Genomic DNA, 53,934 nt, shown 5'->3' with positions numbered 1-53,934 from the left:
ATCCTCTGCATCACACTCTTTTCCAAAATGAAAATTAGGTGGTGCTATGGGAGCGATGAAGGAACTGTCACTTGAGGCGGGCGCGTTTTTGTGCCGCTTCAATATTCCAATCCGGCTGGACGAAGATCGGCATCAATATGTCCCGGTCCTCGGCGTCTTCCGACGCATTCCCTTTGATCGGCTCGATCAATGGGTGATGCGGGCGGACGGTCGACCGCGCACCGATCGGGACCTGGCTGCCGAGGTGCTCCTCGAGTTGCGGCGACCACTCGGGACAACGGGCAAGACCGCTTCGCTGCGCTTGAGCTTGAGCGAGATCATCGAGTTCGACCGCGCCGCGGCGATCATCGTCGCCACCTTCCTTGCCGAGCTTCCGCGCGAAGCGGCATGCGGGGAAGACCTTGAACTGGCACGCGCGGCGTAGCGCGATCTTCTCGACGTAAAAAAGCCCTCGCGAGGAGGGCTTCTTTGCGACCAGGCTGACGCTGCGTATCAGCAGGCCTTGCCGTGGGCTGCGTGCGCGCCCTTGGCCTTGGCATCGGCTTCGGACATGTACGAGCCATGCTTGGTCTTGCCGAAGTACTTGTCGCTGGCGCAGTGATAGACCTTGCCGTTGACCCACACCTGGCCAGGTGCGGCACCTGCTGCAGGCGCTGCTGCTGCGGTGGTGGCGGCTGCCGGCTTTGCAGCAGGGGCAGGCGTTGCGGCCGGTGCGGCTGCAGGTGCCGGAGCGGCGGCAGGCGCGGTTTGAGCCGCTGGGGCAGGGGCCGCAGCAGGCGGCTTCTGCGCGAAGACCGAAGCGGTGAAGACGGTACCAGCGGCCAACAGGATCAGAGCTTTTTTCAAGGTTGCACCTCAAGGTTCGCACGGAAAGACGTGCATGTTGCAACCAACGCGTGGGTCTGATTTCAGTTGACTGTCCGGACACCATGTTGACGCGGCCGACCTGATGAGCGGTCATTTTTCACGCTTTGCATCGGCCTTCTTCTGTGGCCTAAATAGCTAGAAGGCGGTGAGTGCTCTGCGATGTCGGAGTACTTTTCTCTTCGACGCAACCTGCTGCACGCTGTCGGCCTTCAGCCTGTCGAAGTCGGCACGCAGCATTTGTCTCATCTGAAACAACTTGTATGACGCACGCAGCAACACGGGCAGTGTTCGGCGAGCCGGCAGCTCTCTACGCCGCCTTGACCCTTCGGGCGAAGGCTTCCAACCCATCGATGGTGATCTGCACATGCCGCTCGAAGCTGCTGTCCAGCGGCACCGTCGTGCCGTTGTCCCATCGCACGATGAAAGCCTTGTTGGCCAGCAACGGCAGGTGTCGCGTAAGCACTGGGTGATCGAGCGGGCGAATGGTGTGGACGCGCTCGCGCAGTTCCTCGGCCCAGGCCTGCGTGTTGTCGGAGGGCAGGGGTGAGAACTCCATCGTCACGAAGCCAAGCATCGCCGCGATCACGCAGTTGTAGGCCTCCAGCAGCGATTCGCCCTCGAAGCCGGCTTCGACCAGCGCCGCGAGCGTGCCCTCGACAAGCTCGGTGGGCAGGCTGCCGTTCGACACCAGCTGCGCACCCAGCAATTGCGCCACGTTCGGGTGGCGCCGCACCGTCGCCCGGCAACGGCGGAACAACTCGGCGATCCACGCCTGCCAGGCCAGCTTGCCCGGAGGCGGAGTGACCTCGGCCATCACCGTCGCCGCCACCTCGGCGAGCAAGGCTTCGCGCGTGCTGACATGCCAGTGCACCGTGGCCGGATAGACGTCGAGCCGCGCCGCGATCTCGCGCATGCTGAAGCCACCGAGGCCGAACTCGTCGATCTGTTCGAGCGCGACTTCGGCGATGCGTTGCTTCGTCAGCGCGGCACCGCCTGCGGGGCGGCCGGCTGTTCTGGGTTTGGGCTTGGCAGGCGTTTTCTTCATGGATGTCGGCATTGTGCCGCCAGTAAATTGCTTGTATAAATAATATTAATTGAGCATCGACCAATTAAGTGCAGCGATTGAATCCAGGCGCACCACCATCGAGAGGACATCTCCCATGACCGACACCGCGATCGACCAGGCCCTTGCCAAGGCACATCAGCACTTCACCGGCAGCAACCCGGCCAGCCTGCGCCAGTTCGAGGAACAGGCGCGCTACATGCCCGGCGCCAACAGTCGCTCGGTGCTGTTCTATGCGCCGTTCCCGCTCACCATCGCCAAGGGCGAGGGCTCCGCCCTATGGGATGCCGACGGGCATCGTTACGCCGACTTCATCGCCGAGTACACGGCCGGCGTCTATGGCCACTCCGCACCGGAGATCCGCGATGCCGTCTTCGAGGCGATGAATGCCGGCATCAACCTCACCGGACACAACCTGCTCGAAGGGCGGCTGGCCCGGACCATCTGCGAGCGGTTTCCGCAGATCGAGCAACTGCGCTTCACCAATTCGGGCACCGAGGCGAACCTGATGGCGCTCACGGCGGCGCTGCATTTCACGGGGCGCCGCAAGATCGTGGTGTTCTCTGGCGGCTACCACGGCGGCGTGCTGGGCTTTGGCACAAAGCCGTCGCCGACAACGGTGCCTTTCGACTTCCTGGTGCTGCCCTACAACGACGCGCGGGCCGCGCGCGCGCAGATCGATGCGCATGGCCCGGAGATCGCCGCGATCCTGGTCGAGCCGATGCAGGGTGCCAGCGGCTGTATTCCGGGGCGCCTCGACTTCCTGCAGACGCTGCGCGACGGGGCCGCGCGCGTCGGTGCGCTGCTGGTCTTCGACGAAGTCATGACCTCGCGCCTCGCGCCGCATGGCCTGGCCAACAAACTGGGCATCCGTTCCGACCTGACGACGCTGGGCAAATACATCGGGGGCGGTATGTCCTTCGGCGCGTTCGGCGGACGCCGTGACGTGATGGCGCTCTTCGACCCGCGCACCGGTCCGCTTGCCCACTCGGGCACCTTCAACAACAACGTGATGACGATGGCTGCCGGTTATGCGGGCCTGACGAAACTGTTCACGCCCGAGGCGGCCGGTGCACTGGCCGAGCGCGGCGACGCCATGCGTGCGCGCCTCAACGCGCTGTGTGAAAAGGAAGGCGTCGCACTGCAGTTCACTGGTCTGGGTTCATTGATGAACGCGCATTTCGTGGCGGGCGAGGTGCTGCGGTCCGAAGACCTCGCAGCGGTCGACGGGCGCCTGCGCCAGTTGCTGTTCTTTCACCTGCTCGGCCAGGGCATCTATGCCTCGCCGCGCGGGTTCGTCGTGTTGTCGTTGCCGGTGAGCGATGCCGACATCGACCGCTTCGTCGCCACCATCGGCAGCTTCATCGACGAATACCGGCCGTTGCTGGCGGCGGTCGGCTAACGCGGAACGCTCACGCCCAGCAGTTCGTGCAGGCGGGTGCTGGTGGTCGTGTACTGCAGCGGCACAGCCTTGCCCGGGAACACGATGGCCGTGGCGCCCCAGGCGGCCAGCGTGGCTTCGTGGAAGCCGCAGACGATGAGCTTTTTCTTGCCGGGGTAGGTGTTGATGTCGCCCACTGCGAACACGCCACGCTCGCGCGTCTCGTACTTCTCGGTATCGACCGGCACCTGCTTGCGCTCCAGTTCCAGGCCCCAATCGGCGATGGGGCCTAGGCGCGGCGAGATGCCGAGGCAGGCGACCAGCGCATCGAGCGGCAGGTCGACGGTCGTGGCGTCCGGCGTGGTGATCTGCAACTGCTTGCCGTCGAAGGCCGTCGGCTGCCCGACCTTGAAGGCCAGTTTGCCGGCAGTCACCAGAGCGCGCATCGATGCCACGGTGTCTTCATTGGCCTGGAAGCCGTCGCGCCGGTGAACCAGCGTGACCTGTGCGGCCGTGGCCGAGAGGGCGATGGCGGTTTCGAGCGCGATGTCGTCGCCGCCATTGACCACGACCGTCTGGCCGGCGAAGCGGTCCAGCGAATCGGGGTGATAGAAAAGCGACGTGCCCTCGAAGCGCTCGATGCCTCCCACGGCGATGCGCTTGGGCACGAAGGCGCCGACACCCGCCGCGATGAACACGGTTTTCGCGAGGAAGGCCGTGCCGGCCGACGTTGTCATCAGCAGCCGCCCGTCATCCTGGCGGGCCAGCGTGGCCACCTGTTCGCCGAAGTGAAACTGCGGCTTGAACGGCGCGACCTGCTGCAGCAGCGATTGCGCGAGTTCACGTCCGCTGGTCACCGGCGTGCCGGGAATGTCGTAGATCGGCTTGTGGCCATACAGCGCCACGCACTGGCCGCCCGCGGCGGGCAGTGCATCGACGATGTGGCAAGAGATTTCAAGCAGGCCCAGCTGGAAGGCCTGGAACAGCCCGACAGGGCCGGCACCGACGATCAGTGCGTCGGTTTCGACGGGCGCGGTGGGCTGGTTCAGCGCACCAGCTCCCCGACCTTGTCCGTCTTGTCCTTCCACTCTTCAGCGTCGGGCAGGGCGGGCTTGCGCTTGGTGATGCTCTTCCAGCCGTCGGCCACGGCCAGTTCGGCATTGATCTTGATGAAGGCGATCTGGTTGGCCGGGAGGTCTTCCTCGGCGTAGATCGCGTTGACCGGGCATTCGGGGATGCAGACCGCGCAGTCGATGCATTCGTCCGGGTCGATCACCAGCATGTTGGGACCTTCGCGGAAGCAATCCACGGGACAAACGTCCACACAGTCGGTGTATTTGCAACGGATGCAGGCTTCGGAGACGACGTGGGTCATTTGTCTTTTAACGTCAGTGTGTCGGGGGAAACCCGAGATTTTAGGCCTTTGCGGCGGCAGGCTGCACGAGCACGGCAGCGGCGGTCTTGTGGGAGGCCGTATCGACCAGCACCAGGGAGCCCAGCGCACGCGATTGCGTGAAGGGCAGCACCGCCAGCGGCTGCTGCAGCGCCAGCACCACGTCGCCGATGGAATTGGCTTCCAGCTGGGTGGCCGGTTCCGAATCGAGCGTGGTGATGTTCACCCGGTCGACGATGCGCGCCACCTTGGCCTTGACCCAGCGGTGGCCCTGCAGCGCCCAGTACACACGGCCCGCGACCAGCGGCTCGTCATCGAGCCAGGCCACGGTGGCGGTGATCTCGCGCACCGGCTCGAAAGCCTCGGGGGCCAGCAGCCAGTCGCCGCGCGACACGTCGACCTCGCGGTCGAGCACGATGCCGGCGCTGTGGCCCGCATGCACCGACTTCGGCTGGCGCGTGTGGCTCAGCACCTGGGCGACGGTGGCGGTCTGGTTGCTCGGCAGCACGGTCACGCGCTGGCCGGGCTCCACGTGGCCCGATGCCACGCGGCCCCAGAACACGCGGCGGCCCTGCGAGGTGTCGGCGGACGAGGAGAACTTTTCGACCCACTGCACCGGGAAGGCAAAGGGCACGGCCTCGTCCTGCGCGGTGACCGGCAGGTCTTCGAGCAGTTCGAGCAGGCTCGGGCCTTCGTAGCCGACCCAGTCGGCATGGCGCGTGGCCACGTTCCAGCCCTTGAGGGCCGAGATCGGCACGATGGCGGCGACCTTCACGCCGGCCGCTTCGGCAAAGGCATTCAGCGCGGTCGAGATGCGCTCGAAGGCCAGGCCGGCGTCGTCGATGGCGTCGAGCTTGTTGACCGCGAACACGATCGACTGAACGCGCAGCAGGTGGGCCAGCAGCGTGTGGCGGCGCGTCTGCGGCAGCAGCTCGCGCTTGACCACGGTGCCGTCTTCCACTTCTGCGGCCCAGGCCAGCTTGGTCGCATCGACCAGCACCACGGCGGCATCGGCGGCCGAGGCGGCGGTGACCATGTTGCGCGTGTACTGCTCATGGCCCGGCGCGTCGCCGATGATGAACTTGCGCTTGGCGGTCGAGAAGTAGCGGTAGGCCACGTCGATGGTGATGCCTTGCTCGCGCTCGGCCGAGAGGCCGTCGGTCAGCAGGGCCAGGTCGGTTTCGCCGCCGCGCTGCACGCCGGCGAGCTGGTCTTGCAACACGGTCTTGCTGTCCACCAGCAGGCGGCCGATCAGCGTGCTCTTGCCGTCGTCGACCGAGCCGCAGGTGATGAAGCGCAGGGCGGTGCCGGTGTCGCCGTGGATGTCGGTGATGACGGGGATTGCAGTCGTCGCGCTCATCAGAAGTAACCGTCTTTCTTTCGTTTTTCCATGGAGGCTTCGGACGTCATGTCGTCCATGCGGGTGGCGCCGCGTTCGCTGACGTCGACCGACAGCGTTTCCAGCACCACGTCGCCCGCGTCGGCCGCAAGGCTCTCGACCGGGCAGGTGGTCGTGATGTCGCCCACGGTGCGAAAGCGCACGTCGCGCACCTGCACGGTTTCGCCGTCGCGCGGCGGCGTGAGTTCGGTCACGGGCACCAGCAGGCCGCGGCGCTCGACCACTTCGCGCTTGTGCGTGTAGTAGATCGACGGCAGGCCGACGTGCTCGCGCTCGATGTACTGCCACACGTCGAGTTCGGTCCAGTTCGAGATCGGGAACACGCGGAAGTGCTCGCCCGGAGCCAGGCGCGTGTTGAACAGCGTCCACAGCTCGGGGCGCTGGTCCTTGGGTTGCCATTGGCCGAAGGAATCGCGGTGCGAAAAGATGCGCTCCTTGGCGCGCGCCTTTTCTTCGTCGCGGCGGGCGCCGCCGATCAGCGCATCGAAGCGGAACTCTTCAATGGCTTCGAGCAGCGTCACCGACTGGTGCGCGTTGCGCGATTCGCCCGGGTGCGCCAAGCGCACGGTGCCGCGCTTCATCGAGTCTTCGACATTGCGCACGATCAGCTCGGCGCCCAGTTCCTTCGCACGCTGGTCGCGGTAGGCCGTCACTTCAGGGAAGTTGTGGCCCGTGTCGATCATCAGCAGCGGATAGGGAATGCGGCCCACGCCGAAGGCCTTCTCCGCGCACTTGAGCAGCACCAGCGAATCCTTGCCGCCCGAGAACAGCAGGGTGGGGCGCTCGAAGGCGGCCGCCACCTCGCGCAGGATGAAGATGGTCTCTTCTTCCAGCGCATCGAGGTGCGTGTTGGACAGGTGTGCCGGTGACAGCAGCAGTTCGGTTTCGGTACGGGCGTTCATCGGATGAGGTGCTGAATGCGAAGGGTCGGTGAGGCGTGAGGCGAGGCGCTGGCTCTCAGTGCGAGAGATGCAATCCGCACTCGCGGTTGTCTTCGCCCTTGGTCGGGTCCACGTAGTCGAAGTTGTTGGGCAGGCCATGCGCCGTGCAGTACTCGTACAGGTCCTTGGACGACCAGTGCAGCAGCGGCGCGACCTTGATCAGCCCGTCGGGGTTGACGCTGACCGGGTCCATCTGCGCACGCACGGCCGTGTCGGTCGCCCGCAGCGCGGTGAACCAGACCTTGGGTGCCGTCTCGCGCAATGCGCGGGCAAAGGGCTCCAGCTTGACCTCTTCCGTGAACGCGGCGTGGCGCGGATCGTCGAGCGCCGGCGTCGCACCTTCCACCGCTTCGCGATGCGCACGCGAACGGCGTGGCAGGTAGATGTGCAGATCAAGACCCAGCAGCTTCGTCACTTCGTCGGCAAAGCGGTAGGTGGCTTCGGTGTTGTAGCCGTTGTCCATCCAGATCACCGGAACATCGCGCCTGGCACGCGTGACCATGTGCAGGATCACGGCCTCGAACGGGCGGAAGTTGGTGGTGATGATCGAAGGCTGGCCGAGGCCAATCGCCCAGTCCACCAGGCCCTCGGCATTGCGGCCGAGGTCGGTGTTGATGCGCGCGAAGTCGATGTCCGTGGCGATGCTCATGTCGGGTTCCGATGCGGTCTCAGTTGCCGGCGGCCACGAAGTGCGGCGCGGTCTTCACTGCATCGCCTTGGTAGAAGGCGGAGAAGCGGTCGAACTGGCGCTGCGCGTCGGAGGCGTCCACGCCTTCTTTCAGCACGGCGCTGGAGAAGCCGGTGCGTTCCATCTGCACCAGCTGGTCGATCAGCACGTCGCCCGTGGCGCGGATGTCACCGGTGAAGCCGAGCCGGCGGCGCAGCAGGAAGGCCTGGCTGTACGCACGGCCGTCGGTGAACTTCGGAAAGTTCAGGTCGATGCGCTCGATGTCTGCCAGGCACACCTCGATGGCGAGCGGGTCGGCATCGTTGGCCAGTTGCAGAACCTTCGGATCGCCGTCGTCGATGTGCTCTTCGGCTGAAAGAATGTTCAACGTCTTGTTCATGCTGCTTCCTCCACCTTGAATCGCGCACCGTTGGCCGCGGCCTTGAACGGGTCGTGGCCCACGCGGCGCAGGGTGTCGATGAAGGTCTCGCCGCCCTCGCGTGTGTCGCGGTATGCCGTGAGCACGGCTTCGATCACGCCCGGCACTTCGGCCGCCGAGAACGAGGGGCCGACCGCCTTGCCGGCTTGCGGCGTGCCGCTGAGTGCCGAACCGTCGGAGCCGCCCAGCGTGACCTGGTACCACTCCTTGCCGTCCTTGTCGACGCCCAGGATGCCGATGTGGCCGCTGTGGTGGTGGCCGCAGGAGTTGATGCAGCCGCTGATGTGCAGGTCGATCTCGCCGAGGTCGTCGAGTTCGTCGAGGTCTTGATAGCGCTCGGTGATCGCTTCGGCAATCGGGATCGAACGCGCATTGGCCAGCGCGCAGAAGTCGCCACCGGGGCAGGCGATCATGTCGGTCAGCAGGTGCACATTGGCGCTGGCGAAGCCGGCAGCGCGGGCGGCGAGCCACAGCGCGTGCAGGTCTTCGGCATGCACCCAGGGCAGCACCACGTTCTGGTCGTGCGTCACGCGGGCTTCACCGGCCGAGAAGCGGTCGGCCAACAGCGCGAGCGTGTCGAGCTGGTCGGCCGACGCATCGCCCGGCGCCTGCTTCAGGCGCTTGAACGACAGCGTGACGGCGCGCAGCGCGGGGTTCTTGTGCGGCGCGACGTTGCGGGCGAGCCAACGCGCGAACTGCACGTCGTCGGCGGCGTGGGTGCGCAGCTCGGCGTCGGTCTTCTCGGCGCTTTGCAGCACGCGGGTGGCCAGCGTCGGCGGCACGAAGGAGGCGGCCACGCGGTCGTACTCTTCCTGCGTGATGGTGTGCGGTGCGCCGTCGTGTTCGAGGATCTGCTTGTACTCGGCGTCCACGTCGTCGATGTAGCGCTGGCCTTCGGCCTTCACCAGGATCTTGATGCGCGCCTTGTAGATGTTGTCGCGGCGGCCATAGCGGTTGTAGACACGGATCACCGCTTCGAGGTAATTCATGATCTGCTGCCAGGGCAGGAACTCGCGCAGCACGGTGCCGATGATGGGGGTGCGGCCCATGCCGCCGCCCACCTGCACGCGGAAGCCGATTTCGCCGGCTTCGTTCTTCACCACGTGCAGGCCCACGTCGTGCCAGCCGGTGGCGGCGCGGTCTTCGGTGGCGCCGGTGATGGCGATCTTGAACTTGCGCGGCAGGAACGCGAACTCGGGGTGCAGCGTGCTCCACTGGCGCATGATTTCCGCGAAGGGGCGCGGGTCGGCGATTTCATCGATGGCGATGCCGGCGCGCTCGTCGCTCGTGATGTTGCGGATGCAATTGCCGCTGGTCTGGATGCCGTGCATGTCGACCGAGGCCAGCAGGTCCATCACGTCGGCCGATTTCGACAGCGGAATCCAGTTGAACTGGACGTTCTGGCGCGTCGAGAAATGGGCGTAGTGGGTCGGGAGCTTTTGGCTGCCGAGCAGGCCCTGCGTTTCGATGGCCTTCTTGTAGACCTCGGCTTCGGGTTCGTCGTACTCGCGGGCAATCTTGGCCAGCACGCGCAGCTGGCGGCTCGAAAGCTCGCCGTAGGGCACGGCCACGCGCAGCATCGGCGCGTAGCGCTGGACGTACCAGCCGTTCTGCAGCCGCAGCGGGCGGAACTCGTCCTCGTGCAGGCGGCCCTTTTGCCAGCGTTCGAGCTGGTCTCGGAACTGGGCAGCGCGTTGGTGAACGAACTGGCGATCGAATTCTGTGTATTGGTACATCGTGCGTGCTGTGTCTTGAGAAGTGCGGTGCCGAACGTGAAACGGGGCGCCCCAGCAAGAAGCCGAGATTCTGAAAGGGGGCCTTATGGAAACAAACTATTTTTTGGTTCGCGCCTTATCCGGATAAGCATATTCACCAGTCCCCATGCGGGTTTCCGGACGGTTGGATGCTTATTCCGGATAAGGCGCGGGCGCCTGGGAAGGCTTGCTCGGCCCGGGAATTCTAGGAACAGAACGAAGTTCCGGCTGGCGCGGGGCGGGCCGCGTCGGGCTTCGGCGGAGCCTGCCTAAAGTTTTCCGACGAACCGCCGATATCAAGCCATGGAGAGCGGCCAACGGGGCCGCTTTTTCTCCCCGGCTCGACGGCACTGCCCGTGTCTTGCCGCCGTCTTTCCGTCCCCCTTGCGTTCTGGAGTTCGATCATGTTCTTGAGCAATGTCTCGATTGGCAAGCGCCTTGCCATCGTGCTGGGCGCCATCCTGGCGCTCTTTCTTGCCACCAGCGTTGCCGCGGTGCTGAAGCTGCAGCAACTGAGCCTGGAGATCGACGCCATGATCCAGGACAACGTCAAGACCGAGCGCGCGGGCTCCGACTGGCTGCGCCACACCACGTCGGGCGTGCAGCGCGCGGCGGCCATCGCCAAGAGCGGCGACACCAGCCTGATCGAGTACTTCGCGCCCGCGACGGCCAAGTCGATCAAGGAAACCAACGAGCTGCAGAAGTTCATCGAGACCAAGCTGGTCAGGCCCGCCGAGCGCGAGCTGTTCGAGAAGGTCGGCAACCTGCGCAAGGCCTACCTGGCTTCGCGCGAAGAGGTGAGCAAGCTCAAGCAGATCGGCGACCTGGCCGGTGCCAGCCGTGCCTTCGAGGACCAGTTCCAGCCCACGTCGACCAGCTACCTTGCCGGCGTGCAGCAGGTCGTGGACATGCAGCGCGAGCAGCTCGACGCCGCCGCGGCCCGCGCCAAGGATCTGCAGGCGCAGACCCGCACGCTGCTGATCGTTTGCTCCGCCGTGAGCCTGGTGCTCGGCGCGCTGCTGGCGTGGCAGCTTGCACGCAGCATCACCCGCCCGCTGCGCAGCGCCGAAACCATTGCCCAGTCGATTGCCGACATGGACCTGACAGGCATGCCCCAGCCGGGCTACGCCAAGGACGAAACCGGCCGCCTGCTGCGCGCGCTCGACCTGATGCGCTCGGCCCTGCAGGGTTCACTGATGCAGGTGCATGGGGTCGTGATGAACGTCTCGACCGCCAGCACCCAGATCGCGATGGGCAACCAGGACCTGTCGTCCCGCACCGAAGCGCAGGCAAGCTCGCTGGAGCAGACCGCCGCATCCATCGAGGAGCTGACGTCGACCGTCAAGCAGAACGCCGACAACGCGCGCCAGGCCAACCAGCTGGCCACGTCCGCGTCCGAAGTGGCGGTGAAAGGCGGCAGCGTGGTGTCGCAAGTGGTCGACACCATGGGCTCGATCAATGCCTCGTCGAAGAAGATCGTCGACATCATCGGCGTGATCGACGGCATCGCCTTCCAGACCAACATCCTGGCGTTGAACGCGGCGGTCGAGGCGGCCCGTGCCGGCGACCAGGGGCGCGGCTTCGCGGTGGTGGCGTCCGAAGTGCGAAGCCTTGCGCAACGCTCGGCTGCCGCGGCCAAGGAAATCAAGACCCTGATCGGCAACTCCGTCGAGAAGGTCGAAGAGGGCAGCCGGCAGGTGGCCGACGCGGGCCGCACCATGGACGAGATCGTCGGCAGCGTGAAACGCGTGACCGACATCATGGGCGAGATCAGTGCAGCGAGCCAGGAGCAGACTTCGGGCATCGAGCAGATCAACCAGGCCATCACGCAGATGGACCAGGCGACCCAGCAGAACGCCGCGCTGGTCGAAGAAGCCTCGGCTGCCGCGCAGTCGCTTCAGGAGCAGGCCGGCAGCCTGTCGAAGATCGTCGGTGAGTTCAAGCTGGAACAGGGCGGCCAAGGCGGCCGGAGCGCAACCCCGGCCCTGGGCTACGCGGGCTGATCGGGCAGCTAGCGCCTCAGCGCAGCATCGTCGACATCGCCGAGCAGCAGTTCAGCATGCGTACGGCGGCTTCGACCGTGTCGGCCGTGAAGCGCAGGGTCACACCATCGACGCGCTCGAAGTTCGGCCACTGGCAGAACAGGTCGGCCAGCGCGGGCGACTGGCAGCGCAGCCGGACGGTCTGCGGTCCCTTGAAAACCAGCGGCTTGGCGTCGGCACGAGCAGCCAACGCCTCTTCAACCCCCGCGCGAATCGCATGGCGCGACTGCTCGGGCGACAGCGACACGCCACTGTTGTTTCCCGTGGCCCGCTTGGTCTGCACGAAGGTCGCGTGCGGAAACAGCGGCCGGTTCTCGGCGATGAACACGTCGTCGCCGCTGCCCATCACCACCGGGGCGCCGTACTCGCCGGCCAGTGCGCCATAGACACCGGCTTCGCCCAGCTCCTGCTCGCCGAACCAGATGCCGGCAAAGGCAAAGCCGTTGATCGTGTGCGCGAGGATGCCGCGCCCCTGCGCGCGCGAGTGGTAGCCCACCATGCAGACCGCGTCCACGCCTTCGTCCACGCCCGCCACCATGCTCAGGTAGCGCGGCTTGCCCTGCACCACGCGCGCACGCGCATCGAGCACGTCGGGCGGCATGTTGCGAAAACCGCCGTGCGAGTCGTTCACCAGCACGTCGGTGGCGCCTGCATCGAATGCACCGGCAATGGCCGCGTTGGCCTCGTGCGCCATCAGCAAGCGGGCACGTTCGTATTCCGGATTGCCCTGGCGCGTCTGCTCGGGGTGGTAGACGCCGGCAACGCCTTCGATGTCGGTGGAGATCAGGACTTTCATGGGGCGAAGGCTTTCCTCAGACGAGGGGTGAAAGGGAAGACGCCGGCAGCAACTCGCCGAGCGCGGCGCGGTGGTTGCCGTCGCGGCCCGTGACAGGCGTCGCGCGCCACAGCGCATGAAGAATAGCCTGCTCGGTGCTGTCGGCCGCGGCCTGGAACAGGCCATCGAGCAGCCCGTCATGCAGCATCGCCACGGCCGGCATCGGCCGCTCGACGCGGTCGGGCACGGTGTAGGCGGTCGAGAAGGCGAGCACGATGTCGCCGCTGCCATGGCCGAAGACCGAGCCCGTGCGGGCCAGCCCCGCGCCCGCGCGCAGCGCGAGACGGCGCAACTGGCGCGCATCGAGCGGCGCGTCGGTGGCGACGACGATGATGATCGAGCCCTTTTCGGGTTCGCCCGACACCGCGGCGTTGCGCGATGCCTGCAGCGCCGCCAGCCGCTCGCCGACCGCGTGGCCCGCCAGCAGCATCTGCGGCTGGCGCCCGTAGTTGGCCAGCACCAGCGCGCCGACCGTGTGCAGCCCACCGTCGCGCGACGACACGCGGCGCGAAGCGCTGCCGATGCCGCCCTTGAGCTGGAAGCTCGACATGCCGCGCCCCGCGCCCACCGAGCCTTGGGCGAAGTCGACGGCAGCGGCATCGAAGGCGCGCAGGTAGTCGGCCTCCGTCACCGCCATCCGCTGGATGTCGTTCAGAAAGCCGTCGTTGCACTCGAAGACCAGCGGGTTGACCGTGGGCAGCGCCCGCCCGGTCTCGGGGTTGGCCGCCGCGCACTGACGGATCTGCGCCGTGGCCACGGTGCCGACCGAGAAGGTGTTGGTCAGCGCGATCGGCGTCTCGAGCACGCCGAGCTCGGCAAGCTGCACCAGCCCCACGCTCTTGCCGAAGCCGTTGAGCACCACGGCAGCCGCCGGCACCTTGTCGCGGAAGGGGTCGCCCGCGTGCGGCCGGATGACCGTCACGCCGGTCTGCACTGCGCCATCGCTCAGCGTCTGGTGGCCGACCGTGACGCCCGCGACATCGGTGATGGTGTTGCGTTCGCCCTGGAGCAGGTGGCCGATGAAGGGCAGGGGAGAAGTCTGCGTGAGGGATGGCATGAAGAACGGAAAGACTACGTGCGGTCGATCTTCGGATCGAGCGCGTCGCGCAGGGCATCGCCCAGCAGGTTGAAGGCGAGCACGGTGAAGAAGATGGCCAGGCTGGGGAACAGCGCCACGTGCGGCGAGGTCACCATGTCGGCGCGCGCCTCGTTGAGCATCGCGCCCCACTCGGGCGTTGGCGGCTGCGCGCCCATGCCCAAGAAGGAAAGGCTGGCCGCCGTGATGATCGAGGTGCCCACGCGCATCGAGAAATACACCACGATCGACGAGATGGTGCCGGGCAGGATGTGCCGCACGATGATGGTCCAGTCCGAGGCGCCGATGCTGCGCTCGGCCTCGATGTAGGTCTGCTGCTTGAGCACCAGCGTGTTGCCGCGCACGAGGCGCGCAAAGGCCGGCACGCTGAACACCGACACCGCCACCACCACGTTGGTCATGCTGCTGCCCAGGATGGCGACCACGCCCAGCGCCAGCAGGATGCCGGGGAAGGCGAAGAGCACGTCCGAGATGCGCATCACGATGCGGTCCCACCAGCCTTCGTAGTAGCCCGCGAGCAGGCCGAAGGCGGTGCCCACGAAGCCGCCCACCAGCACCGACAGGAAGCCGGCCGCCAGCGAAATGCGCGTGCCCGCCAGGATGCGGCTGAAGATGTCGCGGCCCAGCGGATCGACGCCGAACCAGTGCGTGGCCGAAGGCCCGCTGTTGAGCATGTCGTAGTCGAAGAAGTTCTCGGGATCGAAGGGCACGATCCACGGCGAGAACACCGCGATGAACACCAGCAGCAGCACGAAGATGGCCGCCACGATGCCCACGGGCTGTTTCTTGAAGCGGCGCCAGCATTCGCCCCAGGGCGTGCGGACTTTGCCTGCGGTCAGCGCAACGGCAACGGGGGACAGGGGAACGATGGATTCGGCAGGCACGCCGGTAGCTTGCGTCATGGCTGCTTGCTCACTTGTAGCGGATGGTCGGGTTGATGTAGCCGTACAGCACATCCACCACGAGGTTGATCAGGATGAATTCGAGCGAGAACAGCAGCACCAGCGTCTGGATGACGGGGTAGTCGCGCATCTGCACCGCGTCCACCAGCAGGCGGCCCAGGCCCGGCCAGTTGAAGACCGCCTCCACAAGAATGGAGCCGCCCAGCAGGAAGCCGAACTGCAGGCCCATCATCGTGACCACCGGAATCAGCGCGTTGCGCAGCGTGTGCTTGAACACCACGCGGGTTTCGTGCACGCCCTTGGCACGCGCGGTGCGCACGAAGTCTTCCTGGATCACTTCGACGAAAGACGCACGCGTGAAGCGCGCCATCACGGCCGCGACGGCCGCGCCCAGCGTGATCGAGGGCAGGATGTAGTGCTTCCAGGTGGCGGCGCCCACCGTGGGCAGCCAGCCGAGCTGGACCGAGAAGATCTGCATCAGCAGCATGCCAAGCGCAAATGCGGGAAAGGAGATGCCCGAGACCGCGAGCGTCATGCCCAGCCGGTCGGGCCATTTGTTGCGGTACACCGCCGAGACGATGCCGATCCCCATGCCGAAGATCACCGCCCACACCATGCTGGTGATGGTCAGCATCACCGTCGGGAAGAAGCGCTCGGCAATCTCCGTGGACACCGGCCGCCGCGTGCGGATCGAGGTGCCGAAGTCGCCCTGCAGCATGTGGGTGAAGAAGTTCACGAACTGTTGTGGCAGCGGCTTGTCGAGGCCCAGCTCCTGGCGCACCATGGCCACGGTCTGCTCGTCGGCGTCCTGTCCGGCGGCAAGGCGCGCCGGGTCGCCGGGCAGCATGTGGACGAACAGGAACACCAGCACTGCCACGATGAGCAGCGTCGGGATCAGGCCCAACAGTCGTTTGAGGAAGTAATTCAGCATGGGGTGCGGTTGTCGCGAACGGGTGGCAGCCAAAGGCCGCCGCCCGCCGGACAGTCAGTCAGGAAACGAAGAGTGCGCGATCAGTTCGACACCGACACGGCGTCGATGTTGATGTTCGCGTCGGGCATCACGAACACACCCGACAGGCGCTTGGCGTGCGCCGACAGGTTCTGCTCGGTGACCAGCGGCACGCGCGGCAGGTCCTTGCGGATCTCGTCCTGCGCGGTCTTGTAGAGCGCTGCCTTTTCCTTGTCGTCCACCGTCACCAGCGCCTTGGCCAGCGCGGCGTCGACCACGTCGCTCTTGTAGAACGACATGTTGTTGAGCTTCGGTGCCCACGACTCCGAGGCGAACAGCGGGCGCAGGCCCCAGTCGGCTTCACCGGTCGACGACGACCAGCCCGTGTAGTACATGCGGACCTTGGCCGTCTTCGGGTCGGGCCATGCATCGACCTGCTCGGTGCGCTGGCCCACTTCGAGCGCCTGCACCTGCAGCTTGATGCCCACCTGCGCGAGCTGCTGCTGCACGAACTGGATGGTCTTCTGGCTGGTCGTGTTGTTGTAGGCGCTCCACAGCACCGACTCGAAACCGTTGGGGTAGCCGGCTTCGGCCAGCAGTTCCTTGGCCTTCTTCACGTCGTAGGGAATGGGCGCCATCTTCTCGGCGAACTTCACGCCCTGCGGCATCACGCCTTGCGCGGGGAAGGCATAGCCGCCGAACGCGACCTTCGACAGCGCTTCCTTGTTGATGGCGTAGCCGATGGCTTCGCGCACCTTCGGGTTGTCATAGGGCTTTTGCAGCATGTTGAATGCCAGGAAGCGCGTGATGATCGAAGGCGATGCCACCACTTCGAGCTTGTCGCTCTTCTTCAGCAGCTCGGCCTGCTCGTAGGGAATCGGGAAGGCGAAGTCGGCTTCGCCGGTCTGCAGCATGGCGGCGCGCGTGTTGTTCTCGAGCACCGGCTTCCACTGCAGGTTGTCGATCTTCGGGTAGCCCTTCTTCCAGTAGCCGTCGAACTTCTTGGCCTTGACCGCGTCGGTCTGCTTCCATTCGACGAACTCGAAGGGGCCCGTGCCCACGGGGTGGAAGGCGATGTCCTTGTTGCCCCACTTCTTCAGTGCGGTGGGCGAGATCATCGCGGCGGATGCGTGGGCCAGCGAGTTGATGAAGGGGCCGAAGGGCTCCTTCAGCGTGATGCGCACGGTGCTGGGGTTCACTGCCTCGACCTTGCCGACGCGGTTGAACTGGTTGTAGCGCAGCAGCTTGTTGTCCTGGTTCAGCACGCGGTCGAGCGTGACCTTGACGGCTTCGGCATTGAAGTCGGTGCCGTCGTGGAACTTGACGCCCTGGCGCAGCTTGATGGTGTAGACCAGGCCGTCTTTCGACACGTCGTAGCTCTCGGCGAGCACGTTCTGCACCTTCAGGTCCTTGTCGAACTGGAACAGGCCTTCATAGAAGGTCTTGGTCACGGCCGTGGTGATGGTCGTGTTGGTGTTGTACGGGTCCAGCGTTTCCGGCTGGTAGCCGATGGCCAGCACCACGTCTTTGGCGGCCAGCGCCGTGCCCGATGCGGCAATGGCGGCCAGGCCCAGCAGTGCGGATGCCCATCGCAGGGAGGAAGAAGATGGCTTCATGGAAGAACTCCAGTCGGTTCGTGGAAAAAAGCAGGAGGGCCTGCGGGATGAAAAACGGTTCGGGTTCAGAAGGTCGGAGGCTCAGAAAGCGCCGCCGATGGCATGCCGCGCCACGAAGTGGCCCGGCGCGACCTGCACCAGCGGCGGCACGTCGGGCTCGTCGCCGACCGCGCGGATCGGGCTGGGAATCTCGCCTTCGAGCAGCGCGCGCGGCTTGTGGCGGCGCGACGGGTCGGCCACCGGCACCGCCGCCATCAGCTTGCGCGTGTAGGCGTGCTGCGGCGCTTCGAACACCGCGCGGCGCGGGCCGATCTCGACGATCTGGCCCAGGTACATCACGGCCACGCGGTGGCTGATGCGTTCGACCACGGCCATGTCGTGCGAGATGAAGAGAAAGGCCACGCCCAGCTCGCGCTGCAGGTCGAGCATGAGGTTGACGATCTGCGCCTGGATCGACACGTCCAGGGCCGACACCGACTCATCGGCCACCACCACCTTCGGGTTCAGCGCCAGGGCGCGTGCGATGGCAATGCGCTGGCGCTGGCCGCCTGAGAACTCATGCGGATAGCGCTGCGCCACCTCGGGCGGCAGGCCGACCTTCTGCAGCAGCCAGTCCACGCGCTGCTGCGCCTCGGCGCCCTTGGCGATGCCGTGGATCAGCAGTGGCTCCATGATCGAGAAACCGACCGTCACGCGCGGATCGAGCGACGCGAACGGGTCCTGGAAGATGAACTGGATGTTGCGGCGCAGCGCCTGCAGCTCGCGCGTGGGCAGCTCGCGGATGTTCTTGCCGCCGAACTCGATGGCACCGCTCTGGCTTTCGACCAGGCGCAGCAGCGAACGCCCGGTGGTCGACTTGCCGCAGCCCGATTCGCCGACCAGCGCCAGCGTTTCGCCGGGGTACAGGTCGAAGCTGATCTTTTCCACCGCATGCACGCGGCGCTTGACGCGGCCGAAGATGCCGCTGCGCACGTCGAAGCGCGTGACGAGGTCGCGCACCCGAAGAATGGGGCCGGCTTCTTCGCGCACCGTGTCTTGCGGCGTGGTGTGGTCGCACGGCGCCATCTCGGCGCTGGCTTCCGTGCGCAGCAATTCGAACTTGGCCGGCAGGTCGGTGCCTTGCATCGCGCCCAGCTTGGGCACCGCCGACAGCAGCGCCTTCGTGTAAGGGTGCTGCGGCGAGGCGAAGACGGTATCCGACGTACCGGCTTCGACCTTGTCGCCGCGATACATGACCAGCACGCGGTCGGCGATCTCGGCCACCACGCCCATGTCGTGCGTGATGAAGAGAACGCCCATGCGCATCTCTTTCTGCAGCTCGCGGATGAGCTGGAGAATCTGCGCCTGGATCGTCACGTCGAGCGCGGTGGTGGGCTCATCGGCAATCAGCAGTTGCGGCTTGCACGACAGCGCCATCGCGATCATCACGCGCTGGCGCATGCCGCCCGACAGCTGGTGCGGAAAGCGGTCGAGCACATTGCGCGCTTCGGGAATGCGCACCAGCTCCAGCATGCGCAGCGCCTCGGCGCGCGCGGCCGCGTTGCTCTTGCCCTGGTGGATGCGGATGGCCTCGGCGATCTGGTCGCCGGCGGTGAACACCGGGTTCAGCGACGTCATCGGCTCCTGGAAGATCATCGCGATGTCGGCACCGCGAATGCCGCGCATGGTGTTGTCGCGCGCCTGCGCCAGGTCGAGCACTTCGCCGTTGCGGCGCCGGAACGCCATGCTGCCGCCGAGGATGCGGCCACCGCCATGCTCCACCAGCCGCATCAGCGCGAGCGAAGTCACCGACTTGCCCGAGCCCGATTCGCCCACCACCGCGAGCGTTTCGCCGTGGTCGACGTGAAAGGACAGCTTCTTGACGGCATCGACGGTGCGCTCCGAGGTCGAGAAGCGAACGGTGAGATCGTCGACGGCGAGAACGCGGCCGTCCGGCAGGGCGAGGGCAGGGGTGGACATGGGAGTGCGAGAGAAAGAGGGCGCGCGTGTCAGGCGAAGATGGCGGTCACGGGCGCTTGGTCGCCGCGCGCGTGGCCGCGGTACATGCCTTCGGTGTTGAAGGCGAGGCTCAGGTTGCCATGGCGGTCGATGGCGATCAGCCCGCCGGTGCCGCCGATGGCGGGCAGCGACTGCTGCACCACCGCGTGCGTGGCGGCTTCGAGCGTGGCGCCGCCGTAGGCCATGCGGGCGCAGACGTCGTAGGCCGCGGCGACGCGGATGAACATTTCGCCGCTGCCGGTACACGACACGGCGGCGGTGCGGTCGTCGGCGTAGGTGCCGGAGCCGATGAGGGGCGTGTCGCCGATGCGGCCGACGCGCTTGTTGGTCATGCCGCCGGTCGAGGTGGCGGCCGCCAGGTGGCCGTGCACGTCGAGCGCGACGGCGCCCACGGTGCCGAACTTCTTGTCTTCGTCCAGCGGCGGCGTCATGGCCGCGCCTTCGTGGTCGACCACCACGCGGCCGGTGTCGCGCACGCGGTAGAGCTGCTGGCGGCGCGCCTCGGTGGAGAAGAACGAGGGCTCGACCATTTCCAGCCCGCGCTCGCGCGCAAAGACCTCGGCGCCCGCGCCGGCCAGCAGCACGTGTGCGCCGTCTTCGAGCACGGCACGCGCGGCGCGCACCGGGCGGCGCACGTGGCACACGCCGGCGATGGCACCGGCGGCGAGCGTGGCGCCGTCCATCACGGCGGCGTCGAGCTCATGGGTTTCGTCGTGCGTGAAGACCGCGCCGTGGCCCGCGTTGAAGAGTGGGCAGTCTTCGAGCATTTCGACGGCCAGGCATGCGGCGTCAAGTGCACTCGCACCTTTGAGCAGCATGCCTTGCGCTGCAAGCACGATGGCGTGCAGGGCATCGTGGTAGGCCTGCGCCTGCTCGGGGCCGGTCGTGGCGGCGCTGATGGTGCCGGCGCCGCCGTGGATGGCGATGACGGGCGTGGTGTTCTTCATCGGGAAGCTTTCTTTTTCTTCTTGGCGACGCCGTTCAGGGCGGCGTCGTCGGAGGTACCGGTGGTGCGCGCTGCAAGGCCGTCGATGCGCGGCAGCCCGTTCGCGCCGTGCAGCCAGGGCCGCAGCACTTGAAGCGTGCGGCGGGCCGACTGCACCGGGTCGGGCGCCCGCAGCGCCACCGCGCTGGTCAGCGCTTCGACCAGCGCGAGCACGCTGGTCTCGCAATTCGGGCGGTAGTTGGTTTCCGTCTGGCAATACAGCGCCACGTCGGCCAGCGGCGCCATCGGCGAGGTCGGGCGGTCGGTGAGCGCGATCACGCCGCAGCCCTGGTCGCGTGCGATCTGCGCGAGCATCACGGTGTCGGTCAGGTAGCGCGGGAAGGTGAGGCCGATGAACACGTCCTTCGGGCCCGCGTGCATCAGCGAGCGGGCCGCGTGGGTGACGCCGCTCACGCCGGGGAGCAGGCGCACGTCGCGGCAGCTGCTGTCCAGCCCGTGCTGCAGCAGGCCCGCGAGCCAGCCGCTCGCGCCGAAGCCGGCGATGTAGATCGAACGCGCCTTGCCGATGCGCTCCACCGCGGCTTCGCAGGCGGCGTAGTCCAGCGTCTGGCGCGTGGCCTCGATGTTGCGGCGGCTCTCGTCGAGCGCGGTGGAGAACACCTCGGCCACCGTGCTCGGGCGCTCCAGGTTGCCGCGCAGGCGTTCCACCGGCGCCACCAGCGGTTCGAAACCCCGCACGAGCTCGGCACGGAAGGTGGCGTAGCCGTCGAAGTCCAGCGCGCGTGCGAAGCGGTTGGCCGTGGCGACCGAGACGCCCGCAGCGGTGGCGAGTTCGTCGATGGGCAGCGTGGCCACCTGCAGCGGGTGCTCCAGCACGTAGTCGGCCACTTGCCGGTGCGAACGCGTCAGCCGCGGCAGCGCCTGCGCAATGCGCTGGGCCACGGTGGTGCCTGGGGTGTCGACGTTGGTGCTCATGCGGGGAGTGGGGCGCCCGAAGGGGTGCGGTTTATGAAAATGAGTTTACAAATATAAGTCAGATAAGAAAATTTTCTGTCATTTTGAGACGAAGTTGCAAGTAACGGGCCAGCGGCGAGGGGGCTTTTCTTGCCCGGTTCGAACGCGGCATGCGCGTCGTTTCCCTCGTGGGGCGGTCGTTTAAGCTCGACGCAGTTCGGCCTCTAGGTGTTTTCCCGATGTCTTCGTTTCGTTCACCGTCAGCAGCAGCCGACACCGGCAATGCCGCCGCATTCCCCCAGCCCGCGCCAACGCGGAATTTCAGGATCGACATCCTTCGCGGGATCGCGATCTCGCTGGTGTTGCTGCTGCACTTCCACCTGTCGTACTCGCTGGTCGACAGCCCGCTGGCGGCCGTGCTGCCGGAGGAGTTCATCAAGTCCCTGGCGCGCAACGGCAACTACGGCGTGACGATGTTCTTCGCGGTCTCGGGCTACCTCATCACGTCAACGACGTTGCGGCGCTACGGCAGCCTTGGCAATGTGGACGTGCGCAGCTTCTATGCCTTTCGCTTCGCGCGGATCGTGCCGTGCCTCGTGGTCGCGCTGGCCGTGATCGTCGGGTTGGGGCTGCTGAAGCAGCCCGCCTTCATGAACGTCGCCAAGCCCGGCTGGCCCGAGGTCGGCTATCCGGTGGCGGTGCTGTCGGTGTTGAGCTTCTGGCACAACGTGTTGATGCAGCACGCGTGGTACTTCAACTACGCGATGAACATCTACTGGTCTCTGTCGGTGGAAGAGGTGTTCTATCTCGCGTTCCCGCTGCTGTGCTTCGGGCTGAAGCGCCAGTGGGCCATCGTGGCCGTGTGGGCGGTGGCGATCGTCGCGGGGCCGGTCTATCGCAGCTTTCATGTGGACGACGAGATCTACTTCATGTACGGCTATCTGGCGTGCTTCGATGCGGTGGCCTTCGGCTGTTGCGCCGCGTTGCTGGCGCAGCGCATCCGGCTCGACAGCTGGGGCGGGCGCCAGCTCCAGCTGACAGCGGCCTGCCTCGTCGCCGTGACGTACCTGCGCGGGATTCATGGCAACGAAGTCTTCGGCTTCACCGTCATTGCGGCCGGCACCGCCGTGCTGCTGATCGGCGCGCACAACGAGCGGGTGCCGGGCTGGGCACTGCGAAGCAGGGCGCTGGCGGCGCTGCGCTGGCTGGGGCGGCACAGCTACGAGCTGTACCTCTTCCACATCATCGTGCTGGGGTTGATGCGCAGTTTTGTGCCGCGCGGGACGATGCCTGCCGTGTGGAAGCTGCCGGCGATGGGGTTCTTCGTTGCGGTTTCGGTGGCGGTGGCGTGGGGCATTGCGCGGTTTTATTCGGAGCCGATGAATGCGAGGCTCAGGGCGGCGTTCGCGCGCAGGCGTGCCCGGATCGAGGCGTAGCTGAACGCGTTGCGAGACGCGATTTCCGAAATATGGAGGGAGGAGAAAAATGAAATCCGAAAGAAGATCCACCAAAGCCTCGACGCTCGGGGAGCGCATCCTGAAGGTCGATCACGCAGGCGAGCAGGGCGCGGTGAACATCTACAGGGCGCAGATACTCGTGGCGCGCTGGACCGCACCGTCGCTGGTGCCGGAGCTTCAGGAGTTCAAGTCGCACGAGGAGAAGCATCGGGCGCTGTTCTGGGCAGAACTGCAGCGCCGAGGAGTGCGCCGTTGCCGCAGCTATTGGCTGTGTGGTGTTGGCGGGTGGGTGCTGGGCTTGATGACCGGGCTGTTGGGCAGGCATGCCATCTCGGCCACCACCGTCGCTGTCGAGCGTGTGGTGCTGGGGCACCTCAAGGCGCAATTGCGCGATCTGTCGGGCAAGGACGACGCAGCGGTTCACGTCATCGCGCAGATCGTCGAGGAAGAGCAGTTGCACCACGATCAGTCTGCCTCGCACGTGCAAACGGGGCATGTGTGGTCGAAATTGCTGAGTCCGGTGGTCGCCGCGTCGACGGAGTCGGTGATCTGGCTCGGGATGCGCCTCTGAATCAGCGCAGGGGAATGCCAGGCGACGTTACTGAAACACGTCCAATACGCTGGCAGCCCATCCGGCCGCATAGAGGCCAAAACCGAACACACCGTGCGTGACGAGGCTGTGGAAGCGCGCGGCGTTCGGGCGTGGCGTGCGGCTGGCCGCGATGCCTGCACCCATGCCCGGCTGCATCACCAGGAAAGGCGCGGCCACGCTGGCGATGCCGACGATCATCGGGGGGCCAAGCGTCGGGTGGTGAATCCATTCGAGGCCCCAGATCGCCAGCAGCACGGCTGCAAACGCGATGCCGATGGCGTAGTGGGCCGTCCATCCGATTGCGCGCTCGCCCTTTACGGGAGGGGAGGCGCCGATGGGCGCATGACGAAAGCGGCCGCGCGTCAGGTACACGAGCCAGCGGCCGACCAGTGCGTAGTCGAGCGACGGGATGCCGAACAGTTGCTTGCGGACGATGGCCCAGATGTCCATCACCGCTGTCGCACCCGCTCCGATCAGGGCGGCGGATACGAGATAAGTCGTCGCCTCAGACATTCGCAGCTTCCTTCGGCGCGGCCGATGCAGAAGGTGCGCGTGCACCGACCATCCAGCAGGCTGCGGTCAGGCGAACTTCATCGCCGTGCACGTACGGCTCGAAGGCGGTGCGGATCGTTTCGATGACTTGCGCGCGCGCTGGCTCGTCCATGGCCGCCAGTGCCAGTCCGACGGGGCCGAGGCGGGCGAGGTAAGTGCGCAGGTCTTTCTCGGGGAAGGTGCAGGCCAGGTCGACCGGCTGGATGTCGATGCCGGTCCAGCCGCTGTCTTCCAGCAGGGCCTCAATCCGGTGCCGGTCGGCGAAGGCGAACTGTCCGGGTGCGCCCGGTTTGCGAACGGGGAGGTTCGGCAGCAGTGGCGCCGCGGCACGTTCGGCGGTCGTCATGAACGGGTTTTCCGCGGCGCTGCGCCATGCGATGAAGCGGAGTTGGGCACCATCCCGCGCGGCACTTCGCAGATTCGCAAAGGCGAGGACGGGATCGTCGAAGAACATGACGCCCAGGCGCGAAACGATCAGGTCGAAGCTTGCGGGCTCGAACGTGTGGGTCTGCACATCAGCGCAGATGAAGCTGGCCGGCAGGCCTTCGCGCTCGGCGCGCGTTCGGGCTGCCGCGATCATCGGCTCCGAGATGTCGATGCCGGTGCAGTGACCCTCGGCGCCTTGTCTCCGTGCGAGCGCACGCGTGATGGCGCCGGTGCCGCAACCCACGTCGAGCACGCGGTCTGCCGGGGTGGTGCGCGTCGCTTCGACCAGCAGGTCTTCGAGCGGTTGAAACAGATGGTCGAGCGTGGCTTGCACATCGACCCAGGCGCGGCCCGCGAGGCCATTCCAGAGCTTGGCCTGTTCGTCGTAAGCATGCTGCGTGTCGGTCATGATCGTCTTCCTTTGCGTGCCCTCAGGGGGCGGAAGCTAGACTGTGCAACTTCAAGTCGACTTGAGGTCAAGGGGTAAGAGACATGGACATCGCAGAGGTGTCGCAGCGGTCCGGCGTTCCTGCTTCAACGTTGCGGTTCTATGACGAAAAAGGGCTGATCACCTCAATCGGCAGGCATGGCTTGCGCCGGCTGTTCGATCCGGGCGTGCTCGACCGACTGGCCCTGATCGCGCTGGGGCGCGCCGCCGGCTTTTCGCTGGACGAGATCGCGCTGATGTTCGCGTCGGACGGCCAGCCGCGCATCGACCGGCGGATGCTTGCGGACAAGGCCGATGAACTCGACAGGACGATCCGCAACCTGAGCGCCATGCGCGACGGGCTGCGGCATGCGGCCGTCTGCCCCGAGCCGAGCCACATGGAATGCCCCAAGTTCCGCCGCATCGTGAGGGCCGCCGCGTCGGGCGCCCTTGGCGTTCCGGGGAAGAAGATCCGCCGCGTGGCGAGCGCACCTTCGAAGTAATCGCAGCGGCAAGAGCCAGGCTACTGCTGCACGTCTTTTTGCATGAACACGCTCAGCGGATCGTCCGGGTAGGTACCGAACCGGCCGCGCCGCACATAGCCCGAACGCGCATAGAACGACAGCGCCTCGGGCTGGCTGACACCCGTCTCCAGCCTGAACATCGCGCAGTTCCGCTGCATCGCTTCGCCTTCGAGAAAGGCCAGCACCTTCGCGGCGATGCCTTGCCCCCGATTTTCCGGTCGCACGTACATGCGCTTGAGTTCGCCGTAGCCGGGCTCCATGACGATGGCGCCGCAGCCGATCGCCGTGCCGGCCTCGTCGCGCGCCACCGCGAACAACACGTGGGCCGCCGACAGCGCCGCGATGTCGATGCCGTAGTGGCACTCGGGGGGATAGAGCGGCTTCTGGTACGCATCGAGGTCGTCGATGAGCTGGATGACGTCGGGTTGGTCGGGGCTTTCAAGTGCAATGGTCATCGGGTCTGCTTCTTTCGAAGCGTCGATATTACTTAGCCCGATCGGCAAAGCCCGTCTGTCAGTGGGGCTTCGACGCCACGGCCAACAATGGCTGCGACGACAGGCCGACCTGCCTGCCGGAACCCCGTCCGTTTGTTCGCATGAAGGAGTCACACTTTGGAATACCGTCACCTGGGTAAATCGGGCCTCAAGGTCCCCGTGTTGAGTTTTGGCACCGGCACGTTCGGTGGCAAGGGCGAGTTCTTCAGCGCGTGGGGCAGCACCGACGTGGCCGAGGCGCGCAAGCTCATCGACATCTGCATCGACGCCGGCGTGAACATGTTCGACAGCGCCGACATCTACTCGGCCGGCGCAGCCGAATCGGTGCTCGGCGAAGCGATCAAGGGCCGGCCGCGCGACCGGCTCATCATCTCGACCAAGGCCACCTTCCGCAGCGGCGAGGGGGCGAACGACGTGGGCTCGTCGCGCCACCACCTCGTGCAGGCGGTCGATGCCGCGCTCAAGCGGCTGGGCACCGACTACATCGACCTGTTCCAGCTGCACGGCTTCGACGCGAGCACGCCGGTCGAGGAAACCGTGTCCACGCTCGACGACCTCGTGCGCGCGGGCAAGCTGCGCTATGTGGGCGCCTCGAACTTTTCGGGCTGGCACCTGATGAAGTCGCTGGCGGTGGCCGAGCGCTACGGCTACGCGCGCTATGTGGCGCACCAGGCTTATTACTCGCTGGTCGGCCGCGACTACGAGTGGGAGCTGATGCCGCTGGCCAAGGACCAGGGCGTGGGTGCCGTGGTCTGGAGCCCGCTGGGCTGGGGCCGGCTCACGGGCAAGATCCGCCGCGGCCAGCCGCTGCCCGCCAACAGCCGCCTGCACGTGACGGCCGACATGGGCCCGCCGGTGGCCGACGAGTTGCTGTTCCGCGTGGTCGATGCGCTGGAAAAGATCGGTGCCGAAACCGGCAAGACCGTGCCGCAGGTTGCGCTCAACTGGCTGCTGCAACGGCCGACCGTGTCAACGGTGGTGGTCGGCGCGCGCGACGAGGCGCAACTGCGCCAGAACCTGGGTGCCGTCGGCTGGAACCTCACGCCCGCGCAGGTCGCCGAACTCGATGCGGCCAGCACCACGACACGGGCGTATCCGTACTGGCACCAGCAAGGTTTTCTCGAGCGAAACCCGAACCCTGTTTAATCAAGCAGGCGTCAACCCGAGCACCCATGTCTTGAAGTGCTCCAGCGCCCCGGAGGCCGGCCGGCCTTCGGGGTACGCGAAGTAGTAGCCCTGGCGCACGTCCAGGTGCCGGTCCACCGGGATCACCAGTTCCCCGGCGCGCAGCTCGTGTTCGATCAGGATGCGCGGCGCCAAGCCGATGCCCATGCCGGCGGCAGTGGCCGCCACCACCATCGTGAACAGCTCGTAGCGCGGCCCGCGCGAGGCGTGCACCGTGTAGTCCCACCCTTGCTGTGCGTACCAGTCGCGCCATGCGTGGGCACGCGTGCTCAGGTGCACGTGGCGGCAGCGCTCGAAGCCGGCTTCGTCCCATGGTCCGTTGGCATCGCGAAATGCGGGGCTGCAGACCGGCACCATCTCGCCCTCGGCAAAGATCAGCCCGCCGCGCGTGTCGGGCCAGAACTGGTCGCCGAAGTAGATGGCCGCGTCGTAGGCGTTTTCCTGAAAGGAGAAGGGCTGCGAGCGCGCCGACAGGTTGACGGTGATGTTCGGGTGCAGCCGGCTGAACTCGGGCAGCCGGGGAATGAGCCACTGCGTGGCGAAGGTCGGCACCACGGCCAGTTCGAGCACGAAGCCCATCTCGTGGCCCGCGCTGATCTCCAGCGTGTCGCGGCGGATCTGGTCGAGGTGGCGGCGGATGCGCGCCGCGTATTCGCGCCCCACCTCGGTGAGCGTCAGCCGCCGGCGCACGCGCGAGAACAGCGGCACGCCGAGCCGCTGCTCGAGCATGGCCACCTGCCGGCCGACCGCGCTCTGCGTCAGCGCCAGCTCGGTGGCTGCGCGCGTGAAGCTCCCTAGCCGCGCCGAAGCCTCGAAGGCCTGGAGCGCGCCGAGGTTGGGAATGTCTTTTCTCATCGATTCACTGCCTGTTGTCTCTGTCTTCTTGTCGAAGCACCCGCCGTGCCTGCTTCGCGGAAACCGCGCCAGGGCACCGGCTTCCTTCCGCGCCTGCACAACGTTGTGAGTATTTAGCGTTTGTTCCGCACGCGGTCACGACTCTATTCTGCGTGCCGACCCCTGCCAACGATACGAGGAGACTTCCGATGATTGTTTCGTGCAAACGGCGCGCCGCCTTGGGCATCGCGCTCGCTTCCGTCCTGGGCCTGCCCGCCGCCGCGTGGGCGCAGGCCGAGCAGACCGTCACCATCGGCCACGCCGGCCCGCTGACCGGTGGCGCCGCCCACTGGGGCAAAGACAACGACAACGGCGCGCGGCTCGCGGTCGAAGACCTGAACAAGCAGGGCCTGGTGATCGGCGGCAAGAAGATCAAGTTCGTGCTGCAGTCCGAAGACGACCAGGCCGACCCCAAGCAGGCGATGGTGGTCGCCAACAAGCTGGCCGACATGGGCGTGAAGGGCATGCTCGGCCACTTCAACTCGGGCGCGGCCATTCCGGCATCGGCCGTCTACAGCCGCGCGGGGCTGCCCGACGTGTCGACCGCCACCAACCCGACCTTTACCAAGCAGGGCTACGACAACGTCTTTCGCATCCTGGCCAGCGACGACGACGTGGGCGTTGCCATCGCCAACTTCACCGTGAAGGACCTGAAGGCGAAGAGCATCGCGGTGATCGACGACCGCACCGCCTACGGCCAAGGCGCCGCCGAGGTGTTCACGCGCGGCGTGAAGGCGCTGGGCGGCAACATCGTGGCGCAGGAGTACGGCAGCGACAAGGCCACCGACTTCATGGCCATCCTGACCACCATCAAGGCCAAGCAGCCCGACGTGGTGTTCTACGGCGGCATGGACGCGCAGGGCGGCCTGATCGCGCGCCAGATGAAGCAACTGGGCATCACCGCCAAGCTGCTCGGCACCGACGGGCTGTGCACCAACGAGGTCGCCAAGATCAGCGCGGGCGCCGTCGATGGCCTGCTGTATTGCACGCGCGGCGGCAAGGAGCTGGAGAAGACCCCGAAGGGCGCCGAATTCGAGCAGCGCTACAAGGCCCGCTTCGGTGTCGACGTGCTGACCTACGCGCCGTACCTCTACGACGCCATGATGGCGCTGGCCGCGGGCATGCGCGCGGCCAACTCCGTCGAGCCCGAGGCCTACCTGCCGGCCATGCGCAAGGTGAAGTTCGACGGCGTGACCGGCACCATCAGCTTCGATGCCAAGGGCAACCTGCAGAAGCCCGACTTCACCGTTTTCACCTACAAGGACGGCAAGCGCGTTCGCGTGGCCGGCTCCTGACGCCAGCACCCGCATGCGAACCCTGAACGCGGCGGAAACCGCCGCAGCGCTTCCCTACGGTGCGCTGGTCGATGCGCTGCTGCAGATGTTTGAGCGCGAACGCCGGGGCGAGGCGCATGCCGCCCCCCGCACGTGCGTGCCGCTCGCGGCCGATGGCGTCATGCTGCTGATGCCCGCGGCCGATCTGCGCTTCGCGGTGCTGAAGACCGTGACTGTGCACGCCGGCAACGCCGCGCAGGGCCTGCCGGTGGTGCAGGGCGACGTCACCTTGATGGACGCGGCCAACGGCAACCGGCTGCTCGGGATGGATGGCAATGTGCTGACCGCCCGGCGCACTGCGGCGTTGTCGCTGGCGGGTGCCATGCGGGCAGGGCGCAAGGGCGGGGCTCGCATGCTGCTGATCGGCGCGGGCGTTCAGGCGCACGCGCATGCCGAGGCTTTTGCCGAGGTGTGGGGCGTGCGGCACCTGCAGGTTCACGCTCGCTCGCAGGCACATGCTGAAGCGCTGGCGCAACACATGCGTGCGCGCGGTGTCGATGCCAGTGCGGTCGCCGGCCCCACGGCCGCGGCCGCGGAAGCCGACGTGGTCGTGGCCACGACCAATTCATGCGATCCCGTGGTGCCGCCGCAATTGCGGCCGGACGCCACCGTGATCGCCATCGGCGCCTACCGCGCCGACATGGCCGAAGTGCCGCCCGAGGTGGTGCGGCGCTGCGCCGTGTTTGTGGATACGCTGGAGGGCGCGCGCGCCGAAGCGGGCGACCTGATCCAGGCCGATGTCGACTGGTCCGCCGTGCAGGCCTTTGCCGGCGCATCGTCCGTGGCGGCCGACCGGCCGGTGCTGGTCAAGACCGTGGGCCATGCGCTGTGGGACCTGGCGGCGGCGCAACTGGCGTACAAGAATCAGCAATGACGCCGGCAGCGATGCCGGGCAGAAGCAAGAAGAAAGGCAATTCATGCGTCGTGTGGTGATCATCGGCGGCGGTGCCATCGGCTCCGCCATCGCCTACTTCCTGACCCGGGAGCCGAAAGAGGAGCCCTTCGAGGTCACGGTGGTCGAGCGCGACTTTTCGTACAAGCAGGCGTCGTCGGCGCTGTCGGCCAGTTCGATCCGCCAGCAGTTCTCGACCGCCATCAACATCGAGATGTCGCTCTATGGCATCGACTTCTTCCGCAAGCTCGGCGAGACCCTGCGCGTGGGCGACGACGTGCCCGACATCGGCCTGGTCGAGCCCGGCTACCTCTACCTGGCTTCACAGGCCGGCGTCGACGTGCTGCGCGAGAACCATGCGATGCAGAAGGCGCACGCGGTCGACGTGGCGCTGATGACGCCCGACGAGCTGAAGGCGCGCTTTCCGTGGATCTCGACCGACGGCGTCGCGCTCGCATCGCTCGGCCTCTCGGGCGAAGGCTGGTACGACGGCTACAGCCTGCTGCAGGCCTTCCGCAAGAAGGCTGTGTCGCAAGGCGTGCGCTATGTGCAGGCTCATGCCACCGGCTTGCGGCGCAAGGGGCGCGCGCTGACCGGTGTCGAACTCGACGGCGGCCAGGTGCTCGATGCCGACGTGGTCGTCAACGCGGCGGGCGCCTGGGCCGCGAAGGTCGCCGACTGGGCGGGCATCGCGCTGCCGGTGCGCGGGCGCCGCCGCAGCGTGTTCAGCTTTTCATGCCCCGATGCGTTGCCGGGCTGCCCGCTGGTGATCGACACCTCGGGCATCTGGCTGCGCCCCGAGGGCCGGCAGTTCATCTGCGGCTTTGCGCCGCCCGAGGCGCAAGACCACGACGACGTGCCGCTCGACGTCGAGTACGACGCCTTCGACAACTTCATCTGGCCTGCGCTGGCCGAGCGCGTGCCGGCTTTCGAGGCGATCCGCATGACGGGCGCCTGGGCCGGCTACTACGAGATGAACGTGTTCGACCACAACGCCATCCTCGGCCTGCATCCCGACTGCGACAACCTGTTCTTTGCGAACGGCTTCTCGGGGCATGGGTTGCAGCAATGCCCGGCAGCGGGGCGGGGTGTGGCGGAGTTGATCCGCTTTGGCGAATACCGCAGCCTCGAGCTTTCTGCGGTCTCGTTCGACCGCATCCTCAAGAACCGGCCGCTGCTCGAAAAGAACGTGATCTAGGGCGACGCCAGCGCGGTGAACGGCCCCGCCTGGCCCAGCGCCGTCTGCCCTTCGTTCAGCACGGCCACCAGCCTGCCGTAGAAAAACGGCAAGCCGAAATCGATGGCGCCGTTGATGCCGGTGCCGGCCACATCGTTGACCGCCACCGCACCCGGGTTGCTCGTGAACAGCGACTGCGCATTCGCGATCGAGAAGTTCTGGCTCAACGAAGACCCGCCTGCCGCGGTGAAGCTGGCCGACAGGGGCAATGAACTCGCGGGGCAATAGAAGCCTGAAAACGAACCGCTCGGGCATTTGGCAATCGCGGAATCGTTCAGAAAGAAGAAGTTCGAGCCGCTGTCCAGAAAGCTGTCGGGAAAGCTCGTGCCCTTGTAGGTCGCCGAGACGGCGAGCGTCTGCGGATTGGTCCGCAGCACCGTCGCGCCGCTCATGGCGTTGTTGGATTGCGTGCCGACGCCGAAGTAGAGCGTGCCGAGCGTCGTGCCTTGGCCTGCCGCCGAGATCGCGGGCAGGCTGAGCACCACCCCGTTGTTGTCTTGCGCGAAAGCGGCCACGAGGTTCTGGGCCTGCATCGCGAGGGGCACCATGCTTCCCTGGCACGCACCTCCCGAGGGGCAGGTGTAGTAGGTGGCCGCAACGACCTGCTGCGCGCAGGCCGTACCGCAATCGTGCAGGAAGGCGGCCATGCCGATGATGCCGTTCGTTCCGAGGTCGGCGGGGGTGTTTTCAGCCGCCAGCGTGCCGTTGTCCGAGCATGTGACCGGGGCGCCGCCCGCCGCCGTATCGCCCACGATCTGCAGCGGTTGCGCCGCCGCCGACTTCGGCCCGAGCGTGACGTCGGCCACGCGCATCGTTCCCCAGGTGTAGCCATCGAGGAACTGCTGGCATGCATTCAGTGGCGCACTGTTCACCGACTCGCGCGGCAGGGCCGCGAGCAGCGAAGGATTGATGGCGGCGGCGGTGATCCGCAAGCCCGTGGAGCCGGTGTCGATCAGCACGTTGTTGATCGTCTGGCAGTTGCTCGTTCCCGGCGCGCAGAGCTGCACGCTGACCTGTGGAAGATTGACCCCGCTCGAACCCGTTCCACGGTCCACCGTGACGGTCATCGAATTTTGTGTGCTTGCCGCCGGGGCTGGGGCCGGTGCAGGGGCCGGAGCCGCGACAGGGGGCAACCCGATCGGCAGGCCACCGCCGCCTCCACCGCCGCCCCCGCCGCAGGCCGCGAGGCCCGCCGCGCATGCAGCCATGGCCGCAGCCCTGAGAAGCCAGGCTTTGGCGCCCGGGCGCATTGCCTTCGCACGCGCGCTGGCGCCGGTCATGCGTTCGTTGCTTGCCTGCTGTGATTCCATGGGCATGTTGGCTGGTGACTGAATCAAGGGTTGAGAGGCTCAGGAGCCTGGCGGGATCGACAGCGCATCCGGACTGACGCCGGCAGGCAGCAGTTTCGGCAGCCAGGCAACGCCCGTCGAAGAGCGTTGGTGCGTGGAGGCCTGCACCGCGAACGTCTCGTCATTCTGCGAAGTCGTGCCGTGCGAACCCTTGCCTTGCAGGCGCAGCGCGCGTGCGTTCCGGGACATCTGCGTGGCGTACTGGGTGCCTAGCAAGACCGAGAGCTCGGGCCGGTGCGAGCCGCGCCACGCCACCGCGAACACGACACCGTCCGCCGTCAGGTATTCGCGCTCGATCAGGCCGTCGGGCAGCGTGGTTTCGCGCGTGGTCCAGCTTGGCGTTGTTCCGGTCGTTGCGCTGCCGCCCGTTGCCTGTTCGGTGCTGGTCGCCGGGCTACTGGCCTTGTTCGACTCGACAGCAAGGCGCTGAACCGAACGCGCGCTGGCGGCGCTCAGCGTGGGGGCGCCCCCCAGTTCGGCAAACGCCGAGGGCATGCCGGCCGCGCCGAGCGCAAGCGCGAAGCCGCCCAGCAGGGCGGCCCGTTGGGCACGATGCGCATGACATTTTTGTGACCTGCTCTTCATGCAGTTTTCCTTTGACGTGCCGACGCGCGGAGATTACATCTCGTTGGCACCGGGTGGGCAAAGACCTGTGTGCCTGCATAGGCTGGCACGCCAAGTCGGCCAGCGATCAGGTTGGCGGTGTTAACGAGTTCGCGGCGAGGGCGTAGGATCGCCGCCAGAGAGGTGTCCCGACATGACCGCACAGACATTGATCGATACCGCGCAGGCGCTGGTCGCCGGCGACAAGGGCCTGCTCGCGATGGACGAGAGCAACGCCACCTGCAACAAGCGCTTCGCGGCGCTGGGCATTCCGCAGACCGAGGCCGCGCGGCGCGACTGGCGCGAACTGATCGTGACTGCGCCCGGCCTGGGCGACAGCATCGGCGGCGCGATCTTGTTCGACGAAACCATCCGGCAGAAGACGAATGCCGGCACGCCGTTCGCCAAGGCGCTGGCCGACGTCGGCATCATCCCGGGCATCAAGGTCGACATGGGCGCGAAGGCGCTGGCGGGCCATCCGGGCGAGACGGTCACCGAGGGCCTCGACGGGTTGCGCGAACGGCTGGCCGAATACGTCGGCATGGGCGCGCGCTTTGCCAAGTGGCGCGGCGTGATCGCCATCGGCGACGGCCTGCCCAGCCGCGCCTGCATCGACGTCAATGCCCATGCGCTCGCGCGCTATGCGGCGCTGTGCCAGGAGGCCGGCGTGGTCCCCATCGTCGAGCCCGAGGTGCTGATGGACGGCGACCATTCGCTCGCGCGCTGCGCGCAGGTGACCGAAGAGGTTCTGCGCGAAGTGTTCGTCCAGCTGAACGCGCAAGGCGTGCTGCTGGAAGGCATGCTGCTCAAGCCGAACATGGTGCTGCCGGGGCATGGCAGCCAGGTGCAAGATTCTGTCGAGGCCGTGGCCGATGCCACCGTCGCCTGTCTATTGCGCACCGTGCCAGCGGCCGTGGCCGGCGTGGCGTTCCTGTCGGGCGGGCAGTCGGCGCAGCTGGCGTCGGCCCGGCTGAATGCGATGAACACGAAGTTCAGGTCGCGCCTGCCGTGGGCGCTGACCTTTTCCTTTTCCCGTGCGGTGCAGCAGCCGGCGCTCGATGCATGGAAGGGCGATGCGGCCAACGTCGCGGTGGCCCAGCAAGCGCTGGTGTTCCGCACCCGCAGCAACCGGGCGGCGCGCCGTGGGGAGTACGACGCGCAGAAGGACGCGCCGCGCTGAGCGATCACTCGTTCAAGCAGGCAATCGAGCAAAGACTCGATCAATCAAGCAAGCAATCGATCGACCAACAGACAACGAGAGACAAGACCCGCTTCATGACGATGCAAGACCTGTACGCGCAAAAGCGCGTTTCCGCAGCCGATGCCGTGCGCCAGGTGCGCAACGGCGACATGATCATCGTGCCGACCGGCGTCGGCGAGCCACCCACGCTGCTGACCGCACTGTCTGAGCAGCGGCGCGACTTCCGCGACGTCAAGGTGGCGCAGATTCTTGCGATGCGCAAGTACGCCTACATCGACCCCGAGACGGCCGAGCATGTGCGGCACGTGGCGCTGTTCTTCGGCGGCGCCACCCGCGCGGGCGGGCAGGAGGGCTGGATCGATTTCATCCCCAACTACTTCTCGGAGATACCGGCGCAGATCGAGCGCGAACAGATCCCGGCCGAGGTGGTGTTCAGCATGGCGTCGCCTATGGACGCGCACGGCTACTTTGCCGTGAGCCTGGGCGCCGACTACACCATGGCCGCCATTGCGAAGGCGCGCGCGGTGGTGCTGGAGGTGAACCCGAACGTGCCCTTTGCGTGTGGCGACTGCCACGTGCACATCTCGCAGGTGGCGGCGCTGGTCGAAAGCGACGCACCGGTGATGGAAGTCGGCCTGCCGAAGATCGGCCCCGTGCAGGAGGCTATCGGCAAGCACGTGGCCGAGCTGATCGACGACGGCTCGACGCTGCAGATCGGCTACGGCGGCATTCCCGATGCGGTGGTGATGCAGCTCACGGGCAAGCGCGACCTGGGCATCCACACCGAGATGATCGGCGACGGCATCCTCACGCTGGTCGAAAGCGGCGCCGTCACCAACCGCCGCAAGAACTACCTGCCGGGCAAGTCGGTCGCCACCTTCGCGCTGGGTTCGAGCAAGCTGTATCGCTTCATGGACCGCAACCCGGCGCTCGAGATGCACCCGGTGAACTTCACCAACGATCCGGCGCTGGCGGGGCTGAACGACAACCTCATCGCCATCAACGCCACCATGCAGATCGACCTGCTCGGGCAATGCGGCTCCGAGAGCCTGGGGCACGCGCCGTATTCGGGCACGGGCGGGCAGTCGGACTTCGTGCGCGCGGCGAACCGCTCGCGGGGCGGCAAGGCCTTCATCGTGCTGCCCTCGACCGCCAAGGGCGACACCATATCGCGCATCGTGCCGTCGCTCTCGCCCGGCACGCATGTGAGCACGAGCAAGAACGACATCAACTACGTGGTCACCGAATACGGCGTGGCGCAGTTGCGCGGCAAGTCGGCGAAGCAGCGCGCGCAGGCGCTGATCGCCATAGCGCACCCGAACTTTCGCGCGGAGCTGACCGAGCAGGCCAGGCGCGCGAAGCTGCTCTGACTACTCAGCTGGCCTTGGCCGCGCGCACCAATGACGGCGTGGCCTTGTAGCTTTCGGGGAAGAGCTTCTTCAGGTCATCGATCTTCGGCAGGTCGTTGATCGCGATGTAGGGCTGGTTGGGGTGCAGCGTCAGGTAGTCCTGGTGGTAGTCCTCGGCCGCATAGAAGGGCTTGGACATCTCGACGGTGGTCGCGAGCGGCTTGCCGAAAGTCTTGGCCTGGTTGAGCTGCGCGATGTAGTCCCTGGCAACGCGGGCCTGTTCGGCGTTTTCGGCGAACACCGTCGAGCGGTACTGCGTGCCGCTGTCGGGCCCCTGGCGGTTGAGTTCGGTCGGGTCGTGCGCCACCGAGAAGTAGATCTGCAGCAGCTTGCCGTAGCTGACCTGCTGCGGGTCGTAGGTGATGCGCACCGATTCGGCATGGCCGGTGCTGCCCGAGCCGACTTCGTCGTAGCGCGCCGTTTTTGCGTCGCCGCCGGCATAGCCCGACACCGCGTTGCTCACGCCCTTGACGCGCTGGAACACGCCCTGCACGCCCCAGAAGCAGCCGCCGGCGAACACCGCGGTTTCGGTCCTCGCGGTCGGCGGGGCCACAAGGTCGACGGTGGGCGCGGGCACGCGGCGGGCCGTTTCGGCGAACGAGGGCACGGCATGCCAGACCAGCAGCGCGGCGGCGAGCGTGCCTGCGGTGAGTGCGAAGGATTTCATGGGGTCTCCTTGAGAGAGGTGTCGGTCGCGAAACCGGTTGACGAGACGTTGACGCCAAACCTGCCGGGCGTCAATGGCGGCTGCTGTGGGTGAAAGCGTTCGAGCAGGCGCTGCTCCAGGCCAGTGCCGCCGTCGCCGGACGACCATTGCGCCAGCAGGCCCGTGTCGAGCCCGAGGGCCACGGCACCCACGCCCGCGAGCACCGCCACGCCCAGGCCCTTGCGCACCCATTCGCCGACGCCCAGCGAGCGCTTCATGGCCGCGAACAGCCGGCCGCCGGTCCACAGGGCGAGGGCGAGCGAACTGGCCGCGCCGGCTGCATAGGCCAGCAGCAGCAATGAGGTCTGCACGCTGGCGCCGTGGATCGCGGCACCGGCCAGCACGAGGCCCAGCACCGGGCCGGCGCAGGGTGCCCACAGCAGGCCGGTGGCGATGCCGAGGATGAAAGAAGGAACAGGGGACGCCGGTGCGCGCCGTGCCTTGCGATCGGCCGCATCGGACAGCCGCGCCCCCAACGCCACCAGCGGCTGCGCAAGCCGTGCCGAAAGGCGCGGTGCCAGCAGCGTGAGGCCGAGCAGTGCCAGCATCGCCATCGCGAGGTAGCGGCCGATTTCGTTGGCATGCACCGCCCATGCGCCCCCGACCGCCGCGAGGCTGGCCACGGCGGCGAAGGTGAGCGCCATGCCCGCCAGCAGCGGCAGGCCGCTGGGCGCAAAGGGCTGGTCGACCCGCGCGAACACAAAGGGCACGATGGGCAGGATGCAGGGCGCGAAGATGGTGAGCGCGCCGCTCAGGAACGACAGCACGAACAGGATCACGAAGGCTCCTTCGGTGCGGGTCGCAGCGGGCGGCGCATGGCTTGCAAGGCAGAGGCGGGGGAAGAAGAAAGAGGAAAGCGCCCGGCGCTTACTTCTTCATCTCGTCCTTGCCCATGCTGTCCTTGGCCATGGCGTCCTTCTTCATGCCGTCCTTCGACATCGAATCCTTGGCCATCGAGTCCTTCTTCATGCCGTCCTTGGCCATGCCGTCCTTCGCCATGGCGTCTTTCTTCATGCCGTCCTTGGACATCGAGTCCTTGGCCATGCCGTCTTTCGCCATCTCGTCGGCAGCGAAGGCCGAGGCGCCAGCGAAGGCCATGCAGGTTGCGAGCAGGGTTGCGGTGAGCTTGTTCATTTGAAGTCTTCCAGTTGAGGTTTCGTTTTCAAAAAATGGCGCGGTTCCAGGGAACGCGGCCTCGCACTTTCATCGGCAGTCGAGCGGCTGCGGCAGCCGCTCAGCTCCCTCCGAACCAGTTGTAGCCCTGGTCTTCCCAGTAGCCACCGGGATAGGTGTTGGTGACGAAAATCGCCTTGATGTGTTTCGGGTTCTTGTAGCCAAGCTTGGTGGGCATGCGCAGCTTCATCGGAAAGCCGTACTTGGGCGGCAAGGGCTGGCCGTCGTAGGTCAGCGTCAGCAGCGTCTGCGGGTGCAGCGCGGTGGGCATGTCGATGCTGGTGTAGTAGTCGTCGGCGCACTTGAAGCCGACGTACTTGGCCGTGGTGTCGGTGCCGATGTGGCGCAGGAAGTCGGCAAAGCGCACGCCGCCCCATTTGCCGATGGCGCTCCAGCCTTCCACGCAGATGTGCCGCGTGATCTGGTCGTGCTGCGGCATGGCGCGCAGCTCGGGCAGCGTCCAGCTGCGCTTGTCGGCGACCATGCCGGTCACTTCGAGCTTGTAGCTGGCTTCGTCCACCTCGCGGACCTCGTCCTCGCCGTAGTAGGCATTGAACGGAAAGGGGCGCGTGATTTCCGATTCAGCGTAGGTCGGCGCAAGCTGCGTGGGGCTGAAGATGAGGCCCTGCACCTTGTCGTTGAAGCGCGAGATCTTCGTCAGCGCCGCTTCGACGTGGCTCTCGTCGCTGATGCTGCAGCCCGTGAGCAGCGACAGGCCACCCAGCGTCAGCGAGCGCTGCAAGAAGGCGCGGCGCGCGGGCTGGTCGAGCTTCTTCGCAATCAGCGAGCGGGCTTCGCGCACCACGGCGTCGCCGTCGATGCCGGTCAGGGAGGGGGCTTTGAAGATTTTCATCGGGCTTTGGGCGCGCGGCCGCGGATCATGGTCAGCAGGGTGCGGGGAACCAGCGCCACCATCACAAGGTGCAGCGCCACGAAGGCGACGATGGCGGCCATGGCAAAGAAGTGGATGCGACGCGCAAACTCGTAGCCGCCGAGCAGGTCGCGCAGCACGGCGAACTGCACCGACTTCCACAGCACCAGGCCCGACAGCACGATCACGATCAGGTCGAGCATCACGAACAGGTAGGCCAGGCGCTGCACGCTGTTGTAGCGGCGCGGGTCGGCATGCGAGAGCTGGCCCTTCAGTGCCGCCAGCGCGTCGTGCCAGATGCCCGCCGGCGTGACCGGGAAGAACTTGGCCGCGAACCGGCCGCTGGCGATGTTGATGGCCAGGTACACGAAGCCGTTGAAGACCAGCAGCCACATGGCGGCAAAGTGCCACTGCAGCGCACCGCCGAGCCAGCCGCCGAGCGTGATCACGGTCGGGATGGTGAACGGGAAGAAGGGCGACGCGTCGTAGATGCGCCAGCCGCTCGTGACCAGGATCAGCACGGCCAGCGCGTTCAGCCAGTGCGTGATGCGCATCCACAGCGGGTGGATGGGGCGGGCATCGGGTGCGGTGCTTGCGATGGCGGTGCTGTTCATGGGGCGGATTGTTGGGCGCACCCCATGGCCGATTCATCACGCAAAGTTCAATTAATCGTGATAACTCCAAAACCCGTATCGCGGGACAATCGGCGCCATGGACACCCCCAAGCGCGTGCTGATCGTCGAAGACGACGCCCACATTGCCGAACTGCTGCGCATGCACCTGCGCGACGAAGGCTATGGGGTGGAACACGCCGCCGACGGCCACGCCGGCCTGCGCGAACTGGAGCGCGGCAACTGGGACGCGCTGGTGCTCGACCTGATGCTGCCCGGCATCGACGGCCTCGAAATCTGCCGCCGCGCCCGCGCCATGGCCCGCTACACGCCGATCATCATCATCAGCGCGCGGTCGAGCGAAGTGCACCGCATCCTCGGGCTGGAGTTGGGCGCCGACGATTACCTCGCCAAGCCTTTCTCGGTGCTGGAGCTGGTGGCGCGGGTGAAGGCGCTGCTGCGGCGCACCGACGCGCTGGCACGCAATGCGCGCATGGAGTCGGGCAGCCTCACGCTGGGCAACCTGGACATCGAGCCGCTGGCGCGCGAGGTGCGCGTCGAAGGCAAGCTCATCGAACTCACGCCGCGCGAGTTCGACTTGCTGTACTTCTTCGCAAGGCATCCGGGCAAGGTGTTCTCGCGGCTCGACCTGCTCAACCAGGTCTGGGGCTACCAGCACGACGGCTACGAGCACACGGTCAACACGCACATCAACCGGCTGCGCACCAAGGTCGAGGCCGACCCGGCCGAACCGCGCCGCATCCTGACGGTCTGGGGGCGAGGCTACAAGCTGTCGGCCACTGGGACCGGCGAGGAGGGCGCCGCATGATGGCCTGGGCCACGCTGTCGCGGCGGCTGTCCGCGGTGTTCGCGGTGCTGCTGCTGGCCTGCTGCGGCGCGTCGGCATGGCTGCAGATGCGCGCCAACGGGCAGCACGAGCAGGAAGTGATCCAGCGGCTGTCGAGCGGCCTGGCGGCGCACATCGCGGGCAACTCCGAGCTGATGCGGCCCGGCGGCCTCAACCAGGACGCGGTGAAGGACCTGTTCGACAAGCTGATGGCCGTGAACCCCAGCGTCGAGGTCTACCTGCTCGACCCCGAGGGCCGCATCGCGGCGCAGGCGGCACCGCCCGGCCACCTGAAGCACGACAAGGTCGATCTTGCGCCGATCCGCCGCTTGCTCGGGGGCGCGCCGCTGCCGGTGCTGGGCGACGATCCGCGCGGCGAGGGTGGCGCCGGCAAGGTGTTCAGCGTGGCGCCCCTGCGTGTCGATGGGCGCGATGCCGGCTTTGTCTACGTGGTGCTGCAGGGCGAAGACCACGACGCGCTGGCCGCCAACGTTGCAGCCAACAACGTGCTGCGCACCACGCTCTGGTCGATGGGGCTGGTGGCATTGCTGGGTCTGCTCGCGGGGCTGGCGGCCTTCCGGCTCATCACCCGGCCGCTGCGCGAGCTGACGGCGGCGGTCAAGCGCTTCGAGACCGAAGGCATCGCATCGCTGGAGCACGAAACGCCCCGGCTGGAGCGGCTGTCGCGCGGCAATGACGAAATCGCCCAACTGGGCGAAGCCTTCACGCAGATGACGCGCCGCATCGCCGAGCAATGGCGCGAACTCACGCTGCAGGACCAGCAGCGCCGCGAGCTCTTCGCCAACATCTCGCACGACCTGCGCACGCCGCTCACGTCACTGCATGGGTATCTTGAAACGCTGCTGCTCAAGGCCGGCACGCTGAGCGAGGAAGAGCGACGCCGCTACCTGGAGATCGCACTCGGCCAGAGCCGCAAGGTCGGGCGCCTGGCGCAAGAGGTGTTCGAGCTGGCGCGGCTCGAATACGGCGTGGTCAAGCCCGAGAAGGAAAGCTTTGCGCTGGCCGATCTTGTGCAGGACGTGTTCCAGAAGTTCGAGCTGGCGGCCGAGGCGCGCCACCAGCAGCTGAAGCCCGACATCGCGCCGGGCCTGCCGGTGGTGTCGGCCGACCTCGGCATGATCGAGCGCGTGCTGACCAACCTGCTGGACAACGCGATCCGTCACACGCCGGCAGGCGGCCAGATCGAGGTGCAGTTGCGTGCCCAGAACGGCGGCGTGGCAGTGCAGGTGAGCGACACGGGGCCGGGCATTCCGGGTGAACTGCAGAAGGCGTTGTTCATGCGCCCCGTGTTCATGAGCGGCTCGCGCACCGACAGCGCCAGCAGCGGCGGCCTGGGCCTGGTGATCGTCAAGCGCATCCTGCAGCTGCACGACAGCGACATCAGGCTCGTGCAGCAGGCGGACAAGGGCGCGGTGTTCCGCTTTCAGCTCGGTGGTGCGTTGGGCGGCTGAGCCGCTTCGTTCGGTTCAGGCCTCGGGGCCGACGCGCTGCTTTAGTTGCGCGATGAGCCCCTGCAGATCGAAGCCCTGCTCGGCCACCGACTTGGGCAGGATGTGAAAGATGCGGGGCATCGGGTAGATCAGCACGAAGCGGTCGTTCTGCCGCCACTTCAGGATGTTCTCCCAGACGATGGTGCCTTCGCCATGCGGGGAGCTCAGGCGCAGGCCGCTGGCGAGCAGCTCGGCACCGAATTCCGAATGCATGGCCTTGTACTTTCGATAGTGGCGACGGGCCATCACTGGTGCAACGACAAGGGCAATCAGGATCACGCCGACGCCGCCACCCAATCCGCCCAGAGCAATGGGCCACATCGCGGGACCGCTGAGCAACGCGCCAACCATCACCAGCACCGCCAGGCCGGCCAGCAGCGCCCAGCGCGCCCGGGTCATCCGCGCGAAGGTCTTCATCGCTGCGGCGTAGTCGTCTTCGGAGATCCTGAATTTCGCGATCATGGGCTGCTGTAGATGGTTTGCCTGCGAATGACTGTCGATGCTACAAGAGCAGCGCGACCCCACAACAGGAGACAAGAGACATGCCCGCTTTCGACACCGTCCTGATCGACAAGGACCCGCAACACCCGCGCATCGCACGCCTCGTGCTCAACCGGCCCGAGAAGCTCAATGCCATCGGCGAGACCACGCCTTCCGAGATCCGCCGCGCGGTCGAATGGGCAGAGGCCGACGACGAAGTGCATGTGATCGTGGTCGAGGGCGCGGGCCGCGCCTTCTGCGCCGGCTACGACCTGGGCGACTACGCCGAAGGCCACGGCCGAGAGGGGAAGGGCGACCACCCCTGCCGGCAAGAGAAGACGCCGTGGGACCCGATGCTCGACTACGCCGCCATGAAGCGCAACACCGACGACTTCATGGCCCTGTGGCGCTGCAACAAGCCGACCATCGCCAAGGTACACGGCTACGCGGTGGCCGGCGGCAGCGACATCGCGCTGTGCTGCGACCTGCTGACCATGGCCGACGACGCGCGCATCGGCTACATGCCCACGCGCGTGTGGGGCTGCCCGACCACCGCGATGTGGACCTACCGCCTGGGCGCCCTGCGCGCCAAGCAGCTCATGTTCACGGGCGACACCATCGCCGGCACGCAGGCGGCCGAATGGGGCCTTGCCAACTTCTCGGTGCCCGCCGCGCAACTCGACGACGCCACGCTGAAGCTGGCGCAGCGCATCGCGGGCGTGCCACGTTCGCACCTGATGATGCACAAGCTCGTCGTCAACCAGGTGTGGCATTCGATGGGGCTGGAGCAAAGCCAGATGTTCGCCACCGTGTTCGACGGCATCACGCGCCACAACCCCGAGGGCATGTGGTTTCGTCGGCAGGCGGAGGCCGAGGGTTTCAAGAGCGCCGTTACGTGGCGCGACAGCGGCCGCGACATTCCCGAGGGCGACGAGGCGAGGGCGCTCGTGGCGGAACTCGAAGCGAAGCTGGCCGCGGCGCGGGCAGCCGTGCCGGTCAGCCGGTCGTGAGCCGCATCTGCGGCCGCTGGCGTTCGGGCTGGCCCTCGATGGGCGCCGCGATGGCGCCGATGCGTTGCGCGCCGAAGGCCTGGTAGAAGGCTTCGGCGTACGGGTCGGCGTCGATGTGCAAGGTGCTGGCGCCTTGCGCGGCCGCGAGCTGCCGGGCGGCCATCAGCAGCGCGCGGCCGATGCCGCGGCCCATGTGGGCCGAAACGACCCAGAGGTGGTCGAGCAGCCACTCGGCATTCGCATCGGCCTGCGGCGGCACGATGATGACGAAGCCCGCCACCTCACCGTCGACTTCGGCCACGCGCGCATAGCGTTCATCGAGCTGCGCTGGCTCGACCGTCAGGTCGCCGCGCCAGCGCTCCAGCTGTGCGGCGGGGTACGGCCAATGGGCTTTGGAAGCCAAGGCGATGTCGCTCAGCCGCGCGGCCTCTTCGGCGCGGGCGGGGCGCAACAGCCACGGCGTTTTCTGCGATGTCGTCATGGCCCGGTCGCACCGCCGGCACCGCGGCGTGTGACGACCACCGTGGCTTCGAGGCCCTCGTACGCCTCGGCGTCGCCATACCAACTGCCCGAGATCGGCGCCGCCTGCGCGGGGTCGCGCGTGACGCCGACGCGGATCAGCTGGCCGCTGCCCATCAGGTTGTTGGTGGGGTCGAACGCCAGCCAGCCGACGCCAGGCAGGTAGGCCTGCAGCCAGGCGTGGGTGGTGCCGGCACCGGTCATCGATTCGCCGGCGGTCTGGTTGGCGCGGTCGAGCGCGGCGTCGTAGAGATAGCCGGAGACGAAGCGCGTCGCGATGCCCAGGCGGCGCGCGGCTTCCATCATCAGCAGCGCGTAGTCGCGGCAACTGCCGCTGCCCAGGGCCAGCGTGGCAAGCGGCGTCTGCGTGCCTTCCTCGTCGCGTGCCTTGTATTCCAGGCTCTGGCCGATGTGCGCGTTCATGCGCGTGAGCACTTCGCGCGTGCTGTTCGGCTGGTCGGTGTGCAGGAACTGGTGGGCCCAGCGGATCAGCGTGCCCTGGTTGTCGTCGTCGTGGTGCGGGCGCAGGTAGTGCTCGAGGTCGAGGCGCTCCTGCACCGAATAGGCAAAGGGCAAGAACTCGGCGGCCGGATCGAGCGCCAGCTGGTCTTGCTGCGCGGGCACATGCTCGATGGTGAAGGAGCAGGTGATGCGCAGCTCGGTGGCCTCGCCCATCGGCTGCACCAGCGCCACGGAGTTGGAATGCGGGTCTTGAATGAGCCGCGTGAAGGCCTGCGGGCTCACCTGCAGGTCGGTGGCCAGCACGCGCAGGTCGTGGCTGTCGCGTGGTCGGAACATCACGCGGTGCAAGCCGAAGGTGACCGGCTTCTTGTAGCGGTAGACGGTGGTGTGTGTGATGTCGTACTGGATGGCCATGCGCTGCATTCTCACGCGTTCACAAGACAAGTGGTGGCTTGCGGCGGCCCGATGCCGCAGAATCGGCGCCCGCCCGATCTTTCGGGCCGTCTTCTTTCATGCAGGAGATTCCGGCCGCCATGTTTTCCGCCACCTTCATCTTCGCCAAGAAGCAGTTCGACGACGAGTTCCATCGCCTCGACCAGGCCATCGCCGCGGCCGCGAAGTCGCTGCTCGGCTACCTGGGCGAAGAGACATGGGAGAACACCGGCAACGGGCTGGTGTCGAACGTGTACTACTGGGATTCGCTCGACAGCCTGCAGGCGCTGATCCGCCATCCGGTGCACCAGCAGGCCAAGGCCGCGCAGGCGAACTGGCTCGATGGGTACAAGGTGGTGATCTCCGAGGTGGTGCGCACCTATGGAGACAGCCGCATCGATCACATGCTGGCGCCTTCGGGCCAGGCCGGAGCGTAGCCGGCGCATGACCGAATCGTTCGACCTCGTCCGGGTGCTGGGCGGTCTGGCGATCGGTGTCTTCTCGGGCGCGGTGGCCGGCTTGCTGGGCGTGAGCCCGGGCGGTGCGCTGGTGCCCGCGCTGGCGCTCATGCCGGGCCTGGGGCAGCACGATGCGCAAGGCATCTCGCTCGCGGCGCAACTGGTGCCGACCAGTCTGGCGGGGTTCCTGCGCTATCGGGTGTCGGGGCACGGTGCGTCGTGGCGCACGGTGGTCTGGATCTCGCTGGGTTTTCTGGGCGGCGCTTACCTGGGCGCGCGCGGTGCGCATGGCGTGGGCGATGCGGCCTTGCGGTGGATGTTCGTCGGCTACCTGCTGGTGCTGGCGGCGCTGGTCGTGCTGAAGTCGCTGTCTTCGCACGCGGCCGGTGTGGGCATTGCGTTGCCTGACGAGCCGCGCGGTTCGATGCCTGCATTGCTGGCGGTGGGCGTGGTGGCGGGTGCTTCGTCGGGCCTGCTCGGCATTGGCGGCGGGCTGGCCATTACCGCGCTGCTGACGGTGGCGCTGCATTACTCGCAGCACCGGGCGCAGGCGGTCAGCCTTGCCATCAACGCGTTGCCGCTCGCACTGCCGGCGGTGTTCGTCTATGCCAGCCTGGCGAACGGATTGCCGTGGGGGCTGCTGGGGTTTGTCGTGATCGGGTTGTGGATCGGCACGGCGCTGGGGGCCCGGCTTGCCACAGGGCTGGAAGAACGCGCGCTGCGCAAGTACTTCCTCGTGCTGGTGGTTTGCATGGCGCTGCTGATGGCGTATCGGGCCGCGGGCGCAGCCTGAAGCGATCGTTCAGAGCCGCTGCGTGCCGAGCGCCTTGGCCAGCGTTGCGGGCAAGGGCAGTGGTTCGCCATGCCATTGCGCCGCGAGCAGCTCGGCGCACAGCGCGGCAAAGCTCAGGCCGCGCGAGCCCAGGGCGGTGCAGGCCCAGGGGCCGTTGGCATCGGCACCCAACGGGCCGATCAGCGGCCGGCGGTCGCCCGAGGCACAGCGCACGCCGACCCAGGCGTTGACTTCGCCGCGCGCGAACGCCGGCGCCAACGAGGCGGCCGCGGCGGGGTGCAGGTGGGCGAGGCGTTCGCGGTTTGCCGCGGCGTCTTCGGGCTTTGGTGCGAGGTTCGTGCTGTCTCGGTCGAAGGTGGCGCCGGCCAGCCAGAGCGGGGCGCCTTCGGTGCTTTCGTTATGGGGGACGTGGGCGATCAGATGGCCGTCGCCGTTGAGTGGCGTGGTGGGCAGCGCGGCTTCGGCCGTCATGCGCCCCCAGGCGACCTGACCGCGCACGGGTTGCAACGGGAGTTCGGGGGCGAAGCGGCCCGACTCGAAGCCTGCGGCGATGACGACGCGGTCTGCTTCCGCCAACAGTTTGTCTGCTGCGTCGAAGAGTTGCCAGCCTGTGGCGCTGTGCGTGAGGCGTGCCACCAGGGTGCTGCCACGGAATGTGATGCCGGGTTCGCCCAGCCACGCATCGATCAAGCGACGGGGTTTCACCCATGCAGCACGCGCGTGCCAGAGCGCTGGCGTATCGGCAGGCAAATCGACGGCTGCCAGCTGCGCCGGGCTTGCGGGCCACGATTCATTGGGGCCGCTGTCGCTCCAGCCGGCAGGCACGCGCGCATCGCCATCGGGGCGACGCTCCAGCACGCCGCTGGCACGCCAGTCGCGGCCTTCTTCGAGCAGGCGTGCGAGTTCCTGCCATGTGGCGCGGATGCCGGCGCGCGTCAGACGCGACAGCAGCGCGTCGTCTGGCGAGACATGGGGCGCCAGCATGCCCACCGGCAGGCCCGAAGCGCCCGAGGCTGGGTGGTCGGCCGCATCGAGCACGGTGACCCGCCATCCGCGCCGCGCGAGGCTGGCCGCCACGGCAGCCCCCGCGAGGCCGGCACCGATCACGGCGCAGTGCCCGGGCGCCGCTACATGCTCGGCTGCAGGCCCGCGCCGTCGCACTGTCCACGCAGGCGCAAACACGCCGCCCAGGCAATCGCGCTTGGGCGGCAGGCCGGGGCGCCTTTCAAGCTGAAAGCCGTTCTGCTGCAGCGCATCGCGCACCGCGCGCGCAAAGGTCCAGGTGGCCAGCCCGGTACCCTGGCGGGCAAAGCGCGACACCGCCTTCAGCGTGTCGGGCGACCACATGGCCGGGTTCTGCTGCGGGTTGAAGCCGTCCAGGAAGATGCTGTCGGCCTCGAAACGCTGCGCGCGCAGCATCGCCTGCACATCGCCGATGCACAGCGTGAGCAGCACGCGGCCCCCGTCGAAGGCCAGCCGGTGAAAGCCGGGCAGCAGCCCATGCCATTGCGCGACCAGTTCCTCGGCCAGCGGCAGCAGCTCGGCATAGGCCCCGGCGGCGCGCAGCAGGTCTTCAGGCGCGACCGGGTGCGCCTCGACCGAGACGAAGTGCAGCATCCGCGGACGGCCGGCGTCCGCACGCCAGGCCTGCCAGGTTGTCAGGAAATTGAGGCCCAGGCCGAAGCCGGTTTCGAGAATCCGCCATTGCGGGCGTCCGGCCCAGGCCGCGGGCAGCCCGCAGCCGCCCAGGAACACATGGCGCGATTGCGCAAGTGCCCCGGTTTCGGTGTGATAGATGTCGTCGAAGCGTTCGCTGCGGGGCACGCCGTCGGCGCGCCAGGCGACGGGCTCGGCCGCCAAGGCGGACTCAGTTCGAGGGAGGGACGTAGCCTTGCGCCACGTCGGCGCCTTCGCCGAAGAAGTGCTTTTCCATCTGGCGGGCCAAGTACTGGCGGGCGCGCAGGTCGGCCAGATTCAGCCGGTTTTCATTGACCAGCATCGTTTGCTGCTTGAGCCAGGCGGCCCAGGCTTCCTTGCTGACGTTTTCCCACAGGCGCTTGCCCAGGTCGCCAGGGTAGGGCGGGAAGTCGAGCCCTTCGGCCTCTTTGCCGAGCTTGATGCACTGAACCATGCGTGCCATTTTTTGCCTCTTGTGGGGGTAAGCGTGTTGCTTAGTTGATTTCGCTATTTAGAACTGAAAACTTGGTCGTTCCAGTTTCTATATGTCGTATTGAGAATACGCAGCTTCATTGATATGCCTTTTTAGAGCAAGACACCATGAGCCTTCGCCGCGACTTTATCAAGCTTTCCCTGGGTGCCGGCGTGGCCGGTGCCATGGCCCTGTCGGCGTTGCCGACGTTTGCCCAAGGCGGCGCGGCGCCCGTGACGCTGCTGAACGTGTCGTACGACCCGACGCGCGAGCTGTACGTGGACTACAACCAGGCCTTCGCCAAGTACTGGAAGGCCAAGACCGGCCAGGACGTGACGGTCAAGCAATCGCACGGCGGCTCGGGCAAGCAGGCCCGCTCGATCATCGACGGCATCGACGCCGACGTGGCCACGCTGGCGCTCGGCGGCGACATCGATGCGCTCGTCACGCACGGCGGCCTCGTCAAGGCCGACTGGCAAAAGCGCCTGCCGCACAACTCCGCGCCCTACACCTCGACCATCGTGTTCCTGGTGAAGAAGGGCAACCCCAAGGGCCTGAAAGACTGGGATGACCTCGTCAAGCCCGGCGTGCAGGTGATCACTCCCAACCCCAAGACCTCGGGCGGCGCCCGCTGGAACTACCTTGCCGCCTGGGAATTCGCCAAGCGCAAGTACGGCGGCGATGCCAAGGCCAAGGAATACATCGGCAACCTGTTCAAGAACGTGCCCGTGCTCGACACCGGCGCGCGCGGCGCGACCATCACCTTCGTGCAGCGCGGCGTGGGCGACGTGCTGCTGGCCTGGGAAAACGAAGCCTTCCTGGCGCTGAAGGAATTCGGCCCCGAGAAGTTCGAGATCGTCGTGCCTTCCATCTCCATCCTGGCCGAGCCCAGCGTGGCGGTGGTCGACAAGGTCGTCGACAAGAAGGGCACGCGTGCCGTGGCCGAGGAATACCTGAAGTACCTGTACTCGGACGAAGGCCAGGACATCGCCGGTCGCAACTTCTACCGCCCGACCTCCGACAAGGCGAAGGCCAAGTACGACAAGCAGTTCCCCAAGCTGACGCTGGTGACCATCGACCAGGCCTTCGGTGGCTGGGCGAAGGCCGACAAGGAGCACTTCGCCGATGGCGGCTCCTTCGACCAGATCTATACCGCCAAGCAGAAGTAAGCAGTCCGGTCCGCTGTCCAGCCGATAGCGCATGGCGCCCGTTCGACGGGCGTCATGGACTGTTTCGCCCTGAATTCCTGAAGAAAAACGAAAGCCTTCCGTGTCCGTTCTCCTGATTGCCGGCAGCCCCTCGGCCCCGTCCCGTTCCACCGCCTTGCTCGAGGCCGTGGGCGAGCGGCTGGCCAAACGCCATGCGCAGATCGAGCGGCTCGCGATCCGCGATCTGCCGGCGCAGGCGCTGCTGCTGGCCGAGTGGAGCCACCCGGCCATCGAGCGTGCCGTTGCCCAGGTGGCGGCGGCGCGCGTGATCGTGGTGGCCACGCCGGTCTACAAGGCGGCCTACAGCGGTGTGCTGAAGGTCTTTCTCGACCTGCTCGCGCAGAACGCGCTCAAGGGCAAGACCGTGCTGCCGCTGGCCACCGGCGGCAGCCCGCACCACATGCTCGCGCTCGACTACGCGCTGCGGCCCGTGCTGCAGTCGCTGTCGGCGCGCCACATCCTGCCGGGCGTCTACGCCAGCGATTCGCAGATTGCGCTGACGCCCGAGAACGCCTACCAGGTGCACAACGACCTGGCCGAGCGGCTCAACGAGGCCGTCGAGGTGCTCGCCACCGAAGGCCTGAAGCTGCCTGCCACACACGGCTTCGAGCCGGTGCCGTTTTCGCGCGTGCGATGTAGCGTCTGACGGCCGGGTTCCTCATCGAACCGGCCTCATCCAGACTCCAGACCCATCCCTGTTCCCGATTTTTCGAAGCCGCCTGTGCGCGGCCGGGGACAGCCTTTGCCTGACGTTTTGCAACACCGAGGAATCCACGCATGACCCCCGTTGCCACCGAAGACTCCGTGCTCGACACGACACCGCGTTCCCTCTGGCACGCGCTGGGCGACCTCGCCGTGAGTGCCGTCGTCGTCAGCGCGATCGCGCTGATCGTGAGCTTCATTTCCGCCGCCTGACTTGCGCGGCCCCTCCACACGAACACCGATCGCCATGACACTGATTTCTGCTCCCCGCCGCCGCCTGATCCAGGGCGTTGCCGCCGCCATCGCGCTGCCTTCCTCGTTCGCCGCACTGGCGCAGGCACCCGCGCGGCAGCTTCGCATCGGCCACCAGAAGGGGCCGCTCAGCATCCTCAAGGGCCGTGGCACGCTGGAAAAGCGGCTCGCGCCGCTCGGCGTGACGGTCAAGTGGACCGAGTTCACCGCCGGCCCCGTGCAGCTCGAAGCCCTCAACGTCGGCTCCATCGACTTCGGTGATGTCGGCGAAGCGCCGCCCATCTTTGCGCAGGCTGCCGGTGCGCCGCTGGCCTATGTGGCGGCCACGGTGACGCGTCCGCAGTCCGAGGCGGTGCTCGTGCCCAAGGGCTCGGCCATCAAGACCGTGGCGGAACTGAAGGGCAAGAAGATCGCGCTCAACAAGGGCTCGAATGTTCATTACTTCATCGTCAAGCTGTTCGAGAAGCACGGCCTTTCGTACAGCGACCTGAACCTGGTCTACCTGCCGCCCGCCGATGCGCGCGCCGCCTTCGAGAAGGGCTCAGTCGACGCCTGGGTCATCTGGGACCCGTTCCTCGCCGCGGCCGAAAAAGCGCTGGAAGCGCGCGTGCTGGCCGACGCCACCGGCGTCGTTGGCAACCGCGCCTACTACTTCTCGTCGCTCGACTACGTGGCAAAGAACGCCGACGTGCTCGCCATCGCCATCGAAGAGCTCAACAAGATCGACGTCTGGGGCGCCGCCAACAAGAGCGAATACGCGGGCGAGCTGGCCAAGCTCTGGGGCCTGCCCAAGCCGGTGGCCGAACTGTCGGTGGGCCGCGTGAACTACGGCACGAGCCCGATCACCAAGGCCATCCTGGCCGAGCAGCAGAAGATCGCCGACACCTTCTTCGAGCTGAAGCTGATCCCGAAAAAGATCAACGTGCTCGAAGCCGCTGGCGCAGGGATCGCGTGATGCAGATCTTCTGGTTTCTCCCCACGCACGGCGACAGCCGCTACCTTGGCACGAGCGAAGGTGCGCGCCCCATCGACCTGGCCTACCTGCAGCAGATCGCGGGGGCGGCCGACAACCTCGGCTACGAAGGCGTGCTGATTCCCACGGGCCGTTCTTGCGAAGACCCATGGGTCATCGCATCGAGCCTGATCGGCTCGACGAAGAAGCTCAAGTTCCTGGTCGCGGTGCGGCCCGGCCTGCACCAGCCCAGCCTGGCCGCGCGCATGGCCGCCACGTTCGACCGGCTCTCGGGCGGGCGCCTGCTGGTGAACCTCGTGACCGGCGGCGACCAGGCCGAACTCGAAGGCGACGGTGTGTACCTAGCCCACGCTGCGCGCTACGAGCAGTCGGCCGAGTTCATCCGCATTTGGCGCGAGATCATCGCGCGCAGCCATGACGGGCAGGCCTTCGACTACGACGGCAAGCACCTGAGCGTGAGGGGCGCCAAGCTGCTGTATCCGCCGGTGCAGAAGCCGCACCCGCCCGTGTGGTTCGGCGGCTCGTCGGCCGCGGCGCACGACCTCGCGGCCGAGCAGGTCGATGCGTACCTCACCTGGGGCGAACCGCCCGCCGAAGTGGCGAAGAAGATCGCCGACGTGCGTCCCCGTGCCGAGAAGCAGGGCCGCCGCGTCGAGTTCGGCATCCGCCTGCATGTGATCGTGCGCGAGACCGAAGACGCCGCCTGGAAGGCGGCCGAAGAACTCATCAGCCGCGTGGACGACGAGACCGTCATTCGCGCCCAGGCCGCCTTCGCGCGCATGGACTCCGAAGGCCAGCGCCGCATGGCCGCGCTGCATGCCGGCGGTGCGAAGCGCTCGCGCGCCGAGCTGGAGATCTCGCCGAACCTGTGGGCCGGCGTGGGTCTCGTGCGCGGCGGTGCCGGTACCGCACTGGTGGGCGATGCGAAGACCGTCGCAGCACGCATCGAGGAGTACGCGGCGCTCGGCCTCGACAAATTCATCCTCTCGGGCTACCCGCATCTGGAAGAGGCGTACCGATTCGCCGAGCTGGTGTTCCCGCTGCTCTCGCGCAAGGCGCAGGCGCGTCTGGCCGGGGGCTCGCTGAGCGGCCCGTTCGGCGAGGTCGTCGCCAATCTCGATGCGCCGTCGCGCCTTGTTTCTCAAAGCTGAAGGACGCCCATGACTGAACAAGTGCAGGAGCTTCCGGTGGCTCCGACCGATTCCGGTGCTGCGCCCGGTAACGCGCTGAAGGCCTTCGGCCTCAACCTCGCGGGCCGCCTCGTTCCCTGGCTCGTGCCCGTGGGGCTCATCGTGTTCTGGCAGATCGCTTCGTCGCTCGGCTGGCTGTCGACGCGCGTGCTGCCGGCGCCCATCGATGTGGTCAAGGCCGCGTGGACGCTCACTGTGTCCGGCGAGCTGTGGACGCACGTCAAGGTCAGCGCCGGCCGCGCGCTCGCGGGCCTGGCCATCGGCGGCGGCGCCGGGCTGGCGCTGGGCCTGCTGACCGGCTCGGTGAAGTTCGCCGAGACGCTGCTCGACTCGACCATCCAGATGGTGCGCAACATCCCCGCGCTGGCGTTGATTCCGCTCGTGATCCTGTGGTTCGGCATCGACGAATCGGCCAAGCTGTTCCTGATCTCGGTGTCGGTGTTCTTCCCGATCTACCTGAACACCTTCCACGGCATCCGCAACGTCGACCCGCAGCTCATCGAGATGGGGCGTACCTACGGCCTGTCGCGATGGCAGCTGTATCGCGAGGTGATCCTGCCGGGTGCGCTGTCGTCGATCCTGGTGGGCCTGCGCTTTTCGCTGGGCCTGATGTGGGTGATCCTGATCGTGGCCGAGACCATCTCGGCGCAGGCCGGCATCGGCTACTTGACGATGAACGCTCGCGAGTTCCTGCAGACCGACATCGTGCTGGTGGGCATCCTGCTGTATGCGCTGCTCGGCAAGCTCTCCGACCTGTTCGCGCGCGGACTGGAGCAATGGTGGCTGCGCTGGCACCCCGGCTACCAGCGCAAGCCGAAGTGAGGGCAGGGCACATGATGAACCACGCCATTTCGCGACGCACGGCCATCGCCACGCTGGGCGCGCTGGGTGTTGCGGGCGCGGGCACCGTGCTGGCACAAGGTTCCGCCACGCGACCCGTGACCGTGCGGCTCGGCTACCAGAAGTCTTCCACGCTGATCGCGGTGCTGAAGGTGCAGGGCACGCTCGAAAAGCAGCTCGCGCCGCTCAATGCCATGCTGAGCTGGCATGAGTTCACCAGCGGCCTGCCGCTGCTCGAAGCGCTGAACCTCGACAACCTCGACATCAGCGCCGATGTGGCCGACACCGTGCCCGTGTTCGCGCAGGCTGCCGGTGCCGACCTGACCTTCGTCGCGCAAGAGGCGCCGTCGCCCGCCGCGCAAGCCATCGTGGTGCGCGAAGACTCGTCGATCCGCTCGGTGGCCGACCTCAAGGGCAAGAAGATCGGCTTTGCCAAGGCGGCCGGCGTGCACTACCTGCTGATCGCCGCGCTCGACAAGGCGGGCTTGTCGTTCAAGGACATCGAGCCCGCGTACCTCACGCCCGCCGATGGCCGCGCCGCCTTCGAGAAGGGCGCGATCGACGCCTGGGTGGTGTGGGACCCGTTCCTTTCCGCTGCACAACGCCAGCCGGGCCAGTCGAAGGTCCGCGTGCTGGCCGACGGTACGGGCATCGCCTCGTACCAGCGCTACTACCTCGCCGGTAGCAAGTTCGCGAAGGCGCGGCCCGACGTGCTGCGCGTGGTCTACGCCCAGTTGGAGAAGACCGGCCAGTGGGTCAAGCAGAACCCGAAGGAAGCGGCCGTGCTGCTGGCACCCGTCTGGGGCCTGGACGCCGCGACCATCGAGCAGGTCAACAGCCGCCGCAGCTATGCGGTGCGCCCGGTCGTGGCCGAAGGGCTGGCCGAGCAGCAACGCATTGCCAATGCCTTCTTCGCCGAGAAGTTGCTG

General features: G+C 66.9%; 55 protein-coding genes and 2 pseudogenes (1 of these 57 cut by a window edge). 24 read left to right on the top strand and 33 right to left on the bottom strand.

Annotated elements, in window-relative coordinates; genetic code table 11:
- The first annotated feature begins 55 nt into the window (after positions 1 to 55).
- On the top strand, positions 56 to 424 hold the full coding sequence (locus tag BLQ28_RS14935) for a hypothetical protein (RefSeq protein WP_256327298.1): 369 nt from the start codon (positions 56 to 58) through the stop codon (positions 422 to 424).
- 68 nt (positions 425 to 492) lie between these two features.
- Here the strand turns inward: BLQ28_RS14935 and BLQ28_RS14930 are convergent.
- Positions 493 to 768 (bottom strand): annotated as a pseudogene (locus BLQ28_RS14930) (hypothetical protein); the annotation flags it as partial.
- A 406-nt stretch (positions 769 to 1,174) separates the two neighbouring features.
- The gene (locus BLQ28_RS14925; RefSeq protein WP_093240602.1) at positions 1,175 to 1,912 is read right to left on the bottom strand and encodes a TetR/AcrR family transcriptional regulator; all 738 of its coding nucleotides are present in this window, start codon (positions 1,910 to 1,912) and stop codon (positions 1,175 to 1,177) included.
- A 115-nt stretch (positions 1,913 to 2,027) separates the two neighbouring features.
- On the opposite strand from BLQ28_RS14925, the gene BLQ28_RS14920 reads away from it, so the two are divergent.
- Positions 2,028 to 3,332 (top strand): aspartate aminotransferase family protein, encoded by a 1,305-nt coding sequence (locus BLQ28_RS14920; protein ID WP_093240599.1) that lies wholly within the window; start codon positions 2,028 to 2,030, stop codon positions 3,330 to 3,332.
- On the opposite strand, the gene BLQ28_RS14915 is transcribed toward BLQ28_RS14920, so the two are convergent.
- The 7 genes from BLQ28_RS14915 to BLQ28_RS14885 are packed head-to-tail and all read right to left on the bottom strand — an operon-like array spanning position 3,329 to position 9,886.
- A complete protein-coding gene (locus tag BLQ28_RS14915; protein ID WP_093240596.1) occupies positions 3,329 to 4,399 on the bottom strand; it encodes an NAD(P)/FAD-dependent oxidoreductase in 1,071 nt (356 codons plus the stop codon). The two genes, BLQ28_RS14920 and BLQ28_RS14915, sit on opposite strands and share 4 nt — an antisense overlap.
- Entirely contained in the window at positions 4,357 to 4,686 is a 330-nt protein-coding gene (fdxA, locus tag BLQ28_RS14910; protein WP_093240594.1) for a ferredoxin FdxA, read from the bottom strand. Before fdxA ends, BLQ28_RS14915 begins: the two co-directional genes overlap by 43 nt.
- Before the next feature lie 40 nt (positions 4,687 to 4,726).
- Positions 4,727 to 6,064: a sulfate adenylyltransferase subunit 1 gene (locus BLQ28_RS14905; RefSeq protein WP_093240592.1), complete on the bottom strand. Its 1,338-nt coding sequence runs from the start codon at positions 6,062 to 6,064 to the stop codon at positions 4,727 to 4,729.
- Positions 6,064 to 7,005, bottom strand: a complete 942-nt coding sequence (gene cysD / locus BLQ28_RS14900; RefSeq protein WP_093240588.1) for a sulfate adenylyltransferase subunit CysD — start codon at positions 7,003 to 7,005, stop codon at positions 6,064 to 6,066. The genes BLQ28_RS14905 and cysD overlap by 1 nt, the downstream gene beginning before the upstream one ends.
- Before the next feature lie 55 nt (positions 7,006 to 7,060).
- Positions 7,061 to 7,693 carry a phosphoadenosine phosphosulfate reductase domain-containing protein gene (locus BLQ28_RS14895; protein WP_093240585.1) on the bottom strand — a complete coding sequence of 211 codons (633 nt, stop codon included), beginning with the start codon at positions 7,691 to 7,693 and terminating at the stop codon, positions 7,061 to 7,063.
- Between the two features lie 19 nt (positions 7,694 to 7,712).
- Complete coding sequence (locus tag BLQ28_RS14890) at positions 7,713 to 8,111, bottom strand: DUF934 domain-containing protein (RefSeq protein WP_093240582.1); 399 nt, start codon at positions 8,109 to 8,111, stop codon at positions 7,713 to 7,715.
- A complete protein-coding gene (locus BLQ28_RS14885) occupies positions 8,108 to 9,886 on the bottom strand; it encodes a nitrite/sulfite reductase (protein WP_093240580.1) in 1,779 nt (592 codons plus the stop codon). The genes BLQ28_RS14890 and BLQ28_RS14885 overlap by 4 nt, the downstream gene beginning before the upstream one ends.
- A 422-nt stretch (positions 9,887 to 10,308) precedes the next feature.
- Here BLQ28_RS14885 and BLQ28_RS14880 point away from each other — a divergent pair, with 422 nt between their 5' ends.
- Positions 10,309 to 11,907: a methyl-accepting chemotaxis protein gene (locus BLQ28_RS14880; protein WP_093240577.1), complete on the top strand. Its 1,599-nt coding sequence runs from the start codon at positions 10,309 to 10,311 to the stop codon at positions 11,905 to 11,907.
- Positions 11,908 to 11,923: 16 nt separating this feature from the next.
- On the opposite strand, the gene BLQ28_RS14875 is transcribed toward BLQ28_RS14880, so the two are convergent.
- The 8 genes from BLQ28_RS14875 to BLQ28_RS14840 all read right to left on the bottom strand — a co-directional run bounded on the left by BLQ28_RS14875 (position 11,924) and on the right by BLQ28_RS14840 (position 21,263).
- Positions 11,924 to 12,742: a M55 family metallopeptidase gene (locus BLQ28_RS14875; RefSeq protein ID WP_093240574.1), complete on the bottom strand. Its 819-nt coding sequence runs from the start codon at positions 12,740 to 12,742 to the stop codon at positions 11,924 to 11,926.
- Between the two features lie 16 nt (positions 12,743 to 12,758).
- Positions 12,759 to 13,838, bottom strand: a complete 1,080-nt coding sequence (locus BLQ28_RS14870) for a P1 family peptidase (RefSeq protein ID WP_093240572.1) — start codon at positions 13,836 to 13,838, stop codon at positions 12,759 to 12,761.
- Between the two features lie 14 nt (positions 13,839 to 13,852).
- On the bottom strand, positions 13,853 to 14,779 hold the full coding sequence (gene gsiD / locus BLQ28_RS14865) for a glutathione ABC transporter permease GsiD (protein ID WP_093240569.1): 927 nt from the start codon (positions 14,777 to 14,779) through the stop codon (positions 13,853 to 13,855).
- A 10-nt stretch (positions 14,780 to 14,789) separates the two neighbouring features.
- A complete protein-coding gene (gene gsiC, locus BLQ28_RS14860) occupies positions 14,790 to 15,710 on the bottom strand; it encodes a glutathione ABC transporter permease GsiC (protein ID WP_093240567.1) in 921 nt (306 codons plus the stop codon).
- Between the two features lie 80 nt (positions 15,711 to 15,790).
- Entirely contained in the window at positions 15,791 to 17,344 is a 1,554-nt protein-coding gene (gene gsiB, locus BLQ28_RS14855) for a glutathione ABC transporter substrate-binding protein GsiB (protein WP_093240564.1), read from the bottom strand.
- Between the two features lie 81 nt (positions 17,345 to 17,425).
- Positions 17,426 to 19,303 (bottom strand): dipeptide ABC transporter ATP-binding protein, encoded by a 1,878-nt coding sequence (locus BLQ28_RS14850; RefSeq protein WP_093240560.1) that lies wholly within the window; start codon positions 19,301 to 19,303, stop codon positions 17,426 to 17,428.
- 29 nt (positions 19,304 to 19,332) lie between these two features.
- Positions 19,333 to 20,289 carry an isoaspartyl peptidase/L-asparaginase family protein gene (locus tag BLQ28_RS14845; protein ID WP_093240558.1) on the bottom strand — a complete coding sequence of 319 codons (957 nt, stop codon included), beginning with the start codon at positions 20,287 to 20,289 and terminating at the stop codon, positions 19,333 to 19,335.
- On the bottom strand, positions 20,286 to 21,263 hold the full coding sequence (locus BLQ28_RS14840; RefSeq protein ID WP_093240555.1) for a MurR/RpiR family transcriptional regulator: 978 nt from the start codon (positions 21,261 to 21,263) through the stop codon (positions 20,286 to 20,288). The genes BLQ28_RS14845 and BLQ28_RS14840 overlap by 4 nt, the downstream gene beginning before the upstream one ends.
- Positions 21,264 to 21,481: 218 nt before the next feature.
- On the opposite strand from BLQ28_RS14840, the gene BLQ28_RS14835 reads away from it, so the two are divergent.
- The gene (locus BLQ28_RS14835; protein ID WP_093240552.1) at positions 21,482 to 22,678 is read left to right on the top strand and encodes an acyltransferase family protein; all 1,197 of its coding nucleotides are present in this window, start codon (positions 21,482 to 21,484) and stop codon (positions 22,676 to 22,678) included.
- A gap of 49 nt (positions 22,679 to 22,727) precedes the next feature.
- Positions 22,728 to 23,270, top strand: coding sequence for a demethoxyubiquinone hydroxylase family protein (locus BLQ28_RS14830; RefSeq protein ID WP_093240550.1), 543 nt, complete (start codon positions 22,728 to 22,730; stop codon positions 23,268 to 23,270).
- 27 nt (positions 23,271 to 23,297) lie between these two features.
- Here BLQ28_RS14830 and BLQ28_RS14825 read toward each other — a convergent pair whose 3' ends face one another.
- Positions 23,298 to 23,804, bottom strand: coding sequence for a DUF2938 domain-containing protein (locus BLQ28_RS14825; protein WP_093240547.1), 507 nt, complete (start codon positions 23,802 to 23,804; stop codon positions 23,298 to 23,300).
- Entirely contained in the window at positions 23,797 to 24,678 is an 882-nt protein-coding gene (locus BLQ28_RS14820) for a class I SAM-dependent methyltransferase (protein ID WP_093240544.1), read from the bottom strand. Before BLQ28_RS14820 ends, BLQ28_RS14825 begins: the two co-directional genes overlap by 8 nt.
- 83 nt (positions 24,679 to 24,761) lie before the next feature.
- Between BLQ28_RS14820 and BLQ28_RS14815 the strand changes: the two genes are divergently transcribed.
- Entirely contained in the window at positions 24,762 to 25,199 is a 438-nt protein-coding gene (locus tag BLQ28_RS14815) for a helix-turn-helix domain-containing protein (RefSeq protein WP_093240541.1), read from the top strand.
- Positions 25,200 to 25,219: 20 nt separating this feature from the next.
- Here BLQ28_RS14815 and BLQ28_RS14810 read toward each other — a convergent pair whose 3' ends face one another.
- On the bottom strand, positions 25,220 to 25,675 hold the full coding sequence (locus BLQ28_RS14810) for a GNAT family N-acetyltransferase (RefSeq protein ID WP_093240538.1): 456 nt from the start codon (positions 25,673 to 25,675) through the stop codon (positions 25,220 to 25,222).
- Positions 25,676 to 25,831: 156 nt separating this feature from the next.
- On the opposite strand from BLQ28_RS14810, the gene BLQ28_RS14805 reads away from it, so the two are divergent.
- A complete protein-coding gene (locus tag BLQ28_RS14805) occupies positions 25,832 to 26,860 on the top strand; it encodes an aldo/keto reductase (protein WP_093240534.1) in 1,029 nt (342 codons plus the stop codon).
- On the opposite strand, the gene BLQ28_RS14800 is transcribed toward BLQ28_RS14805, so the two are convergent.
- Complete coding sequence (locus tag BLQ28_RS14800) at positions 26,861 to 27,754, bottom strand: LysR substrate-binding domain-containing protein (RefSeq protein WP_093240532.1); 894 nt, start codon at positions 27,752 to 27,754, stop codon at positions 26,861 to 26,863. It abuts the gene before it with no gap.
- Between the two features lie 188 nt (positions 27,755 to 27,942).
- Between BLQ28_RS14800 and BLQ28_RS14795 the strand changes: the two genes are divergently transcribed.
- From BLQ28_RS14795 to BLQ28_RS14785, 3 genes are read left to right on the top strand one after another with little or no spacing between them, the layout of a single operon-like run.
- On the top strand, positions 27,943 to 29,088 hold the full coding sequence (locus tag BLQ28_RS14795) for a branched-chain amino acid ABC transporter substrate-binding protein (protein WP_093240529.1): 1,146 nt from the start codon (positions 27,943 to 27,945) through the stop codon (positions 29,086 to 29,088).
- Between the two features lie 13 nt (positions 29,089 to 29,101).
- The gene (locus tag BLQ28_RS14790; protein ID WP_176801125.1) at positions 29,102 to 30,001 is read left to right on the top strand and encodes a delta(1)-pyrroline-2-carboxylate reductase family protein; all 900 of its coding nucleotides are present in this window, start codon (positions 29,102 to 29,104) and stop codon (positions 29,999 to 30,001) included.
- Between the two features lie 43 nt (positions 30,002 to 30,044).
- On the top strand, positions 30,045 to 31,217 hold the full coding sequence (locus BLQ28_RS14785) for an NAD(P)/FAD-dependent oxidoreductase (RefSeq protein WP_093240524.1): 1,173 nt from the start codon (positions 30,045 to 30,047) through the stop codon (positions 31,215 to 31,217).
- Here the strand turns inward: BLQ28_RS14785 and BLQ28_RS14780 are convergent.
- The gene (locus BLQ28_RS14780) at positions 31,214 to 32,464 is read right to left on the bottom strand and encodes a DUF3443 family protein (RefSeq protein WP_256327337.1); all 1,251 of its coding nucleotides are present in this window, start codon (positions 32,462 to 32,464) and stop codon (positions 31,214 to 31,216) included. The genes BLQ28_RS14785 and BLQ28_RS14780 overlap by 4 nt on opposite strands.
- A 141-nt stretch (positions 32,465 to 32,605) precedes the next feature.
- The gene (locus BLQ28_RS14775; RefSeq protein WP_093240517.1) at positions 32,606 to 33,190 is read right to left on the bottom strand and encodes a DUF2844 domain-containing protein; all 585 of its coding nucleotides are present in this window, start codon (positions 33,188 to 33,190) and stop codon (positions 32,606 to 32,608) included.
- 172 nt (positions 33,191 to 33,362) lie between these two features.
- Between BLQ28_RS14775 and BLQ28_RS14770 the strand changes: the two genes are divergently transcribed.
- Both BLQ28_RS14770 and BLQ28_RS14765 read left to right on the top strand, forming a co-directional pair.
- Entirely contained in the window at positions 33,363 to 34,388 is a 1,026-nt protein-coding gene (locus BLQ28_RS14770) for a class I fructose-bisphosphate aldolase (protein WP_093240515.1), read from the top strand.
- A gap of 95 nt (positions 34,389 to 34,483) precedes the next feature.
- Positions 34,484 to 35,779: an acetyl-CoA hydrolase/transferase family protein gene (locus tag BLQ28_RS14765; protein WP_093240512.1), complete on the top strand. Its 1,296-nt coding sequence runs from the start codon at positions 34,484 to 34,486 to the stop codon at positions 35,777 to 35,779.
- 4 nt (positions 35,780 to 35,783) lie between these two features.
- Here BLQ28_RS14765 and msrA read toward each other — a convergent pair whose 3' ends face one another.
- From msrA to BLQ28_RS14740, 5 genes and pseudogenes are all read right to left on the bottom strand, one after another.
- Positions 35,784 to 36,485 (bottom strand): peptide-methionine (S)-S-oxide reductase MsrA, encoded by a 702-nt coding sequence (gene msrA, locus BLQ28_RS14760; RefSeq protein ID WP_093240508.1) that lies wholly within the window; start codon positions 36,483 to 36,485, stop codon positions 35,784 to 35,786.
- Between the two features lie 95 nt (positions 36,486 to 36,580).
- Positions 36,581 to 37,303 (bottom strand): annotated as a pseudogene (locus BLQ28_RS14755) (cytochrome c biogenesis CcdA family protein); the annotation flags it as partial.
- A gap of 88 nt (positions 37,304 to 37,391) precedes the next feature.
- Positions 37,392 to 37,658 (bottom strand): pentapeptide MXKDX repeat protein, encoded by a 267-nt coding sequence (locus BLQ28_RS14750; RefSeq protein ID WP_093240504.1) that lies wholly within the window; start codon positions 37,656 to 37,658, stop codon positions 37,392 to 37,394.
- 100 nt (positions 37,659 to 37,758) lie between these two features.
- Positions 37,759 to 38,550, bottom strand: coding sequence for a molybdopterin-binding protein (locus tag BLQ28_RS14745; RefSeq protein WP_093240501.1), 792 nt, complete (start codon positions 38,548 to 38,550; stop codon positions 37,759 to 37,761).
- A complete protein-coding gene (locus BLQ28_RS14740) occupies positions 38,547 to 39,182 on the bottom strand; it encodes a cytochrome b/b6 domain-containing protein (protein ID WP_093240499.1) in 636 nt (211 codons plus the stop codon). Before BLQ28_RS14740 ends, BLQ28_RS14745 begins: the two co-directional genes overlap by 4 nt.
- A gap of 97 nt (positions 39,183 to 39,279) precedes the next feature.
- Between BLQ28_RS14740 and BLQ28_RS14735 the strand changes: the two genes are divergently transcribed.
- Complete coding sequence (locus BLQ28_RS14735) at positions 39,280 to 40,008, top strand: response regulator transcription factor (protein ID WP_093240496.1); 729 nt, start codon at positions 39,280 to 39,282, stop codon at positions 40,006 to 40,008.
- Complete coding sequence (locus tag BLQ28_RS14730; RefSeq protein WP_093240495.1) at positions 40,005 to 41,498, top strand: sensor histidine kinase; 1,494 nt, start codon at positions 40,005 to 40,007, stop codon at positions 41,496 to 41,498. The genes BLQ28_RS14735 and BLQ28_RS14730 overlap by 4 nt, the downstream gene beginning before the upstream one ends.
- Positions 41,499 to 41,513: 15 nt before the next feature.
- On the opposite strand, the gene BLQ28_RS14725 is transcribed toward BLQ28_RS14730, so the two are convergent.
- Positions 41,514 to 41,999: a YcxB family protein gene (locus BLQ28_RS14725; protein ID WP_093240491.1), complete on the bottom strand. Its 486-nt coding sequence runs from the start codon at positions 41,997 to 41,999 to the stop codon at positions 41,514 to 41,516.
- 80 nt (positions 42,000 to 42,079) lie between these two features.
- Between BLQ28_RS14725 and BLQ28_RS14720 the strand changes: the two genes are divergently transcribed.
- Positions 42,080 to 43,027 (top strand): crotonase/enoyl-CoA hydratase family protein, encoded by a 948-nt coding sequence (locus BLQ28_RS14720; protein ID WP_093240489.1) that lies wholly within the window; start codon positions 42,080 to 42,082, stop codon positions 43,025 to 43,027.
- On the opposite strand, the gene BLQ28_RS14715 is transcribed toward BLQ28_RS14720, so the two are convergent.
- Positions 43,014 to 43,508, bottom strand: coding sequence for a GNAT family N-acetyltransferase (locus BLQ28_RS14715; RefSeq protein ID WP_218121934.1), 495 nt, complete (start codon positions 43,506 to 43,508; stop codon positions 43,014 to 43,016). The two genes, BLQ28_RS14720 and BLQ28_RS14715, sit on opposite strands and share 14 nt — an antisense overlap.
- Positions 43,505 to 44,422 carry a transglutaminase family protein gene (locus BLQ28_RS14710; RefSeq protein WP_256327297.1) on the bottom strand — a complete coding sequence of 306 codons (918 nt, stop codon included), beginning with the start codon at positions 44,420 to 44,422 and terminating at the stop codon, positions 43,505 to 43,507. The genes BLQ28_RS14715 and BLQ28_RS14710 overlap by 4 nt, the downstream gene beginning before the upstream one ends.
- Before the next feature lie 119 nt (positions 44,423 to 44,541).
- Here BLQ28_RS14710 and BLQ28_RS14705 point away from each other — a divergent pair, with 119 nt between their 5' ends.
- Both BLQ28_RS14705 and BLQ28_RS14700 read left to right on the top strand, forming a co-directional pair.
- Positions 44,542 to 44,877, top strand: coding sequence for an antibiotic biosynthesis monooxygenase family protein (locus BLQ28_RS14705; protein ID WP_093240484.1), 336 nt, complete (start codon positions 44,542 to 44,544; stop codon positions 44,875 to 44,877).
- Between the two features lie 7 nt (positions 44,878 to 44,884).
- Entirely contained in the window at positions 44,885 to 45,691 is an 807-nt protein-coding gene (locus BLQ28_RS14700) for a sulfite exporter TauE/SafE family protein (protein WP_176801124.1), read from the top strand.
- 9 nt (positions 45,692 to 45,700) lie between these two features.
- On the opposite strand, the gene mnmC is transcribed toward BLQ28_RS14700, so the two are convergent.
- Together mnmC and BLQ28_RS14690 are read right to left on the bottom strand one after the other, a co-directional pair.
- Entirely contained in the window at positions 45,701 to 47,551 is a 1,851-nt protein-coding gene (mnmC, locus tag BLQ28_RS14695; RefSeq protein WP_093240480.1) for a bifunctional tRNA (5-methylaminomethyl-2-thiouridine)(34)-methyltransferase MnmC2/FAD-dependent 5-carboxymethylaminomethyl-2-thiouridine(34) oxidoreductase MnmC1, read from the bottom strand.
- 7 nt (positions 47,552 to 47,558) lie between these two features.
- Positions 47,559 to 47,831, bottom strand: a complete 273-nt coding sequence (locus BLQ28_RS14690) for an oxidative damage protection protein (RefSeq protein WP_070060844.1) — start codon at positions 47,829 to 47,831, stop codon at positions 47,559 to 47,561.
- A gap of 137 nt (positions 47,832 to 47,968) precedes the next feature.
- Here BLQ28_RS14690 and BLQ28_RS14685 point away from each other — a divergent pair, with 137 nt between their 5' ends.
- From BLQ28_RS14685 to BLQ28_RS14660, 7 genes are all read left to right on the top strand, one after another.
- Positions 47,969 to 49,009, top strand: a complete 1,041-nt coding sequence (locus BLQ28_RS14685) for a sulfate ABC transporter substrate-binding protein (RefSeq protein ID WP_093240478.1) — start codon at positions 47,969 to 47,971, stop codon at positions 49,007 to 49,009.
- 100 nt (positions 49,010 to 49,109) lie between these two features.
- A complete protein-coding gene (gene ssuE, locus BLQ28_RS14680) occupies positions 49,110 to 49,694 on the top strand; it encodes an NADPH-dependent FMN reductase (protein WP_093240477.1) in 585 nt (194 codons plus the stop codon).
- Positions 49,695 to 49,825: 131 nt separating this feature from the next.
- Positions 49,826 to 49,963, top strand: a complete 138-nt coding sequence (locus tag BLQ28_RS32990) for a hypothetical protein (RefSeq protein ID WP_176801123.1) — start codon at positions 49,826 to 49,828, stop codon at positions 49,961 to 49,963.
- Between the two features lie 34 nt (positions 49,964 to 49,997).
- Positions 49,998 to 50,957, top strand: coding sequence for a sulfonate ABC transporter substrate-binding protein (locus BLQ28_RS14675; protein ID WP_093240475.1), 960 nt, complete (start codon positions 49,998 to 50,000; stop codon positions 50,955 to 50,957).
- Complete coding sequence (ssuD, locus tag BLQ28_RS14670; protein ID WP_093240473.1) at positions 50,957 to 52,126, top strand: FMNH2-dependent alkanesulfonate monooxygenase; 1,170 nt, start codon at positions 50,957 to 50,959, stop codon at positions 52,124 to 52,126. The genes BLQ28_RS14675 and ssuD overlap by 1 nt, the downstream gene beginning before the upstream one ends.
- Positions 52,127 to 52,135: 9 nt before the next feature.
- On the top strand, positions 52,136 to 52,987 hold the full coding sequence (ssuC, locus tag BLQ28_RS14665) for an aliphatic sulfonate ABC transporter permease SsuC (RefSeq protein ID WP_093240471.1): 852 nt from the start codon (positions 52,136 to 52,138) through the stop codon (positions 52,985 to 52,987).
- Between the two features lie 14 nt (positions 52,988 to 53,001).
- A protein-coding gene (locus BLQ28_RS14660; protein WP_093241699.1) for an aliphatic sulfonate ABC transporter substrate-binding protein crosses the window boundary here: on the top strand, positions 53,002 to 53,934 show its 5' portion. Its footprint extends 51 nt past the window's final position; the window shows 933 of its 984 coding nt (coding positions 1-933); its start codon is at positions 53,002 to 53,004; its stop codon lies beyond the right edge, outside the window.

This window comes from Variovorax sp. EL159 (assembly GCF_900100965.1).
GTDB lineage: Bacteria > Pseudomonadota > Gammaproteobacteria > Burkholderiales > Burkholderiaceae_C > Variovorax.
Note: the sequence above shows the minus strand (reverse complement) of the source record. Positions and strands in the feature narration are given on the sequence as shown.

What these genes read in the sequence shown, in the direction of transcription:
- BLQ28_RS14935 (WP_256327298.1), top strand. Translation starts at nt 56, where the DNA reads ATGAAGGAACTGTCACTTGAGGCGGGCGCGTTTTTGTGCCGCTTCAAT.
- BLQ28_RS14925 (WP_093240602.1), bottom strand. Translation starts at nt 1,912, where the DNA reads ATGAAGAAAACGCCTGCCAAGCCCAAACCCAGAACAGCCGGCCGCCCC.
- BLQ28_RS14920 (WP_093240599.1), top strand. Translation starts at nt 2,028, where the DNA reads ATGACCGACACCGCGATCGACCAGGCCCTTGCCAAGGCACATCAGCAC.
- fdxA (WP_093240594.1), bottom strand. Translation starts at nt 4,686, where the DNA reads ATGACCCACGTCGTCTCCGAAGCCTGCATCCGTTGCAAATACACCGAC.
- BLQ28_RS14905 (WP_093240592.1), bottom strand. Translation starts at nt 6,064, where the DNA reads ATGAGCGCGACGACTGCAATCCCCGTCATCACCGACATCCACGGCGAC.
- cysD (WP_093240588.1), bottom strand. Translation starts at nt 7,005, where the DNA reads ATGAACGCCCGTACCGAAACCGAACTGCTGCTGTCACCGGCACACCTG.
- BLQ28_RS14895 (WP_093240585.1), bottom strand. Translation starts at nt 7,693, where the DNA reads ATGAGCATCGCCACGGACATCGACTTCGCGCGCATCAACACCGACCTC.
- BLQ28_RS14890 (WP_093240582.1), bottom strand. Translation starts at nt 8,111, where the DNA reads ATGAACAAGACGTTGAACATTCTTTCAGCCGAAGAGCACATCGACGAC.
- BLQ28_RS14885 (WP_093240580.1), bottom strand. Translation starts at nt 9,886, where the DNA reads ATGTACCAATACACAGAATTCGATCGCCAGTTCGTTCACCAACGCGCT.
- BLQ28_RS14880 (WP_093240577.1), top strand. Translation starts at nt 10,309, where the DNA reads ATGTTCTTGAGCAATGTCTCGATTGGCAAGCGCCTTGCCATCGTGCTG.
- BLQ28_RS14875 (WP_093240574.1), bottom strand. Translation starts at nt 12,742, where the DNA reads ATGAAAGTCCTGATCTCCACCGACATCGAAGGCGTTGCCGGCGTCTAC.
- BLQ28_RS14870 (WP_093240572.1), bottom strand. Translation starts at nt 13,838, where the DNA reads ATGCCATCCCTCACGCAGACTTCTCCCCTGCCCTTCATCGGCCACCTG.
- gsiD (WP_093240569.1), bottom strand. Translation starts at nt 14,779, where the DNA reads ATGACGCAAGCTACCGGCGTGCCTGCCGAATCCATCGTTCCCCTGTCC.
- gsiC (WP_093240567.1), bottom strand. Translation starts at nt 15,710, where the DNA reads ATGCTGAATTACTTCCTCAAACGACTGTTGGGCCTGATCCCGACGCTG.
- gsiB (WP_093240564.1), bottom strand. Translation starts at nt 17,344, where the DNA reads ATGAAGCCATCTTCTTCCTCCCTGCGATGGGCATCCGCACTGCTGGGC.
- BLQ28_RS14850 (WP_093240560.1), bottom strand. Translation starts at nt 19,303, where the DNA reads ATGTCCACCCCTGCCCTCGCCCTGCCGGACGGCCGCGTTCTCGCCGTC.
- BLQ28_RS14845 (WP_093240558.1), bottom strand. Translation starts at nt 20,289, where the DNA reads ATGAAGAACACCACGCCCGTCATCGCCATCCACGGCGGCGCCGGCACC.
- BLQ28_RS14840 (WP_093240555.1), bottom strand. Translation starts at nt 21,263, where the DNA reads ATGAGCACCAACGTCGACACCCCAGGCACCACCGTGGCCCAGCGCATT.
- BLQ28_RS14835 (WP_093240552.1), top strand. Translation starts at nt 21,482, where the DNA reads ATGTCTTCGTTTCGTTCACCGTCAGCAGCAGCCGACACCGGCAATGCC.
- BLQ28_RS14830 (WP_093240550.1), top strand. Translation starts at nt 22,728, where the DNA reads ATGAAATCCGAAAGAAGATCCACCAAAGCCTCGACGCTCGGGGAGCGC.
- BLQ28_RS14825 (WP_093240547.1), bottom strand. Translation starts at nt 23,804, where the DNA reads ATGTCTGAGGCGACGACTTATCTCGTATCCGCCGCCCTGATCGGAGCG.
- BLQ28_RS14820 (WP_093240544.1), bottom strand. Translation starts at nt 24,678, where the DNA reads ATGACCGACACGCAGCATGCTTACGACGAACAGGCCAAGCTCTGGAAT.
- BLQ28_RS14815 (WP_093240541.1), top strand. Translation starts at nt 24,762, where the DNA reads ATGGACATCGCAGAGGTGTCGCAGCGGTCCGGCGTTCCTGCTTCAACG.
- BLQ28_RS14810 (WP_093240538.1), bottom strand. Translation starts at nt 25,675, where the DNA reads ATGACCATTGCACTTGAAAGCCCCGACCAACCCGACGTCATCCAGCTC.
- BLQ28_RS14800 (WP_093240532.1), bottom strand. Translation starts at nt 27,754, where the DNA reads ATGAGAAAAGACATTCCCAACCTCGGCGCGCTCCAGGCCTTCGAGGCT.
- BLQ28_RS14795 (WP_093240529.1), top strand. Translation starts at nt 27,943, where the DNA reads ATGATTGTTTCGTGCAAACGGCGCGCCGCCTTGGGCATCGCGCTCGCT.
- BLQ28_RS14790 (WP_176801125.1), top strand. Translation starts at nt 29,102, where the DNA reads ATGCGAACCCTGAACGCGGCGGAAACCGCCGCAGCGCTTCCCTACGGT.
- BLQ28_RS14785 (WP_093240524.1), top strand. Translation starts at nt 30,045, where the DNA reads ATGCGTCGTGTGGTGATCATCGGCGGCGGTGCCATCGGCTCCGCCATC.
- BLQ28_RS14780 (WP_256327337.1), bottom strand. Translation starts at nt 32,464, where the DNA reads ATGGCTGCATGCGCGGCGGGCCTCGCGGCCTGCGGCGGGGGCGGCGGT.
- BLQ28_RS14775 (WP_093240517.1), bottom strand. Translation starts at nt 33,190, where the DNA reads ATGAAGAGCAGGTCACAAAAATGTCATGCGCATCGTGCCCAACGGGCC.
- BLQ28_RS14770 (WP_093240515.1), top strand. Translation starts at nt 33,363, where the DNA reads ATGACCGCACAGACATTGATCGATACCGCGCAGGCGCTGGTCGCCGGC.
- BLQ28_RS14765 (WP_093240512.1), top strand. Translation starts at nt 34,484, where the DNA reads ATGACGATGCAAGACCTGTACGCGCAAAAGCGCGTTTCCGCAGCCGAT.
- msrA (WP_093240508.1), bottom strand. Translation starts at nt 36,485, where the DNA reads ATGAAATCCTTCGCACTCACCGCAGGCACGCTCGCCGCCGCGCTGCTG.
- BLQ28_RS14750 (WP_093240504.1), bottom strand. Translation starts at nt 37,658, where the DNA reads ATGAACAAGCTCACCGCAACCCTGCTCGCAACCTGCATGGCCTTCGCT.
- BLQ28_RS14745 (WP_093240501.1), bottom strand. Translation starts at nt 38,550, where the DNA reads ATGAAAATCTTCAAAGCCCCCTCCCTGACCGGCATCGACGGCGACGCC.
- BLQ28_RS14740 (WP_093240499.1), bottom strand. Translation starts at nt 39,182, where the DNA reads ATGAACAGCACCGCCATCGCAAGCACCGCACCCGATGCCCGCCCCATC.
- BLQ28_RS14735 (WP_093240496.1), top strand. Translation starts at nt 39,280, where the DNA reads ATGGACACCCCCAAGCGCGTGCTGATCGTCGAAGACGACGCCCACATT.
- BLQ28_RS14730 (WP_093240495.1), top strand. Translation starts at nt 40,005, where the DNA reads ATGATGGCCTGGGCCACGCTGTCGCGGCGGCTGTCCGCGGTGTTCGCG.
- BLQ28_RS14725 (WP_093240491.1), bottom strand. Translation starts at nt 41,999, where the DNA reads ATGATCGCGAAATTCAGGATCTCCGAAGACGACTACGCCGCAGCGATG.
- BLQ28_RS14720 (WP_093240489.1), top strand. Translation starts at nt 42,080, where the DNA reads ATGCCCGCTTTCGACACCGTCCTGATCGACAAGGACCCGCAACACCCG.
- BLQ28_RS14715 (WP_218121934.1), bottom strand. Translation starts at nt 43,508, where the DNA reads ATGACGACATCGCAGAAAACGCCGTGGCTGTTGCGCCCCGCCCGCGCC.
- BLQ28_RS14710 (WP_256327297.1), bottom strand. Translation starts at nt 44,422, where the DNA reads ATGGCCATCCAGTACGACATCACACACACCACCGTCTACCGCTACAAG.
- BLQ28_RS14705 (WP_093240484.1), top strand. Translation starts at nt 44,542, where the DNA reads ATGTTTTCCGCCACCTTCATCTTCGCCAAGAAGCAGTTCGACGACGAG.
- BLQ28_RS14700 (WP_176801124.1), top strand. Translation starts at nt 44,885, where the DNA reads ATGACCGAATCGTTCGACCTCGTCCGGGTGCTGGGCGGTCTGGCGATC.
- BLQ28_RS14690 (WP_070060844.1), bottom strand. Translation starts at nt 47,831, where the DNA reads ATGGCACGCATGGTTCAGTGCATCAAGCTCGGCAAAGAGGCCGAAGGG.
- BLQ28_RS14685 (WP_093240478.1), top strand. Translation starts at nt 47,969, where the DNA reads ATGAGCCTTCGCCGCGACTTTATCAAGCTTTCCCTGGGTGCCGGCGTG.
- BLQ28_RS32990 (WP_176801123.1), top strand. Translation starts at nt 49,826, where the DNA reads ATGACCCCCGTTGCCACCGAAGACTCCGTGCTCGACACGACACCGCGT.
- BLQ28_RS14675 (WP_093240475.1), top strand. Translation starts at nt 49,998, where the DNA reads ATGACACTGATTTCTGCTCCCCGCCGCCGCCTGATCCAGGGCGTTGCC.
- ssuD (WP_093240473.1), top strand. Translation starts at nt 50,957, where the DNA reads ATGCAGATCTTCTGGTTTCTCCCCACGCACGGCGACAGCCGCTACCTT.
- ssuC (WP_093240471.1), top strand. Translation starts at nt 52,136, where the DNA reads ATGACTGAACAAGTGCAGGAGCTTCCGGTGGCTCCGACCGATTCCGGT.